The sequence below is a fragment of the Xylanibacter brevis ATCC 19188 genome, from assembly GCF_000621725.1.
Classification (GTDB): Bacteria; Bacteroidota; Bacteroidia; order Bacteroidales; family Bacteroidaceae; genus Prevotella; species Prevotella brevis.
Genome location: NZ_KK211333.1, coordinates 1 through 57,671 on the forward strand (window position 1 = coordinate 1; position 57,671 = coordinate 57,671).

Sequence of the window (57,671 nt, forward strand, 5' to 3'; positions counted from 1 at the left end):
CGGCCTGCTGGCTCTCCAAGGGAACCTGAGGCTGAGGAGTTTCTACCTTTGCCATCTCTACTGCATTAACATTAACCCGCGGCAAATTTACACATTTTGTTTCAATTTCGTGCGGAGTTAGGTATAAACTTACCCAATTACTGACAGTTTGGACGTTAGGAAGACCATATTTCATGGCTATCACCTTACGTTCCTCACCACTTTGCAGATATTCCACTGCTACGGCACGCTTGAAAGCGCGTGCAAAACGTTGACCTTTTCTCATAACTCTTTTTAACTTTAAAAGGTTTGGCAGGAGTCAACGTATTTCAGGCTAAGACAGTTTGTGGCATTGCGCTTAGAATGAAAAATAAACGAAGTAAGAAATTTGGTAGTGTAGGTTTTTATAGCTATCTTTGCACACATTAAAATAATAGAACGACCTATGGCAAAGATTACCGTCCAAAATACTGAAATAACGGTATTGTCTTACAACGACAAAGACTACATATCACTCACCGATATGGCAAACGGCAAGCAAAGTGAAAGCCGTGCAGCAGACATCATCAAGAACTGGTTACGGAACCGTTATACCATCGAGTTCCTTGGAACTTGGGAAATGATACATAACCCGAATTTTAAAGTGGTCGAATTTGACCACTTTAGGATGCAAGCAGGCTTGCCCACTTTTGTCATTAGTGCCAGTGAGTGGATTGAAAAGACGAATGCCATAGGTATCATTGTAAAGAAGGGACGATATGGCGGAACGTATGCTTTCAAGGATATTGCCTTTGAGTTTGGAACTGCAATTAGTGTGACTTTTAAACTCTATCTTATAGAGGAATTCCAACGGTTAAAGGAGGAGGAACAGAAACTATTAGGATGGACAGCTAAGAGAGAACTATCCAAAATCAACTATCGCATCCATACAGATGCCATCAAAAGCCATCTGGTACCTGATGAAGTCACACCAGCACAGGCAAGCATCATCTATGCTGAGGAAGCCGATGTCTTGAATGTTGCGATGTTTGGTATGACAGCCAAGCAATGGCGAGAAGCGAATCCCGACCTAAAAGGCAATATACGCGACTATGCCACCATAAACGAACTGATATGCCTGTCAAATATGGAGAATATCAACGCTGTGCTTATCAATGATGGGATGCCCCAAGGTGAAAGGCTCGTTAAACTCAATCAGATTGCCATCCAGCAAATGCAGGTGTTGGAGGGGAATAGCAATAGGAATCTGTTAAAGTGAAAGGCTTTTATGACAGACAGGCTCTATGCAAAATACATGTGGCTCATCTCCACAATCCACGATGCAGGCAAGATTTCGTTTGAGGATATTGCCTGCAAATGGGACGATGCGTATATCAATGATCTGCATCAGCCATTGAAACTGCGAACTTTCCATAACCATCGAAATGCGATACTGATGCAGTTTGGTATTGTGATAGAATGCCAGCGGGGCTCTAACCTATATTACATTGACAATCCTGATGCGCTGGAGAATGATTCTATCAACCAATGGTTGCTCGATTCTTTTGCTGTTAGCAATTTGTTGATAGACAACCGCTCTATCAGTGATAGAATCATGTTGGAGGATGTACCATCTGGAAGGTACTATCTCGAAATCATTACGTCTGCGATGCGTGAGAATCGCCAAATAGTGATTGATTATGAGGATTTCTTTGGCAATACCATACAAGGGCTAAAGGTTAATCCTTACTTTATCAGGTTGTTCAAACGTCGCTGGTATGTGATGGCGCTTGTAATGCCAGGAAAAGAGATTCACCGATTTGGTCTTGATCGCATCAAGCGCATAGAGGTTTTGGATTCCAAGTTCAGCTATCCAAAGGATTTCTCTCCCCAAGATTATTATACAGATTATTATGGTGTGTTCCATGATGCCAAGCCTATAACTATACGATTGAAGGCCTATCGCGAGAAACCGAATTATCTGCGTTCACTTCCTCTGCATCATAGCCAACGTGAAATAGAGTCAAATGCTGATTATACTATCTTTGAGTATAAGATAGCCCCAACCTACGATTTTATTCAGGAAATTCTGAGTCATGGTAACCAGTTGAAGGTGCTCTCGCCAGACATCTTCCGTCAGCAAATCAAGACCATTATTCAAGAAATGCACGATTTCTATAAATAATTTTTTCTGATATGCAATCATGTTGCATATTAGTGCCATAACTTTGCAAAAAAATGAAAGAGTTATGGCAAATATTGATGAACTTAAAAGATTGGGCGAAAGGTTCCCCAATAAGAATGTTGGTTGTGGCAATCCTGATGCGAAAATACTGGTTGTCACGCAAAAAGCAGGAAACGAAGATGTAGATTTTGAGTATCTGGAAGAACTATTCGGAAATTTTCCTGATGCCGAAGATGAGAATGTCGATGTACTCAAACATTGTTATTATTTGGTGTATGACGAAGATTTACTGAAGGATGCTTTCTTTGACAATTTCCAGATAATACTATATTCATTCATAGATGGCAGCCATCTGGATAATCATGATCCCACTAAGTTGTTTGGAATGAAATGGATGAGTGAGTGTACTGTTGAAGATGGAGCAGCACAACGTTTGTTTGTGGCACACTCTAAAGCAGATGGCAATAAACCCGAAAGGCTCATGTTCTGCACATATCCATTTGAAAAAGTTTCCTATATTATCCAGAAATGCACAAAACTATTGCTAAATTGGTTTCTGTTATACCCCAAAGAAGAAATATCCGAATGAAGTCAGCAATACTCAAAAAGAATTGCTATATTTGCAAGCAAATGTGCTAAAATTAATGTTTATGGATAGAACAAAATTATTTGAAGAGTTCTTGGCGGAATGTAAGAATCGTAAAGAATGGAGTGGACAAGGTAACCCCAATGCTGACATTCTGTTTATTGGTAAAGAACCACATAATGGTAAGTTAATTAAGGAGAAAGAAAAAATACAAGAGAAGTTGCAGAAACAAGAAGACCTTTGTAGAAGCGGAGTTTGGGGAACTGCCCCTCGTAAAGGAAATCCCACTTGGAGCAATTATCAAAACTTGATTGAAGAAGTCTATTCGGATAGAAAATTCGATCCAAGACTATTTGATTTTGAAAAGTACGCATTTACAACAGAACTTAATACAATTTTTCGACCAAAGGCTGTTCTTGATGAAGAAACAAAAAGTAACATAAACAAACGACTCCGTTTCTTCAAGGATTCGGAGTTTATAAATAGTTTCCCTGTTATAATATTAGCATGTAACAATTTTATTTCAAACGACAAAGAAAGAGGCTTCATATTAAATGACACCTTTGGTGTAAAATTTGATGATGAACTTGATTCAAATGGGAAACCAAAGGGAAAGCATGAAGAAAAAACACGCGGACATTGGTTTTATACACATCATGGCGATAATGGAAAAAAATTGGTGATACACACTCGGCAATTAAGTTTCCTTTTTGATTATTCTCTTATAGAGCATATGGCTAATGAAATTAGAGACCATCTAAAAAAACTTGGTAAAATATGATACAGCGTAAATTTAAAATCAAGGACGGAGTCCTTTATGAAACAACAGAGGTAAGAATAGTAGATCGTACTAAGCTTTTTAAGTACAATCCAAATCTAAGGATGCTGACAGAAGATATCAGGCGTTCGAGAAAGGACGAACACTTTGAAAACTATCTGCTGAAGGCCGAAGAACTATTTGCTGAAGATGTAGATAAGGCAAAAGTTGTAAAAGATCCTGTGTTAGGTAATCATTCTATATTCTATTATATGTATGGACATATGACTGACTGGGTCCGCTATGCGGAAAAGGAAGTCATTTGCGCAAAGGCGATGTTAGTTCAGGCAATTCATATTGAAGAAACAATACAAATTATTAGGCAAAGCCGCGATATAGAAGATGCTACAAATAAACTGATGGATGTATTAAACTTGGATGAGGTAGGAGCAAAGTATGTAGCCAATAAAAGAATAAGCATCTTAACAGGTATCAGACCTGAACAACATAAAGAGTCTATTTTATATTTTGAAAAGCGACTTTCCAATGTAAAGGAACTGGCAAAATATGACAAATAGGTCATGAGAAACTCTCAACATTGGAACTCTCCTCTGAAGTCTGTAATGAAAGACCTCCAGAGTGATAATAGACCAACACAGAATGCCGCCGTGAAAGAATTGAGGCGACGTTTTGCTGGACTTGATAAAGAGGAACAGATGCAAGTCCTTGTGCATCACCTTCGTCGTGAAAAGTCATTTCGTGAATGGGCATACTCACGATTACTTGATTTGTGGGATGAGTCTTTTGAACCTATCGTCAAAAGTTTATGGGAGCAGTACCATGAGGAAAAATGTGCTTGGGCTGTCATCAGGCATTTTCCCCTTGCGTATGTATTGGAACATAAAGAGGACTTAGCCATTGGAAAAAATCGCCCATTTGTGATCAGGCGTTTGTGTGAAGACAAATCTTACGCAGTTGATAGAGACAAACTTACCCCTTACGAATATATTTGGGTTCTCTCAACAACAGGAAGAGATATTACAACAGAAAGGGCATGGAGTATCCTCGTTGAAGCAACAAAAGATGTCTGTCAGGCAAAGGATGCTGACGATTACGGACAAGGAGATACCTTCTCCATAAAGATAAATAAAATTCTTTATCATCTGGACAAGATGGATAAATCAGTCATTACGACCTCTTATCGGAATTGGTATCAATCATCCATTGAAAACATCACGAATTCCCAGATATGGGATTGGTATAGGATCGCAAAACAGTTGAGACTTGATGGAATTAGGCACCCTTACGATATTCTCGTAGACAAATTATCTATGCATTTGCCAGAGTTAGAGAAGTTTACTATTAGAAAGAATTATTCTATTCAGTAAGCCTCGAAAGGAATAGGCTTAAAGCCTAATTCCCTTACTTCGTGTTTCACTTTGTCCTAATCCGAACTGCTCTTTGAACCATTTATTTATGGGCTTATCTGCGTTAATCTACGAAAAATACTTTTCTATTTCAACTTTATTTCATATCTTTGCACCATACAAAAAGACCCTCGTTTCTATGCTAAAGAAAACAAGAAAAATACTAGGAATCACCTGCCTCGCAGGACTCACACTGCTGTTTCTCGACTTCACCGGCACACTGCACCTCTATCTAGGATGGATGGCCAAAATGCAGGCACTGGAGGCCACACTGGCACTCAACGTCGTGGTGGTAGCGCTGCTGGCAGTAGCCACACTGATATTTGGTCGCATCTACTGCTCAGTGATCTGTCCGCTGGGCGTGATGCAAGACGTGTTCGGATGGTTGGGCAAGAAATCGAAGAAGAACCGCTATACCTACTCTAAAGCCATCAGTTGGTTGCGCTACACGATGCTAGTCATCTTTGCGGGCGCCCTATTTGCAGGCGCTGGCACGCTGGTGCAGCTATTGGCCCCCTACTCGGCCTTCGGTCGCATAGCCACCACGCTGTTGCAGCCCCTATGGATGATGGGCAACAACGCTCTGGCTGTCGTGGCCGAGCACTACGAGAGCTACACCTTCTACAGCGTGGACGTATGGATGCGATCGCTGCCTGTGTTCATCATCGCCCTGCTGACGCTGGCTGTATTGGCAGTGCTGGCATGGAGAAACGGCCGTACCTACTGTAACACCGTCTGCCCCGTGGGCACCGCGCTGTCGCTACTGTCGCGCTTCTCGCTGCTGAAAGTGCGCTTCGACAAGAGCAAATGCCGCAACTGCTCACTGTGCACCAAGAACTGCAAGGCTGCCTGCATCGACTTTAAAGCCCACGAGATAGACTACTCACGCTGCGTGGTATGTGGCGACTGCATAGATAGCTGCAAATTTGGCGCACTGAAATACACAACCGGTTTTAACAAGACGGAGAAAAAGAAGGAGGATAAAGAAGCTAATGGTCTCTCGCGTCGCTCGTTCCTGCTCACCTCTGCGCTGATGGCTACTGCCGCTATGGCTGAGGAGACAGAAGCGCTGGTAGATGGCGGACTAGCCGACATCGTAGAAAAGAAGGCTCCCACACGCACCACCCCACTGGTGCCCCCTGGCGCTCTGTCGTTGAAAAATATGGCGCAGCGCTGCACTGGCTGCCAGTTGTGTGTATCGGAATGTCCCAACGGCATACTGCGCCCCTCTACTGATATGATGCACCTCATGCAACCCGTGATGTCGTTCGAGCGCGGTTTCTGTCGCCCAGAGTGCACGCGCTGCTCGGACGTATGTCCCGCAGGCGCCATCAAGCCTCTGGACGCCATCGAGAAGTCGAGCATACAGATAGGCCACGCCGTGGTGGCTGCCGACTTCTGCATCTCGGCATTGGGCGAAGCTGAATGTGGCAACTGCGAGCGCCACTGTCCTGCCGGCGCTATTGAGATGGTGCCAGTGGACCCCAACAACGAGGAGTCGAACTATGTACCTGCCGTCAACGAGGAGATATGCATCGGCTGCGGAGCCTGCGAGCACCTGTGTCCCGTACGCCCACTATCGGCCATCCACGTGGAGGGACACGAAGTACACAAGATGATCTAACTAATCATAACAAGGAAAAGAGATGGACAGAAGAGATTTTCTAAAATATATGGGGATGGGGGCTGCTGCCACGCTGGCCGCCTGCACAGGAAAGAAAAGAATTGAGCAGACCGACAACGTCGGTGAACCACCAACGGGACAAATGACCTATCGCACCAACCCCACCACAGGCGACAAGGTGTCGATACTGGGCTATGGCATGATGCGACTACCCCAGAAGCCCGACTCGGAGGAATTTGACCAGGACATGATCAACCAGCAGGTGGACTATGCACTGGCACACGGTCTGAACTACTTCGACACATCACCCGTGTACTGTCAGGGACAGTCCGAACGCTGCACAGGCATCGCCCTGAAGCGCCATCCACGCAAGAGCTTCTTCGTGGCCACCAAATTGTCGAACTTCGACCCTAAGCTGTGGTCGCACAAGGCTTCTGTCGAGATGTACCACAACTCTATGAAAGAGTTGCAAGTGGACTACATCGACTACTACTTGCTGCACAGCGTGGGCGGTGGCGGCATGCAGAACTTCAGCCAGCGCTATCTGGACAACGGCATGCTGGACTTCCTGATGGAGGAACGACGCGCCGGACGCATACGCAACCTTGGTTTTTCGTACCACGGTGATGTCGAGGTGTTCGACTACCTGCTTGCCAACCACGACAAATACCACTGGGACTTCGTGCAGATACAGCTGAACTACCTGGATTGGACCTATGCCAACGAGATGAACGACCGCAACACCGATGCCTCGTATCTCTACGGCGAACTGCAGAAACGCGGCATCCCTGCCGTCATCATGGAACCACTGTTGGGTGGACGACTTGTGAAACTGCCCAGCTACGTGGTGAGCCAACTGAAAGAGCGCGAGCCACAGAAGTCGCTGGCATCATGGGCCTTCCGCTATGCAGGAACCCCCAAGGGTGTGTTGACGGTGTTGAGCGGTATGACCTATATGGAACACCTGAAGGACAACCTGCTGACCTACTGTCCGCTGCAGCCACTGAACGAGGAGGAGCAGCACTTCCTTGACACTGAGATTGCTCAACAGATGATGGAAATGGACACCATCCCCTGCAACGACTGCAAATACTGCATGCCCTGCCCTTACGGCATTGATATCCCTGCCAACTTCCTGCACTACAACAAGTGGATCATTGACAAGAAGATGCCCAACGACGCAGGCGACCCCGAATATCGCAAGAATCGTCGTAACTACTTAATCAGTCTTGACCGTGCCGTGCCACACGACCGACAGCCCGACCACTGTATCATGTGCAACCACTGCATAGACGTGAAGCACTGTCCGCAGAACATACGCATACCCGTGGAACTACACAAAATCAGTCAACGATTGGAAGAACTGCGACGCGACAATTCGTAAGCTCGTCGTTTATCAAGAAAATGGAAAAAATGAGGTTAGCCCCTCATTTTTTTCATTAAAAAGCATTTCCATTTCAGATATTATTTGTAACTTTGCAAACGAATCAAGTTGAACGTTTTGGGAAACTTTTCGAAAATGATAAATAAAAAAGTTGTCCAAAACGGAAAACTTCGAGACACAAGATAACATATCAAACAACCTATAATACGAACTTTAATAAAAAAGGAAAAGGAATGGAAATCAAGAACTTTACCATCACAAAGAGAGACGGTTCGAAAGACCAATTCTCACTAGACAAGATTATGAATGCCATCGTCAAAGCATTCGAAAGCGTAGATCAACCTGCTGACCTGAGCACCATCTCAAAGATCATCAGTCATCTGGATATGCACGATGACATCAAGGTAGAAGACATCCAGAACCAGGTTGAAGAAGCCCTGATGCGCGAAGGCTTCTACAAAGTGGCAAAATCGTTTATCCTCTATCGCCAAGAGCACACCGAGGACCGCGAGACACTGGAGAAGATGCTGTTCCTTTCCGAATACATGGAGTCTGTCAATGCCGCTACCGGTTCAAAATACGACGCCAACGCCAACGTGGAGCACAAAAACATTGCCACACTGATTGGCGAGCTGCCTAAATCAAACTTCATTCGTCTGAACCGCCGTCTGCTCACCGACCGCATCAAGAAGATGTATGGCAAGGAGCTGGCCGACGAATACATAGACAAGCTGACACACCACTTTATATATAAGAACGACGAGACATCGCTGGCCAACTACTGCGCCTCGATCACGATGTACCCCTGGCTCATCGGCGGCACGATGTCTATTGGCGGCAACTCCACTGCCCCCACCAACATGAAGTCGTTTGCTGGTGGTTTTGTAAACATGGTGTTCATGGTCAGCTCGATGCTGAGCGGCGCCTGCGCCACACCCGAGTTCCTGATGTACATGAACTACTTCCTGGGCAAGGAGTACGGACTGGACTACTATAAGCGCGCCGACGAACAGGGCGACCTGAGTCTGAAGAAGCGCACCATCGACAAGATCATCACCGACTACTTCGAGCAGATCGTATATACGCTCAACCAGCCCACTGGCGCACGTAACTATCAGGCCGTGTTCTGGAACATCGCCTACTACGACAAGTACTACTTCCAGAGCATCTTTGGCGAGTTCTACTTCCCCGATGGCTCAAAGCCAGATTGGGACGGATTGTCTTGGCTGCAGAAACGCTTCATGAAGTGGTTTAACAAGGAGCGCACCAAGACCCTGCTCACCTTCCCCGTAGAGACAATGGCACTGCTGGTGGACGAGAACGGCGAGTGCAAAGACAAGGAATGGGGCGAGTTTACAGCCGAGATGTACAGCGAGGGACACTCGTTCTTCACCTACATGAGCGACAATGCCGACTCGCTGAGTTCGTGCTGCCGTCTGCGCAACGAGATCACCGACAATGGCTTCTCCTACACACTGGGAGCTGGCGGCGTCAGCACTGGTTCGAAATCGGTGCTCACCATCAATCTGAACCGCTGCATCCAGTATGCCGTGAACCACAACATCGACTATCTGGAGTATCTGGGCGGCGTCATCGACCTGTGTCACAAGGTGCAGACGGCCTACAACGAGAATCTGAAAGAGCTGCAGGAGCACGGCATGCTGCCACTCTTCGATGCTGGATATATCAACATCGCGCGCCAGTATCTCACCATCGGTATCAACGGATTGGTAGAGGCTGCCGAGTTTATGGGTCTGAAGATCACCCCCAACGACGAGTATAAGAAGTTCGTGCAGGGCATTCTGGGCCTCATCGAGCAATACAACAAGAAGTATCGCACCAAGGACCTGATGTTCAACTGCGAGATGATTCCTGCAGAGAACGTAGGCGTGAAGCACGCCAAGTGGGATCGCGAGGATGGCTACTTCGTACCTCGCGACTGCTACAACAGCTACTTCTACGTGGTAGAAGACGACTCGCTCTCTATCATCGACAAGTTTAAACTGCACGGAGCTCCCTACATCGAGCACCTCACTGGCGGTTCGGCACTGCACATGAACCTCGACGAACACTTGTCTAAGGATCAGTATCTGCAACTGCTGAAAGTAGCCGCACAGGAAGGTTGCAACTACTTCACGTTCAACATTCCCAACACTGTGTGCAACGACTGTGGACACATCGACAAGCGCTATCTGCACGAATGTCCTAAGTGCCACTCGAAGAACGTTGACTACATGACTCGCATCATCGGATATCTGAAGCGCGTCAGCAACTTCTCGCAAGCCAGACAGGAGGAGGCCTCACGCCGCTTCTATGCACACGCAGAGAAATAACCCTAAACCCCAATATGCTGAAATATGTAAATACAGGCATCGTCTTTCAGGAAATACCCGACGAGGTGACACTGGCCATCAACATATCCAACTGCCCTTGTCACTGTCCTGGCTGCCACAGCCAGTATCTGTGGGAAGACATTGGCCTGCCTCTCAATACCGAAGCCATCGACGACTTCGTGTCGAAATACGGCAACGATATCACCTGCATCGCCTTCATGGGAGGCGATGCAGATCCTGTATCAGTGAATATGCTGGCACAGTATATCCATGAGACGCACCCCACCTATAAGGTGGCGTGGTATAGCGGACGCATACGCATACCGGCTGCCATCCATAAAGACGATTTCGACTTTATCAAGATAGGCCCCTTCATCCGTCATCTGGGCCCACTCAACAAACCTACCACCAACCAGCGCCTCTATCGCAAGGATGCCGACGGCAACTTTGAGGACATCACCGAACGATTCTGGAAGAAATGAAACAGTATAAAGACATCTTCATCGATTTCGACGACACGCTCTACGACACACACGGCAATGCCGTACTGGCACTGGCAGAGATCTTCTCACGCTTCCAGCTGGGGCGCTATTTCGACGATGCGCAAATCTTCTACGACGAATACTGGCGCACCAATATCGACCTGTGGAGCCGCTATGCCAAGGGCGAGATCATACGCGACTATCTCATCGTGGAGCGCTTCCGCCGTCCGCTCACCGTCAGCCCTGAGCTGAAGGCACAGTGCGAAGCAGATGGCGACGCCTTTCGCCAGTTCTGCCTGCAAGTCAGCGATGTATTTCTGGACTTCTGCGCCACCAAGCCTGGCGTGGTAGAGGGAGCTCATGAGCTGATGCGCTATCTCAAAGGAAAGGGCTACCGAATGCACATGTGCAGCAACGGCTTTCACGAGGTGCAGTACAAGAAGCTGAAGGCTTGCGGACTGCAAGACTACTTCAACACCATCGTGCTGAGCGAGGATGCCGGTGCCAACAAGCCCGCGCCACAGTTCTTCGACTATGCCATGAAGCAGACTGGCGCCTCGCCTCAAGACACCATCATGATAGGCGACAACTACAGCACGGACATACTGGGAGCAAAGCAGGCCGGACTGGACACCATCTTCCTGAACCGATGGCCCGACTATCCTGCCGAAGGGCCTGTGACACACGAGGTGAAAACGCTGGCCGAGATTATGAACATATTGTAACACGACATACATATATACTACAAAAAAACTTATCATTAATACCATCTATGAAAGAAGAACAAATATTGATACGCATCACCGGTCAGGACCGACCAGGACTGACAGCTGCGGTGATGGGCATTTTAGCAAAATACGACGCACAGATTCTGGACATCGGTCAAGCCGACATTCACGCCACGCTGTCACTGGGCATCCTGATACGACTGAACGAAGAGAGTTCGGGCCCCGTGATGAAAGAGCTGTTGTTCAAGGCCACCGAACTGGGAGTGAACATTGGCTTCTCGCCCGTCACTGACGAGGAATACGAAGACTGGGTGGGACATCAGGGCAAAAACCGCTACATCCTGATGGTGATGGGCCGACAACTAGAGGCCAAACAGATTGAAGCTGCCACACGCGTCATCACCGACCAAGGACTGAACATCGACTCTATCATCCGTCTGACAGGCCGCAAGAGCATCAAGAACCCTGGCAAACACGTGCGCGCCTGCATTGAGTTCTCGCTGCGTGGCGAACCTCGCAACCGTCAGGAGATGCAGTCGAAGTTCATGAAGCTATCAGCCGATATGGAAATAGACTTCTCGTTCCAGAAAGACGATATGTTCCGCCGCATGCGCCGTCTCATCTGCTTCGATATGGACTCTACGCTCATCCAGACTGAATGCATCGACGAACTGGCAGAGCGTGCTGGCGTCGGCGACCAAGTAAAGGCTATCACGGAGAGCGCTATGCGTGGCGAGATTGATTTCAAAGAGAGCTTCAAGCGCCGTGTGTCTCTACTGAAAGGACTGGACATCAGCGTGATGCAGGACATCGCTGAACACCTGCCCATCACTGAAGGTGCCGACCGACTGATGACCATCCTGAAGCGCTGTGGCTACAAGATTGCCATCCTGAGTGGTGGATTCACCTACTTTGGCGAATATCTGCAGCGCAAATATGGCATCGACTACGTCTATGCCAACGAACTGGAAGTGGACGACAACGGCAAACTGACTGGCAACTACGTGGGCGAAATCGTAGATGGACAGCGCAAAGCAGAACTGCTGAAACTCATCGCACAGGTGGAAAAGGTCAACCTGGCACAAACCATTGCCGTAGGCGACGGTGCCAACGACCTGCCTATGATATCGGAAGCAGGCCTAGGCATTGCCTTCCACGCTAAACCACGTGTAGTGGCCAATGCCAAACAGAGCATCAACACCATCGGACTTGATGGCGTGCTCTACTTCCTGGGTTTCAAAGACTCTTATCTGGGCGACCAAGGTAAAATGTAGAAAATAATTGTTATCTGCAAATAAAAAGAAAGAAAATCGGCAAAATATTTGGCAGTTTGAAAGAAAACTATTACTTTTGCCAACGAAATTAAAAACAAGACAATAAGAAAATGACAAGAATAGCAAACTATTGGTGGTGGCATAGCTCAAGATTCAACAGATCGTGAGAAGATAGCCGCGTACCTATTAGATTGCTAAAGGAAATATAGAGGGGCCTGTCGTTCTTACGACGGGCCCCTTAAAATTTACCACAGATTTCAACACAAAGCAATAATATATATGAGTAATTATCAAGTCAACGAAAAAGGATTTTACGGCGAATTTGGCGGTGCCTATGTGCCCGAGATTCTCTACAAGTGCGTGCACGATCTGCAGGAAGCCTATCTGCCCATCATCGAGAGCGAGGAGTTCAAAAAGGAATACCACGCCCTGCTGAAGGACTACGTGGGACGCCCTTCACCACTCTACTACGCTCAGCGCATGAGCGAGCGATATGGTTGTCAGTTGTATCTGAAGCGTGAAGACCTGAACCACACCGGCGCACACAAGATCAATAACACCATTGGTCAGATCCTGCTGGCAAAGAAGATGGGCAAGACGCGCATCATCGCTGAAACAGGTGCCGGACAGCATGGTGTGGCCACTGCTACGGTCTGCGCACTGATGAACATGAGGTGCGAGGTGTTTATGGGTGCCACCGATGTGGAACGCCAGCACACCAACGTAGAACGCATGAAGATGCTGGGAGCCGAGGTTCATCCTGTTCGCACAGGCAACATGACCCTCTCTGATGCATGCAGCGAGGCCATTCGCGACTGGTGCTGTCATCCGCAGGACACGTTCTACATCGTGGGTTCTACTATGGGTCCCCATCCTTATCCCGACTTGGTAGCGCGCATGCAGAGCGTTATCTCTGAAGAGATCAAATGGCAGTTGGAAGAGAAGATAGGCCGCAACTATCCCGACTACCTCATCGCCTGCATAGGCGGCGGCAGTAATGCTGCCGGCACCATCTACCACTACATGGACGATGAGCGCGTAAACATTGTGCTGGCAGAAGCTGGCGGACACGGATGGCAAACCAACCACACCGCTGCCACCATCCACAAAGGCACCACTGGCATTCTGCACGGCGCCAAGATGCTGGTGATGCAAGACGAGAACGGACAGATAGAGGAAGCCTTCACCATCTCGGCAGGACTCGACTACCCTGGCGTTGGTCCTATGCACTGCAATATGGCCAAACAGGGACGCACCAAAGTGCTCTCTATCAACGACGACGAAGCTATCTATGGCGGATACGAACTGACCCGCATGGAGGGTATCATCCCTGCCATTGAGAGTGCACACGCCATTGCGGCACTGTCGAAACTTTCGTTCAAGCCCACCGACGTGGTGGTACTCACCGTCAGCGGTCGTGGCGACAAAGACGTAGAGACTTATCTGAAGAACAAACAAATGGCAAAGGAATATGGCAACTTTTAACTATTCAACAACCACCAAGACCATTCTGGCCGACCTTTACACACCCGTTGGAGTTTACATGCGACTGCGCGACCTCTATCCCCAGAGTGCACTGATGGAGAGTTCCGACTATCACGATGCAGCCAACTCTCGTTCGTTTATCGGCATCAACCCAATTGCCAGCGTTGCCATTGGTCATGCCGTAGCCACTATCTCATTTCCTGACGGCAGCACCTTACAGCGCGATATAGACAAGAGCTATCAGTCGGCAGAAGCTATCCATGAACTGATAGACAATATCAAGGTGAATGGTGAAGATGCCAACCTCTGTGGGCTCTTTGGATATACCAGTTTCAATGCCGTGAGATACTTTGAGGATATTCAGGTGAAAGACGAGACACAGGCCAAGAACGATGCCCCCGACTTGCTATACATACTCTATAAGACGGTCATCGTGTTCGACCATCATAACAACACCCTGAAGGTGGTGACCCTGGGAGAGGAAGCCGACATAGACAACGTCTTGAAGGCTATGAACAAAGCCAATGTGAAGGCCTACGATTTCCACCCCGTGGGTGACGTATGCTCTACCCTTACTGACGAGGAGCACAAGGCAAACATCCGCCGCGGCATTCAGCACTGTTTGCGTGGCGACGTCTTCCAGATAGTACTCTCACGCCGTTTTATACAGAAATACGAGGGCGACGATTTCAAGCTTTATCGTGCCTTGCGTAGCATCAACCCCTCACCCTACTTGTTCTATTTTGACTTCGGCGGCTTCCGCATCTTTGGCTCAAGCCCAGAGACACACTGTCGTATAGAAGGTACGAAGGCTTATATCGACCCCATTGCCGGCACCACCAAGCGCACTGGCGATGCAGAGGCCGACCGCAAAGGAGCTGAGTATCTGCGCAACGACCCCAAGGAAAATGCCGAGCACGTGATGTTGGTAGATTTGGCTCGCAATGACTTATCCAGAAACTGCCACAATGTGAAGGTGGACTTCTATAAAGACCTGCAGTACTATTCGCACGTCATTCACCTGGTGTCACGCGTCAGCGGAGAGTTGGACAAGAATGCTGACCCCATTAAGGCCTTCATCGACACCTTCCCTGCCGGCACACTCTCTGGTGCTCCTAAGGTGCGCGCCATGCAACTCATCTCAGAATATGAGCCACACAATCGTGGAGCCTACGGTGGTTGCATCGGCATCATAGGCTTAGACGGTTCGCTGAACCAAGCCATCACCATTCGCACCTTCGTAAGCCGCAACGGCGAACTGTGGTTCCAGGCAGGTGGCGGCATCGTGGCCAAAAGCGATGAGGAATACGAACTACAAGAAGTGAACAACAAACTAGGTGCTTTACGAAGAGCCATTATTAAAGCTGCAGAATTATGAAAATCGTTATCATAGATAATTACGACTCGTTTACCTATAACCTGAGTCACCTGATTAAAGAACTGGGTGCAGAAGTTACTGTGCTGCGCAACGACCAGTTTGAACTCGCAGACCTGGAGCAATACAGCAAGATTGTGCTCTCGCCAGGACCTGGCATTCCTTCAGAGGCAGGCCTATTGCTCGACGTCATTCGCACCTATGCCGACAAGAAGCCCATACTGGGTGTTTGCTTGGGTCACCAAGCCATAGGCGAAGTCTTTGGCGCCAAGTTGGAGAATCTCTCGGATGTCTTTCATGGTGTGGCGACACCCTGCCATATCATAGCTGAAGACCCCATCTTCAGTGGCATCGAGCGCGACATCACCATCGGCCGCTACCATTCATGGGTAGTATCAAAGACCGACCTTCCCAGTTGTCTTGAAGTGACTGCCGTCAGCGATGAAGGACAGATCATGGCCCTGCGCCACAAGACACTCAACATCCGCGGCATTCAGTTTCACCCGGAGAGCGTGCTGACACCCGACGGAAAGAAAATGATACAGAACTTCTTATTCTTATAACATACAAACACAAAAAAGATGGAACAGACAATGAAAAGCTACCTCTTCAGGTTGCTGAACCACGAGGAACTGACTCGTGAGGAAATGAAATCGATTCTGATTGGTATCACACAGAGCGAATACCCCAACGAACAAATCACAGCGCTGCTGACCTGTCTGCAGATGCGTGGCGTCACCGTAGATGAACTGCTGGGATTTCGCGATGGCATTCTGGAGACAGGTGTTCCTGCCATTCTTGAAGCCGATCGCTATATCGACGTCGTAGGAACGGGTGGCGATCGCAAGAATACGTTCAATATCTCTACTACTGCTTGTTTCGTCATTGCAGGTGCTGGCTATAAGGTAGCTAAGCATGGCAACTATGCAGCTACTTCTGTATCGGGTGCCAGCAATGTGATTCAGCATCACGGCATAAAGTTCACGGATGATATCGACAAGCTGAACCGTTCGCTGAACGAGGCTGGCATTGTTTATCTTCATGCACAGCTCTTTGCCAAAGCCATGAAGTTTGTTGGTCCTATCCGCAAGGCCCTGCAGTTCCCCACCATCTTCAACTTGCTGGGCCCCATCGTCAACCCCTCACAACCCAAGTGCCAGCTGCTGGGTGTGGCCAATCTGGACCAGATGCGCCTCTACAACAGCGTTTACCAAAAGTTGGGCATAGACTATGGCATCGTCAACTCTATTGATGGCTACGATGAAATATCACTCACTGGCGACTTCAAGGTGACGACCAAAGAATACGAACGTATCTTTAAACCACAGGATTTGGGCTTCGACATTGCAAAACCCGAAGAATTAGTAGGTGGTGCCACCGAGGAAGAAGCTGCAGCTATCTTCGACTCTGTTCTTGAAAATCGTGCACTGCCAGCTCAGAAGAATATCGTACTGGCTAACGCTGCCTTTGGTATCCAGGTATTGGAACAAGGCAAGAAGAGCATTGAGGAGTGCATTGAGATAGCCCGCGAAAGTATCGATAGTGGCAACGCACTGAAGACCTTCAAGAAGTTTGTTGAGTTGAATAGCTAAACTATTCTCAAGACAACAGTTGATATCGCGACAACACAATAACGAAGAAATAACATGATGCAAGATATTCTAAAAGAAATCGTTGCCCATAAACATCTGGAGCTGGAACGCCTTTGCGCAAAGAAACCCTCTTTGCGCGAGGCGCTGCTGCAGAGCGAGACGGGCATCATTGCCGAGTTCAAACGCAAATCGCCTTCGAAAGGATGGATAAAGCAAGACGGACGGGCCGATATCATCCCCCTGAGCTATCAGCAGAATGGTGCTGCAGCCCTCTCTATCCTCACCGATGAGCACTACTTCGGTGGAGCAGACGAGTTTATTCGTCAGGCGCGGCAGAGTGGCGTCACCTTGCCTATCCTTTACAAGAACTTCGTCATCGACGAGGCTCAGCTCTATGCTGCAGCCCTCTGTGGCGCTTCGGCAGTACTCTTGATTGCTGCATGTCTTTCAAAACAGGAGTGCAAACGCCTGATGGACAAGGCCCATGCGCTGGGTTTGGAGGTATTGCTCGAGATGCATTCGGAAGCAGAACTGGAATATGCCGAGTTGGAACCAGACGTATGTGGCATCAACAATCGCAACCTCGGCTCGTTTGTTACAGACGTAGAGAACTCTTTCAGACTGGCAGAACTTCTGCCAAGAGAAGCGGTGAAAGTAAGCGAAAGCGGCATTTCAGACCCCAACACCGTGAAACTTCTTCGTTCTGCTGGTTTTCGTGGTTTCCTCATTGGCGAGAACTTCATGAAAACAGCCGATCCTGGCGTAGCACTCAACGCATTTATTTCTAAGTTATAATAAAAAGGTCTGTGATTTCTAAGTTATGATAAAAGTCTGTGGAATGCGAGAGGCGGACAATATCCGCGAGGCTGAAGCGCTGGACATCGACCTGATGGGTTTTATCTTTTGGCCCAAATCCAAGAGATATGTCAGCCGGATACCTGATTATCTGCCAACAAAGGTGAAGCGTGTAGGTGTATTTGTTGACGAAGACATTGAAGTAGTGAGAGAAAAGGCCCGCGAATACCAGCTCGACTACATCCAGCTTCATGGCTCCGAATCTGCAGAATATGCCAGCCAACTGGCAGAATGGCCACTCATCAAAGCCTTCAACATTGCCACTGCCGATGATTTTACCCAAACAGAAGCTTACGTGGGTGTGGTCAGCTATTTCCTTTTCGACACAAAGGGAAAGTCGGTAGGCGGAAATGGCGAGAAGTTCGACTGGGATGTGCTTGCAGCCTACAACGGCCAGACGCCTTTTCTGCTGAGTGGCGGAATAGGTCCTGACGACGCAGAGAAGCTAAGACACTTCTATCATCCTCAATGCATCGGCATAGACCTCAACTCCCGCTTTGAAATAACCCCTGGACTAAAAGATATCAAACAACTCAAACAATTCATTCAAGCTCTATGAACAAGATTAACTATCTCTTCGAAAATAGTAAGGACAAGAAACTTCTTTCGCTCTACTTCTGTGCAGGTTGTCCTACACTCGAAGGCACTGCCGATGTCATTCTGGCCATGCAGCAGCGCGGCATCTCGATGATTGAGGTAGGCATTCCCTTCAGCGATCCTCTGGCCGATGGCCCCGTTATTCAGAGTGCTGCCACCAAGGCGCTGAAAAACGGTATGAACCTGAAGTTGCTTTTTAGCCAACTGAAGAGCATCAAGGATCAAGTAGAGATACCATTGGTATTGATGGGCTACCTCAACCCCATTCTGCACTACGGCATCGAAGCGTTCTGCCAGTCGTGTGTGGACGCTGGTGTCAGCGGAGCTATCATACCCGATCTTCCCTTCGACGACTACATGAACACCGTGAAGCCAATAGCCGACAAATACGACCTGCGCATCATCATGCTGATCACACCAGAAACCAGCGAGGAGCGCATCCGCTTCATAGACGACCATACCGATGGTTTCATCTATATGGTTTCATCGGCAGCTATCACTGGCACACAGAAGAGTTTCGACGAACAGAAGCAGGCATACTTCCGTCGCATCAATGCTATGAACCTGCGCAATCCACGCATGATAGGTTTTGGCATCAGCAATAAACAGACGCTCGAAGCTGCCCAAGACAATGCTGCAGGTGCCATCATTGGTTCTAAGTTTGTCTCCCTGCTCAACGAAAGCGAGGGAGACGCCAATGCAGCCCTTGACCAGCTGTTCAGTGCCTTAGAGAAATAACTCTCCCCAAAACAACCATCACGCCATGAGTTCTGCTTAGCTCATGGCGTTTTTTTATCCGTAAAGCAGATAAATCTATAAAAAGAACGGGAGACTGATTGACTGTGTTGATTTTTTGTTTAACTTTGCACACATAGTAACATCATTCATACAATCCTGATAATGAAAAGACTACTGCTAATCGGCTTCCTACTTTTCTTTCTTTCCTTGTTGACAACCGACGCTCAGGAATGGTTCTCAATGGCACTTATCGAGGTGCTCGATGCGCTGCCAGAGGACTATTCACGCCGTCAGGAAGTCATCGAACTGCTGCAAAGCGACCTTGATGCCATCTTGAAATGGCAAGACAAAAGCAGCCATCTGTGGTATCAGGTGATGGATGCTCCTGGTCGCGAGGGTAACTACCTGGAAAGCACTTGCTCAGCCATGTTTGCCTACACCCTGCTAAAGGCCTATCGCAAGGGCTACGTGGGCACCAAGTATCGCGATGCTGGCATCCGTGCCTACCACGGCATTATCAACAACTTCATTCGCATCAATGCCGACAAGACCATCTCACTGACCCACTGCTGCAGCGTGGCTGGGCTCGGCCCGGCAGCAACTCCTGAGGTGGAAGCTGCCATCAGGAAGATCAACCCTAAGAGAAGTGTGAAAGAAAATCGCCGTCGCGATGGCAGCTACGACTAATATCTGTCGGAGCCCCAGCGCGACGACGATGCGAAGGGTATTGGCCCGTTTATATGGGCCTCACTGGAAATGGAGATGCTGGGTTACAACACCTCAGATTATTCATCCATCTGGAACAAGGGATCCTCTGGCATCACCATGACGGGTGCCGACTGATAGGCCTGCATCACCTTCTTGGGTACAAACTCATTGGGCACCACCAGACGGAACATATACTCGCGGAACCAGCGATCGGTCATAATCAGGCAGCCCTTTTGTCCCCAAGTAGCACCCCAGGAGTTTTCCACCTTCCACTTCTTGGCATTGCCTTTCTTGTCCAGATCTACGGCAGTCAGCGTCATAGCGTGGGTAGAACCGCTATCGAACGTAGAGATGCGCTCGGCCTTGTTCATAGCAAACGAAGTGCCAAAGAGTGATCCGTAGTCATAGTTCTCGGTATCAGCATAGCCACGTTTGCGATCCAGCATTTTGCCTACGTCATACGAACTATACAACTTACGTCCTGCCTTCAGGGCGCTGATAGCCATCTGCTCGATATCGTCCATGGGCAGATTCACATACTTCCAGTTATGTCCATCGTAGGTATGACGGTCGAAATCCACCTCATAGGTCTTGTAATACTCACGACGAGGGTCGTTCATCACCATGATAAAACTGCCATTCAGTGGCTGTCCTACCACCTCCTGATAGAATGACAATGGCGTATATTCCTTCTCATCTCCCACGGTCTCACCCTTTTCATTGCGGAAAGCATAGGTGAACACCTGTGGTGGCTCGCCTATGGTGTACTGCAACATGCGGTAGATCTGTGCCAGCATGCGTGTCTTGGCCTTATCCAGCGAAACGCCTTTCTTGCCTTTCTGAGCCATATCACGCAACTGCAATCCATACTCGCGCAGTTTTGAAGATACCAGCTGACGCGCCTTTGAGGTATTATCACTAGAGAACGACTCGGGCATGGCCTCCTTGGGCACCAAACCATATTTCTCTGCCAAATCGGCTACGCCACAGAATGTGCCGCCATCGCCTATTGGACTATGGAAGAAAAACTGAACTCGCTGATCATCAATGGGTTTCTCGGCTGTATCAATAATGCCTTGCAACATCAGGTTGGCTTTCTCCAACTGATCCCAGAAGAACAAGTAAGCCTGCGAAAACTCTACCGTCAGAGAGTCGGTACGCAGATTGAAATCATTGCGCAGCACGTTCATGCCGCTAAACATCCAGCAGCGGCCCGACTGCTGTTGATCAGTGATTGACTGCGATTTTGTCTCCACACTGAAATGCGTATCCAGCGCTTTCGCGTTCTGATGGTTCTGCGCCAGGTTGTCGATAGCATTGGCAGCTACCGCGTTCACCAGTGCTCGCTCCACGCCGCTCAGTTCGTTTTCTTTCTGTATTTCCTTCAGCATCTTGTCCGAGATGCCACCATCTTTTGTTTGTGCATAACCAGAAAGTGTCATACACAAAGTCATCATTAATAGTTCCTTTTTCATATCTTCTGCATGATTTTAGCTGCAAAATTAGCTAAAAACTTCCATATTCGTGACATAATGCATATTTTTGCAAGATTATTTAAGAAACTCGTCCACTGTAGATCTTTTCATAAAGCAGCCACCACAATCCCATTATGAATGACAAAAGCATTAGTCTTGCATAGCAAAAGTAGCCCTTTCAATGTGCAATAGTTATTGTTTAACGAGCTAAAAGTGGCACTTTTGCCCTCTAATTCGGTAAGTTTTGGTCTGCATCTAGACTCTAGATTAGTAATTTCTAGAGTCTGGACGCACCAATTCCAGAGTCTAGAATCACCTCATCTAGAGTCTGGAAACGATCAATCTAAAGTCTAGAAACAAATCAAAAGCGAAACTATTGGTAGATAGAAGCCTTTCTTTGAAGCTATAAAACGCCTTGAATAAGCCATCAATTCAGCCTAAATAAAAACAGAAAAGTGCCACTCTAAACTGGTTAAAGTGGCACTTTTCTATGCTTATTCAGTAACTATTTCTTAGCTGACTTCTTGCTGGTAATATGCAGCGTCTTGGTTGTCTTGGGTGCTGCTGAGCTCGATTGATAATACTTTTTGGCTTCAGGCAACCACTTCTGAATGTCTTTGATACGTTTCTCATCAGACGGATGATCGCTAAACAAGCCACCAGACCCCGATGACTGAGCTGCCATACGCTGCCAGAAAGAAACTGCCGTCTGTGGGTCGTAGCCTGCCATAGCAGCAAAGACCAGTCCCATGTGGTCGGCCTCGCTCTCCTGTTTGCGCGAGAAACCAGAGGTCCACAGAGAGGATCCCAGCGATGCACCTAATCCCAGCAACTGCGTCATACCATCGCTAGCACCTGCTGCCTGAGCTCCCACGCCCAACAAGGTGACACCATACTGCTTTTTATACTCATTGCTCAAGCGTTCGGCTGAGTGCTTAGCTACAGCATGTGCTATCTCGTGGCCTAAAACAACGGCGAGTGATGCTTCATCACGCGTCACAGGCAAAAGACCCTCATATACCACAATCTTTCCACCAGGCATACAGAAGGCATTCACCGAACGCTCTTGCACCAGGTTGAACTCCCACTTATATTGCGACACCTCATTGCCTAAACCATGCGTATTTAGATATTTCACCACGGCATTGGCCAAATTCTGCCCCACTCGCTTCACCATTGCCACATTGGCAGCATTGGTTGAAGTCTTGGCATTCTGCATATACTGCTGATACTGCTGGTAAGAAAGTGACAACACCTGCTGGTCGTCAACAAGCAGATTCTGCTTACGCCCCGTAATGGGCACCGTTGAAGTGGTACCACATCCCACTAAAATAGATGACACTAACGTCAAAAGAAGGATACGAATATTTTTCATGAGTTCAAGCATTATTTGGCAGCAAAGTTAAACATTTATGGTGAAGTTTCCAAACAAAACGTCAAAAAAAACTAGAGGTGCACTCCATCACGAGTACACCTCCAGTAACCTTCAGTTAATATTATTCACTTAAAACTATTATTTCAAACCGCGGTTCTGCAATGTTACGTTGAGCAGCATCAAATAAGTTCTGTACTGCTTGCGATCAAGAACGTAGTGCATGTAGCGGATGTCCTTACGTACGGCGTTGTCAACCAGAGCCTCACGCTCGTCGCTATTTGCAGCTGCAGCCAACTTCATCTCGTTGCAGAAGTTGTTGTGGATGTCCTCAACAGCCTCCATCTGATCGCCATTCAGACCCAGTGTAACGGCCAGCTTACGCATGTTGATATTCATATTGTAAGCATCAGCGTTCAGAGTTGCATTGTTGTTCTCGTTCTCAGCATAAGTCATAGTCATGCTCATCATTGCAACAATCATCAAAACAATCTTCTTCATAATCTCTTTCCTTTCTTTCTTTACTCAGAACCTTCAGGGTGTGTTGGTTATCCTTTTCTGTTTAATACTACTTTTTTGTTCCCTTTCAGGTCCCTACTTTCATTTAATGTTATCCTTTATTGTTATCCTTTGTCATCAGGATTTATTTCCTTTTGACGATGCAAAGGTACGACGTTTTTACGAACCTGCAATGGATTTTTTGTAATTGTGTGCGATAACAGCCCCTTTTGTTGACCCAAATCAACGACTTGACCTATTTCGGGTCTGTCAGCCATTTCCTACATAAACCGCTCCATTCTGCTGGCAGCCCACTCTCTGCACATCCTCTACTACACCGGCTTTTAACTTCCATTTTGACTTCATAAAATTATTTATTGCTCGCACATGCGGGTAATTATGAATAAATTCGTACCTTTGCAAAGCAAATATATAACAATCAACAAGAAATGGATAAGAAACAAAACAAGTACATCTCTGTGAGCTATCAGCTCTACTCTATCGACAAAGAGGGCGCAAAGAATCTGGAAGAAGAAACTCAGCAAGACCGTCCGTTCAACTTCATTAGCGGTTTCGGATTCTCGCTCGATGGCTTCGAGAATCGTCTGATCGACATGGAGGCAGGCACTACATTCGATTTTACGCTGGCCCCAGCCGATGCTTTCGGAGAGTATCAGCCCGAGGGTGTACATAAGGTAGGACGCGAAATCTTCGAGGTCAACGGCAAGTTTGACGAGGCAAACATCTTCCCTGGCGCCGTCATCACCATGATGGACAGCGAGGAGAAGCGCTTCATGGTGCGCGTTGACAAGATCGAAGACGATGGCGTCACACTCGACACGAACCATCCCTTGGCTGGCAAGACACTGCAGTTTACAGGTAAAGTGCTGGAAAACCGCGAAGCTACCAACGAAGAAATCCAAAAGTTGCTCAGCCATCTGAGTGGCGAATGCGGTGGCTGCGGCGGCAACTGCGGTGGCGGTTGTGGCGGTGACTGTGGCGGAAGCTGCGGTGGCGGCTGCGGCGACGACTGCAAATGTAATTAATAACTAAGCTAAATACCATAGACAAGTGAACACATTCGGACAACTATTCACATTGACCACCTTTGGCGAAAGCCACGGCGCAGCCATCGGAGGTGTTATCGACGGTATGCCGGCAGGCATCCAGATTGACATGGATTTCATTCAGCAAGAGCTGAACCGTCGTCGCCCTGGTCAAAGTGCTATCACCACTTCACGTCAGGAACCCGATCAGGTAGAACTGCTCAGTGGTGTTTTCGAGGGCGTATCAACAGGTACACCTATTGGTTTCATCGTGCGCAACAAGAATCAGCATTCTCAAGACTACGAGAATCTGCGCACCATCTTTCGCCCATCGCATGCCGATTTCACTTATTATAATAAATATGGTACGCGCGACCATCGTGGCGGTGGCCGCTCTTCTGCCCGCATTACCATCAGTCGTGTGGTAGGCGGAGCACTGGCTAAGTTGGCCTTACAACAGCTGGGCATCACCGTTCAGGCCTACACATCGCAGGTAGGCGACATTTCACTGGAGCGCGATTATCGTCTCTACGACCTCTCGCAGACTGAGAGCAACGCCGTGAGATGCCCCGATCAGCAGAAAGCCGCCCAAATGGAAGCACTGATACAGCAGGTGAAAGCCGATGGCGACACCATTGGCGGCGTAATCACCTGTGTGATTAAAGGATGCCCAGTTGGGCTCGGTGGGCCCGAGTTCGACAAGCTACATGCTCTACTAGGCAGCGCCATGCTAAGTATCAATGCTGTGAAAGGCTTTGAATACGGCGAAGGATTTGCCGGTGTCACACAGCGCGGATCTGAGCAAAACGACGTGTTTACCCAGGCAGACGGCAATATCCAAACGACCACCAATCACAGTGGTGGCATCCAAGGTGGTATCTCCAACGGGCAAGACATCTACTTCAGGATAGCCTTCAAGCCCGTGGCCACGCTTTTACGTGAACAGTCAACTGTTGACATAGAAGGAAATTCTACAACTTTTACGGCTCGAGGAAGGCACGATCCATGCGTTTTACCACGAGCAGTACCCGTTGTCGAGGCAATGGCCGCAATGACCATTTTAGACCAATATTTGGTCAATTTAACCACAAAATTATAGCGTTTTTGTATTTTTAGTGAAATTTATTCCAAAAACATTTTGATGTTTCGGAAATAAGTCGTAACTTTGCAGACGCTAATAAGGGTTTGTGAAAATCCTATATAAGCTTTAGTTAAGTCTAGTTTAGTTTTTGTGTTGGTTGAGGGTTGCTGATTGGCAGCCCTCAAATTTTTTATCTTTTTATTGCCGTCTTTCCTTCTATTTTTTGTATTTTTGCAGGCGAATATCGTTATACACCATTCGTTATGAAGAAGCTATTAATCATCGGTATGTCACTACTGTGTACTTCAAGCATCAAGGCCGAATCTGCAGAAAAGACCGTTCGTCTCAGGATTATCGAGACCAGCGACGTACATGGGCGTTTTTTCCCCTATGACTTTATTGAGCGCAAGCCATTAGAGGGCTCTTTGGCTAGGGTAAGTACCTATGTCAATCGTCTCAGGAAAGACTATGGAGACAACCTGCTGCTATTGGACAATGGCGACATTTTGCAAGGGCAACCTCTCAACTACTGGAGCAACTTTGTGAACGCTGGTGATGAGAATATAGCTGCATCGGTGGTGAACTACATGAGTTACGATGCCCAAACCATTGGCAACCACGACATTGAAACGGGTCATCAAGTGTACGACAAATGGATAAAGGAGGTGAAATGCCCCATGCTTGGTGCCAATATCATTAGCAAGAAGACAGGGAAAGCATATGTAGCGCCATACACCATGTTTGAACGCGAGGGTGTAAGAATTGCCGTGATCGGCATGCTGACACCCACCATTCCCTGCTGGTTGGACGAGACTATATGGAAAGGCCTATCGTTTCAGGAAATGGTAGCAGATGCCAGTCGGTGGGTAAAGCACGTGAAAGACAGCGAGCATGCCGACATCGTCATAGGACTCTTCCATAGCGGAAAGGATGGTGGCATCACGTTAGGCAATGGTATCGAGGAGAATGCTTCTGCTCGTGTGGCTCGAGAAGTGCCAGGATTTGATATCATTTTCTATGGTCACGACCACACCCGCAACAAAGAATGGATTACCAATGAGGCAGGAGAGCAGGTCTTGATTCTCGATCCAGCCAACAATGCCACACACGTATCGGATGCTACGATAGAGTTGACAGTCAAGGATGGGAAAATCACTAACAAGGCTATCAAAGGCGAATTAGTCAATATCAGCAAGGAAGCTATTGACGAGGCCATGATGGCTCACTTTCAGAAAGAGATAGACAGCGTCAAACAATATGCCAGCAGGCGTATCTGTCACCTCAACCATACGATCAGTACACGCGACGGCTATTTTGGCAACTCGGCATTCACCGACCTGATTCACAACATGATGCTGAAAATATCAAAAGCAGATATATCTTTCAACGCCCCTCTCTCGTTTGATAGTAGCATCAAGGCTGGTAACATAACGGTTGCAGATATGTTCAACCTATATAAATATGAGAACAAACTCTATGTGCTTAAAATGACCGGCAGGGAAATCAAGAATTATCTGGAAGAGAGCTACTCCCGCTGGATCAACACCATGCAAAGTGCCGATGACCATCTGTTACTTCTCAAAAAGGACAATACAGGCAGTCAACAGCGCCCAGCATTCCAGAACTTCACATTTAATTTCGATTCCGCCTCTGGCATAGACTACGAAGTAGATGTCACCAAACCAGCCGGACAGAAGGTGCGCATACTACGTCTTAGCAATGGTAAACCATTCAATGAGAACAAGACATATAAGGTGGCCATGAACAGTTATAGAGGCAGTGGCGGCGGCGAACTGCTAACCAAAGGAGCTGGCATCGCTAATGAGGAGATTGAGAAACGCATCATCTTCAAATCATCTTTAGACTTGCGCCACTACATGATGGAGGAGATGCAACGCATGGGACACATCAGTCCTTCGCCCAACAGCAATTGGAAATTTGTGCCAGAGACATGGACTAAACCCGCTGCACAACGAGACAGAAAACTAATATTTGGAGAATAAAACAATGAAACGCTACTATTTTGTATTCTGTAAGGATGACATCATGTTGGAGAAAAAAGCAGATGGCACCTACACCATTCCTTTCCTTGAAGAGCCTCCCATCGCTCTGAAGCCCTGGACAACAATGCTCAATGTCGGTACCATCAACGATGCCGAGGTTAAAGCATACACCATAGAGACACCTGTCACAGACAACGACAAATATGAGATGTGCCCTCTCCGCCAAAGCTATTATAAACTGACGGAAGAACTGTATCTCAGAGCTGGAAAATGTGCCGAACTGATCTACTGGGATCAAAACACAAAATTCTGTGGAGTTTGCGGAGGACATATGCACTTCCACACAGACATCTCAAAACGTTGTGAGATGTGCGGCAAAGAAATATGGCCTCAACTGGCCCCTGCCGTTATCGTACTGATCCATCGCGATGCCGACACCGTATTGTTAGCGCGAGGTAGAAGCTTTAAAAGAGATTTCTATGGCCTCGTAGCCGGTTTCGTGGAAACTGGAGAAACACTGGAAGAGGCTGTCAAAAGGGAAGTTATGGAAGAAACAGGCCTGTCTATTAAGAATCTGAGATACTTTGGTTCGCAACCCTGGCCTTATCCTTGCGGCATCATGGTGGGTTTCCAAGCCGACTATGCCGGAGGTGAGCTACATCTACAACGCGAAGAGTTAAGCAATGCAGCATGGTTCCATCGTGACAATCTGCCGAATCTGCCTGAAAAGCTATCGATTGCCCGTAGAATGATTGACAACTGGCTTAATACTCCAGCAGATTCATAGACAGCTGGCCATCGAAACCAACTAACGTCTCCACCATATAGCAACTGGCTTCTTCTGGGATACAAAGTGTGGCATTGAAATGAACGCCTTTAGCGTCTATGTAATCATATGTCATGCCGCCCAGAATAGCCTGGGACAGGAACTCCTTAGGAACCTTATCTTCATACATCTGCTTTTTCATGTCGCGTGAAAACAAACGTTTCGCACCATGATATAAACTGATGTGTATGATATTGTCATAATATACATTCTCAACACCAACGCCCTCGCTATTATATGAAGTCTTTGTCACTTGATACTTTGTGGGGTTAACAACGACGTACCAATGGTAACGTTCACCATTGTAAAGCACCACAGAATCACGTTTCACAATTGCCGAACTTGAAATCATCTCAGGCTGCAGCCCACAGAATGCCAACGAATCTGCCTGCGATGTGCTCTTTCGCAATCTCACATCATCCCCCGTTTGATTCTGAAAACAAAAGAAATGTTCCGACTGTTGCACTACCGCATAACGATATCCACCAAGTTCCAGCGAGTCGTTGATTATACGAAAATAGGACGGTTGACTTGAATTATCAGGATAATAAATAGTATCACCCTCTACCTTAAATACAATCTCATCAGTATTATCCTCCACCCAGATACCCTGCAACATAGCCTTCGCATTTAGATTCTCGGTATTCAACGTATCGGGTTTGGATTTGACACAACTAAGGCATGCGACAAGAATCACAGCACAAGAAATCATCGTTACGAATATTCCCTTCATCTCCAATCGCACCTTAATTAAATAATACTAATCAAAATAATAAGAATCCTTGAACAATGGAGCCTTCAGATCCTTCTCGCTAGTCAATACGTTCATTGATTCTGTAGGCCATTTGATATTCAAATCAGGATCATCCCAACGAATGCTTGCCTCCTCTTGAGGAGCATACACATTGTCCACCTTATAAGTAAAGATAGCCTTTTCACTCAAAACCAGAAAGCCATGGGCAAATCCACGAGGAATAAAGAATTGGCGCTTATTCTCATCACTCAGCTCTACAGCCACATACTGTCCGAATGTGGGAGAACTCTTTCGCAAATCTACGGCAACATCTAGCACACGTCCAAGAATAACTCTCACTAACTTCGCCTGAGAATAATCTCCTTTCTGAAAATGAAGACCTCTTAACACACCGCGAGAAGACATCGATTCGTTATCTTGAACAAAACTAACCTTTCCTACATGCTGCTCGAATTCCTCCTGTTTCCAAGCCTCAAAAAAATATCCACGTGCATCATTAAACACCCGTGGCTCAATAACATACACTCCTTCTATTGAAGTTTCTTTATAATTCATTAATGTATTATATAGTAATTTCCGAGTGCAAAATTAAAAAATTATTCCGAATTGTCGAATGATTTTTTGTTTTTTATTTGCTTATCTCAAAAAAAAGGAGTAATTTTGCACTCATGATTGAGTTGGAAAAACATATAGAAGTTTTACTATTAAACAATGATTGTGTCATTGTGCCTGGCCTTGGTGGATTCATGGGGCACTATATGGATGCACGTTTCGACGAGCAGGAATCCCTTTTTCTCCCCCCACTCCGCTCTTTGGGCTTCAATCCACAACTCACGATCAACGACTCATTACTTGTTCAATCATACGTTGAAGCATACGACATCAGCTATCCAGAAGCGCTCCGTCGCATTGAAGCTGAAGTCCAAGAACTACGTTTACACTTGGAAACTGAAGGCAAGTACGAACTAAACGATATCGGTATCCTTTCACTCAACGACGAGGGTCATCTTACATTCGCACCCTGCGAAGCTGGCATATTAACGCCAGCTCTTTATGGCCTAGGTTCTTTCGAGATGCCGCGTATAGATACTGTCGCTGGCCAGAATTCCGAGACAAACAGCATTGGTATCCACGAAAACGCCATTACCATCAAGATGTCATGGATTCGCAATATGGTTGCTGCCGTTGCTGCAATTATTGCATTCTTCATGATTGGCACCCCCGTATCAGACAGTGAGATACCAACCAACATCCAGCAAAGCGCATTTATATCTATCCCCAGCGCTCATCATGCGACACCTGCAGCAGAAGTAGCTGCTGAGTCAATTGCAAAAGCTATCGTAGAAACCAGTATGGCCAATAGCGCAGCAACCATCAGTAGCGAGGTTAATGCTGAGACAAGCCAATCAAAAGAAGCCGCTGCCCAATACTGTTTAGTATTAGCAAGCCAGGTTTCTAAGAAGAATGCTGAGGTCTTCATTAGTCAGCTTCAGGCTAAAGGCTTTGAAGATGTACGAATACTGACCACCACCATGACACGAGTGGTTTATGGCAACTTCGCCAGCGAATCTGAAGCATACAATCATTTACAGTCATTGCAGGGCCAAAGCAAGTATTTCCAGGATGCTTGGGTCATGAAAGTTCAGCCATAAATTATTCAAGATGAAGCGAGTGCGTTGCCCCAAATGTGATCAATACATCACATTCGATGAAACAAAATACACTGCTGGCCAGTCACTAGTATTTCAATGTCCTGAGTGCGGCAAGCAGTTTGGTATTCGTTTGGGCACTGCAAAATTGCGCGAAACTCTAAAAAAAGAAAACGAGCAGTTGAACAATGACAATGGTGAAAGAAACAAAGATGAAGCCCCATGTGGCAGCATCATTGTCATTGAGAACGTTTTTCACTATAAACAAATCCTGCCGCTCCAGATGGGCGATAACACCATTGGTCGTTATCAAAAGGGAAATCCCATCAACACGCCTATTGAGACTGTCGACCCCAGCGTTGACTTGACTCACTGCATTATAAATGTCAGTCTGGACAAACGTGGCCAATTAAAATACACGCTTCGAGACACAAATAGTAATACAGGTACTTTTGTGGACAATGTCGAACTACGACAAGGCGAGCGACGCACCATCGAAGATGGCACTCTGTTTACGATTGGTGCCACCAGTATTATACTTCGAACCCAAAACGAAGAATAATAATTACCTTTTGACCTCTTTTTACTACAGAAAAGTCTTTTTTTAGATAAAAAAAGCATTTTTTTCATACATTTTATGGTTGCTTAAAATATTTTTCCTACCTTTGCACGGAAAAGAAATTTTAGAGTCAACAACAAGTTTATTCATATATGAAAAAAAAGATTCTTATACTAGACGACAAAGAGACTATTGCCAAAGTTCTCTCAATCTACCTAATGAGCGACTATGACGTACAATGGCTACCCGATGGACTTCAAGGCGTAAAGTGGCTCCAGGCTGGCAATACTCCCGATTTGATTATTTCTGACATTCGTATGCCAGGAATGCGCGGCGACGACTTCTTGGAGTGGATTAAGCAGAATGAATTGTTCCGCCACATCCCTGTCATCATGCTATCCAGTGAAGACTCGACGAGTGAGCGTATCCGCCTATTGGAGATTGGTGCAGAAGATTACATCGTAAAGCCTTTCAACCCCATGGAGTTGAAAATCAGAGTCAAAAAGATATTGCCCAACTAATTGAATACTATGATAGGTGTTATTTACTTAGGCCAAGACCCTGAATCAGAAGAACGCCTGAAATATCTGCCTGGTAAGAAGGTCATATTTACAAGGAGTTATATCGAAACTGCTGATTTGTGCAACAAGCGTGCACACAATGAGCATTATATCCTCATCTACGAAAAGAATCTTCGTGCTGAGGATGTAACTGCTATTACATACCTACGCCAGACATGTCCAAGCTTATACATAATTCTTCTGACCCACACGCTATCACAAGAAGAAAGAATCATATATCAAAAATGCGGTATTAACGACACGTTGGCCCCCGATGCGCCCGTTACAGAACTGAGTAAGAAACTTCAGTTCATATACGATCGTGAAGACATGCTTTTTGACACGAATGTTTCCAAACAGAAAATTTTGCGCTTTCAAATTCCCCTTTGGAAACGCACCTTCGACGTTATTTTTTCTCTGTTAGGTATCATTATTCTTTCACCAATAATGATCATAACGACGATAGCCATCAAGCTTGAAAGTCCAGGTCCAGCATTGTTCAAGTCAAAACGAGTTGGCACCAACTATAAGGTCTTTGATTTCCTCAAGTTCCGCTCTATGTACTCTGATGCTGAAAAGCGTCTGAAAGAGCTCAGTAAGACAGCAAACCAATATTCAGAAAACGAGAAGTCTCAAAAACCCATAATAACATCTCCACTTGGAGAAGAGGCAGAACAGAACATGTTCGACATGGGTATTGAGTCTGAAATGATGATTAGTGACGAAGAGGTGATGCTTGTCGGTGATGACTTTGTGGTTTCTGAAAACGACTTCAGTAAGCAACGTCAAGAGGAAAACAGTAATGCATTCGTCAAGATTGAAAATGATCCACGCGTCACAAAGGTTGGCAAATTCATTCGCAAATATAGCATAGACGAATTACCACAGCTTTTCAACATCCTGAAAGGCGACATGTCTATAGTAGGTAATAGACCTTTGCCACTTTACGAAGCAGAGAAATTAACTATCGATAGCTCTATCGACCGCTTTGTTGCTCCTGCTGGTCTTACCGGTCTCTGGCAGGTTGAGGAACGTGGAAAAGGCGGCAACATGTCAGCAGAAGAACGTAAGCAGTTAGATATTCAATATGGCCAGACCTATAATTTTTGGCTAGACATGAAGATTATCTTTCGCACGATCTTTGCCTTTGTACAGAAAGAAAACGTATAATTGCAATCTGAAATAGCAAGTGACTATGACAAGAAATATATTGTTGACTGCCATTTTAGCTTTTGCTAGCAGTATTTCCTTTGGTCAAACATCTGAGGAAACGGGTGTTAATGCAGGTTTTTTCGATTCAAATTCGCAGACAGGTTTTAGCTTTTCAACGTTTAAGTTACCTCCACTTGCAGTTTTGTTTGAAAACGCCAAAATGAATCCATCCATTCTGCAATTGGCCAAAGAACAAGAAATTGCAGAAGCCGAAGTCACTAAGCAGCGTAAACATATATTCTCTTATGTACAGGGACACGCCAGCTATAGCTACGGTAAAGCCGACATGTGGGGTAATAACTCCTCAGAAGTTAGTCCAATGATCTATCAGTTTCAAGGTTCGGAACAATCTTATTGGAATGTAGGAGTCAATGTCAGTGTGCCCTTAGAGGACCTTCTTGACTTAGGTCACTCAGTCAAGAGAAAGAAATTATTAGTTGATAACGCTCAACTAAAAAAGGATGTTGCCTTTGATGAACTTAAGCTACAAATTGTCACACTATATATCCGCATCACCAACAATCTTGTAGCACTCAAGAATGCAGGTACGGCTGCTGCTATTGCCCAAGGTGCAGAAGCACTGAATGAGCTTGAGTTCCATCATGGAAATATGGATATTTCAGCATATACAAGTGCAGGAACTGAAAGTCAAGGTGCCGTAAATACTTATCAAACCCTCCTGACACAGATTACAACAGATATCGTCACGCTCGAAATTCTGACGCATACACCTATTATCACGAATACGACAACCGACATCACACTTGATGAAGCTGTCGAGAAGAGCGAAAAGCAGATTGAAAAAGAAAACAAGGTTGTGCAGAAACGTATAAAGGCTGAAGTGGAAGAAGAGATAAAAGCAGAAAAGCAAAGAGAGAAAGAAGCATCAAGAGCTGCGAAAGAGGCAGAAAAGACTGCTAAAGCCGCAAAGAACAACAAATAAAAGTTATTTATAATCTTTACTCTGCATATGGATATTTTTAGATATATTGTCAGATTTCTATATAAGATTCACCGGTTTCTCATCATATTGCCAATGATAGCATTGGTAATCGCATGGTTCTCTACCCGTAACATGGAGAGGATATACAATGCGAACACCACTATATATACAGGTATGATTACCGGTTATAACATCGAAGGTGGATCTGGAATTGCAGGTGGTAATCCTCAAACCAACATGACCAACCTCATGCTGATAATTCAAACTGATAACACCATCCATGAAGTGGCTTTACGCTTGTTTGCTCGCTGCATGATGTACGGAAACTCCAACAAAGACAATAACTATATCTCTGCAGAGCATTATCGTCAGTTGATGGCCACAGTCCCTGCAGATGTTAAAGCCTTGATTAACCATAACAGCGAGAACGACACATACAAGAATCTTAAGGCATACGAAAAGCCTGCACAAGACAACTACCTTTTTGGTCTTTTGAATTATCATCCTTACTTTAGTATCGGTAGCATTACTGGTAGACTAAAAGTTCTCCAACTTAATGGTAGTGATATTATTGACATTGCATATTCAGCCAATGACCCTGGCATCTGCTATAACACACTTGACATACTGAATGAAGTATTTGCCCGTCAATATCAGCAATTGCGCTATGGTGAGACTCTAAATGTGATAAAATTCTTCGAGCGAGAAGTAGCACGACTGTATCGTGTACTTACTGGAGCCGAGAACGATCTTATCAAATATAACGTCAAGCACCGTATCATCAACTATGGAGAGCAAACCAAGTCATTAACTCAGTTGGAAATGGAGCAGCAAAACAAGAAAAATGAGCTGCGCATGAATATGGCAACAACTGAGGCGCTTATAGCTTATTTCAAGAAGCAATTAGGAGACAGAGCGAAAATCATCGAGTCCAATCAGGAGTTTTCACAGCTAGTACACGACATTACACGCTTAGAATCACGTATTGCCAATCTGAAGCTAATGAGTAGTGAAAGTAGCAATAGCAACGAAGCTCAATTGGAATTAGCAAAGGCAGAACGTCAATTGGAAGAGACTACTAAAAAAGTAAAGGTACTATCACGAACCCTTGAAGCTTCTAATTACAATACAGAAACGGGCGTCAAAGCTACGGAGTTGATTGACCGTTGGCTGGAACAAGTAATCATATTAGAAAAGACCCGTGCAGAATTTGGCGCACAAGACATCATGCAGCAGAGCATTGATGAGCAGTTCATTTACTACTCACCTATTGGTGCCACCCTCGATCGTAAAGACCGTCACATCGGCTTTATCGAGAGCAACTACATGTCAATGCTAAATTCTTTGAATGCTGCTCGACTGCGTCAGCGCAACCTCCAGATGTCAACTGCGACCTTGCGTGTACTCAATCCACCAGTATTCCCTTTGAATGCACAGCCCACCAACCGCATGATGGTGCTTCTTGGAGCATTCATGCTGACCTTTGTATTGACAGCACTCTACTTCTTTATCATTGAGATGCTCGACCGCACTCTGCGTGATCGCATGCGTTCAGAGCGTATCACAGAGATTCCTGTCATGGGTTGTTTCCCCAAGGAGAGCACCCTACGCTATCGTCGATTCAACAAGACGATCAGCGATATGGCAGTACGTCAATTGAGCAAAGCCTTGCTTCCTTATTTCCGTGATGGTCAGCAAAACGTACTTAATCTTCTTTCAACCGATGCCTCAAATGGTAAGAGTTACATTGCTCAAGAGTTGGAGAACTATTGGCTAAGCATTGGCTTGCAAGTCCGTCGCTTAACCTACGATGAAGACTTCCTGGCTGACGATAGCCGCTACATCATGGCCAAGGATGTTAAGGATCTTTGTCCCGACATCATGCCTAACGAGATTGCAATCATTGAGTATCCTAATTTGAATGACAACATCATCTCTACATCGTTGCTCAACATGGGCACAATCAACCTAATGGTTACTCGTGCCAACCGTACTTGGAAAGATATCGACCAAAAAGCGCTAAATGAGTTAGAAGCACGTTTAGAGAACAAGAACTCGCTTTACATGTACCTCACCGAGGCTAACCGCTATTCGGTGGAGGAATTTGTAGGCCAGTTGCCGCCTTATACACGTTTCAACAACTTCGTATATCGCATGTCGCAGCTCGGTCTTACCGCAACAGAGAATAATCAGGCAAGATAATAGTCTTTTATGACGAATTCGTTTAGAACGATATCAAGTAACATGGGTGGAGGAAGAGTCGTTTTACTCTTTCTCCTCTTCTTACTGGCCATGTACGAACTCGTCACTGCGGGCTTCAATGCTTTTGCCATTATCTGTTTATTACCAATTGGTGTAATATTTGTTATTACATCGTTTAGACAACGCATGTTCACCTTTTGGCTTCTTTGCATTGTCAATTACTTTATCCAGCTCAAGAATCTAGCCCTACCAATACCTATGTCATTACCAAATGAGATGTTAGAAATTCTATTGCTTGGGCTAGCAATAATGGATGTAAAAGATTTGAAGATGGAACGCACACTGAATATCATGCTTGCAAGTTTACTTGTATGGTGTGCATACTGTACATTAGAAATACTAAACGACACATGTAATATCGGCATAGATATCGGAAGTTGGTACACTTCAGCCCGCATGATGGCATTCCAACTTCTGTATGCCTTTTTAGTTTTTTCAATCTATATTACATCCTCCAAACTTCTCATAAAATATTTATTTTTATGGGGAGGATTGGCTCTATTTGCTGTATTTTGGGTATGGAAACAACAGAATATTGGTTTTACCGATGCAGAAAACCAATGGATTCAAACTCGAGGTCGACTTACACACATTATACAAGGTGGTAGCCTCATACGCTATTTTTCAATCTATAGTGATGCTGCAAATTATGGTGTTGGCATTGCCTCTACCGGTGTTGCTTTTCTGATTTTTGGCATCACTAATAAAATAAAAAAATACAAATATTTCTTTCTTTTTACAGGTATTGCATGTATATGGGGAATGTTTCCTTCTGGAACACGAACAGCAACATTCTGTTTAGCTGCAGGGTTTTTAACATATATCTTTCTTTCAAAATCAGTTAAAATTGCGGTTCCTTTTTCCATTTTTTTCGGCATAGCTTTCTTTATATTAGCCTTCACAAACATAGGTTCAGGTAATCAGCAAATACGACGTATGCGTTCTGCATTTGACCCTAATGATGCATCTGCAAACGTAAGAACAATTAACCAAGCGGCAATGAAAAGATATATGCAAGAAGCTCCTTGGGGGATTGGCATGCATGCGGGAGGTGGTAACGTACCTGCCAATAATAAATATGCATTCATGTCAACAGTCCCACCTGATTCTGAATATGTCTTTATATGGATACACACAGGTAGAATTGGCATAACAGTATTTCTCATCACAACCGTGATCATGCTCTTTGGAGCCTGCTGGGTTGTACTTTTCCGCATCAATAGTCCATCTTTGCGAGGCATTGGAGCAGGTTTATGTTGCGCTTTTGTCTCTCAACAGTTAGGAGGCTATGGCAACCAAGTCTTAATGCAATTCCCGAACTGCCTGGTGTTTTACGGAGGATTAAGTATCGTCTATGTACTACCATTCCTAGAAAAAGAATGGGTGGAGCATGAGGAAGAACTCGTTGCAATACAAGAGGAGAAGAAGCGTCTCAAGTTGGAAGCTAAAAAGAATAAACGTGTAAAATCTAGTTTCTTTTGAAGAAGAGAATATCTATTATTACTGTCAATTACAACGGCCTAACGGATACTTGCGCCCTAATTGATTCAATCCCCTTCGACGAACAAATGGAGGTGATTGTAGTAGATAATGCTTCACAAAAAGACGAAGGTGCTATCATCAAGGAGCGCTATCCCCAAGTTAAAGTCATCAAAAGTGCAAAGAATCTAGGCTTTGCAGGTGGAAACAATTTAGGGATTAAAGCCTCAACGGGCGACTATCTATTCTTTATCAACAACGATACAGAACTTCATCGCGAAGATTGGAATCCAGAAGCCCTTATCAAGCGCATAGATTCATCCGAACGAATTGGAGTAGTATGCCCAAAGATTCGTTTTGCATGGGATAGCCATCCCATACAGTTTGCTGGCTACACGCCACTTTCGTCCATCACCCTTCGTAACCATTCCATTGGTTTTGGTGAGGAAGATCGTGGACAACACGACCTCGCCCACCCCACCCCATATGCTCATGGGGCAGCCATGATGGTGAAGCGCGACGTTATTGAAAAGGCAGGCATGATGCCTGAATGCTTCTTTCTATATTATGAAGAACTCGATTGGTCCTTAATGATTTCACGCGCTGGCTATGAGATATGGTATGAGCCTGCATGCACCATTTATCATAAAGAGAGTCAGGCCACTGGTCAAAACAGTCCTCTTAAGACCTTCTACTTAATGCGCAATCGCTTGCTTCTGGCAAAACGAAATATACCCATTATGACACGTCTTCTCACCTATTCCTATTTAATAGGCATAGTTGGAACAAAAGACATTATCACGAATATCATCAAAGGATGTCCTCAACAAGCAGAAGCTACATTGAGAGGCATTATTGACTTCTTAAAACTATAACGACTATGGATTTCTGGTGGATATTATATATTATTGATTGGGCACTCTTCATCCCTATGGCTATTACAGCAACATATCTATTGTTTTTTTCTGTAGCAGCCCTGTTTAAGCATAAGTCTCCGGCTCCCAAAGCCAAACAAGAGAGTCGCTTTATCGTCATTATTCCCTCATATAAGGACGATACATTAATCTTTGATACCGTCAACGCCATTTTAGGACAGACCTATCCTCAGCGTATGTTTGATGTTGTTGTTGTCTCAGACCATCAAAGCGAGATGACCAACATGCGTCTGGCTCAACTTCCTATCACACTCTTGACGCCCAACTTTGCAGAGAGTTCCAAAGCAAAATCCATTCAATATGCCATTATCAATTTGCCCCAGTTCAAAATCTATGACGCTGTGATAGTGCTCGATGCTGGCAATATTGTAATGCCCGAATTTCTTGAGATGATGAACAATGCCTACGAGTCGGCAGGAACAAAAGTCGTTCAAGCCCGTCGTGTGGCTCGTAATCTTAACACCCCGATTGCACGTCTGGATGCTATCTTCACAGAGATAAACAATTCCGTTTTCCGTCGTGGCCATATTTCCGTAGGCCTCTCGGCATCCTTAGACGGATCTGGCTACATGTTCAACTTCACCTGGTTCAAGCAACACATCATGAAGGTTCACTCCTGGATTGGCGAAAGCAAAGAACTGGAAGCCATGCTGATGCATGAAGGCATCTTTATTGACTATGCCGACGATATATTTGTATTCGATTATAAAGCAAGCGAACTGAAGGTCTTCAACAGAGAACGTGGTCAATGGATTTATCATCAGCTTCATTGCCAGATCTCCAACATCAAGTACCTTCCCTCTGCCATTATGAATCGCCGGTACGATTGGATTGATAAGCTTCTACAATGGACCATGATGCCACGCACCGTCATGATGGCCTTTATCACTATTATGAGTTGCACGCTGCCATTCATCTATTTCACTCTGTCAATCAAATGGTGGTTCTTTGCTGCATTGGCGCTTCTTGCTTGTTCCATTGCCACCCCCAACTATCTGGTTACCAAAGACTGGGATAAAGATTTTCTCAATGCCCCACTAGTTACGATTGGCTCATTATACCAATTTGTACGCGCTTTCCGCAAAGACATGAAGATTAGCGTCAATAACTTCAGCCACAAAATAAATAGTATGGCTTAAGCGATGAGTATTTATCCCATCATATACACATTCGATATGCTACTATGGCTCATCATAGCAGTCAATGTGGCATATATTCTCTGCTTTGCCGTAACAACTGCTTTACCGGCTAAAAATCATCACTTTACCACCAGCAAACAGCAACATTCCTTCCTGATTCTCATACCTGCTTATCATGAAGATGCAGTCATTGCTCATACTGTAGAAACGATTATTCATCAAGACTATCCCCAGGAGCTATTTCATGTGGCAGTTATCTCAGATCACATGTCAGCTGAAACCAACCAACTGCTGGCCAAACTTCCAATTACCCTTCTTCAACCTTCTTTTCAGAAAAGTAGCAAGGCTAAGGCGCTGCAATTTGCCATGAACAAGGTGGAAGGCCTCTTTGACTTCGTCGTTGTACTGGATGCAGATAATATCGTAGCCTCTGACTATATCTCACAACTAAATGCCATTGCTCAGCCATCAATGGTCATCCAGTGCCATCGCACAGCAAAGAATGCCGATAGCGATGTGGCTGTTCTTGATGGTATCAGTGAAGAAATCAACAATACCATTTTCCGCAAAAGCCACAACCGCATGGGCCTATCTTCAGCGCTCATCGGATCTGGTATGTGTTTTGATTATCAATGGTTTAAAGACAACGTCAACGAGCTGAAAAGTGCCGTAGAAGACCGCGAGCTAGAAGCTCTTTTAATGAAACAACACATCTATATCCATTATGCCGAAGACATCTATGTTCTAGATGAAAAGGTAAGCAATAGCGACAACTTCCAGCGTCAACGCCAGCGCTGGATGAGTGGTCAGGTGCAATCATTCTTCCAGATGGTTCCCTATCTTCCGAAGGCTATTATGGATGGAAATATCAACTACATTGACAAGACCTTCCAACAGGCACTTATTCCACGTTCTATTCTCCTTGTTATCATCCCTATTCTATGCATCATAACACCCCTTACATCATACATCTTACATCATACATCATACATCTACTCTCTCAAGTGGTGGATTCTTCTGTTCTGTCTCTGCATAGCGCTCTTCATGGCTATACCCAAACAAATGCGCAAACAATCATTGTTCCGTAAACTGCTATCTTTTCCTTCACTAGTATGGAAGATGGTATTAAACCTCCAGAAGATTGACCGCAAGAATACCGATTTCATCCATACAAAGCATGGAGAATAAGAGACCTGTATATTAGTCTTTATTATAATAATAATTATTATAGTAATGATAATTTATGTTGTTAAAATTATCTTCACTTTTATATAGCTATTATAAATCCATTACATATTTTACATATCCATTACATATTATTATCTGTATTGAAATAAAATAATTACAAATAATGGGAATATAATAGTTTTTTTTATGTAAAACTTGTAATTCAAGAAAATCTTTCGTATTTTTGCACATAAAAGATAATAAAACGTATGCTTGAAAGAAAATTTCCTATTGGCATTCAGACATTCTCGGAAATAATTCGTGGGATATATATACATAGACAAAACAGGACTTGTATGGAACTTAGCCAACTATTCAAAGTTCGATTTCTTGATAAAGATTATGAATCTGGAAAGGAACTCGTACCGTCAAGGAGTGGGCTGTAGCATAAGAGCCAACAAATCTATCTTACCTTCATAATATCATTAAATATGACTAAAGACTGGGATATTATAATAACGAACAAAAGTAACCTATTGAGTATTGACTTTGGTGAAATATGGCGTTATCGCGACCTCTTGACAATGTATGTCAAACGCGACATTGTGACATTCTACAAGCAAACCATCCTTGGACCACTGTGGTTTATCATCCAGCCCCTCTTCACCACCATCATGTTTATGTTTGTTTTTGGTGGCATTGCAGGCATTTCCACAGATGGCATTCCACAGGCTGTGTTCTATCTGGCCGGCCTCGTATGCTGGAACTATTTCCAAGACTGTCTCAGTAAATGCTCTGATACATTCAATGCCAACCAAGCCATATTTGGCAAAGTCTATTTCCCAAGACTGGTGGTACCCCTCTCCATTGTCATTTCCAATCTCATTAAAATGGGAATCCAGTTTGCACTATTCTTGGTTGTTTACATCTATTACTTTGCATCTGGTATCGACTTCCAAGTCAATGCTTCACTACTACTTGTCCCCGTTCTGATTATTATGTTAGGAGCTTTGGGGTTAGGTTTTGGTATGATTATATCATCCATGACGACCAAGTATCGTGACTTACGCTTTCTCATTACTTTTGGTGTCCAGTTATGGATGTACGCGACTCCTGTCATCTATCCGCTTTCAGTGATGAAAGAGACATATCCTAAATATGTATGGGTATTAGTAGCCAATCCATTAACAGCCATCCTTGAGACCTTCAAATATGCCTTTACAGGTGTTGGAGAGTTCAATTGGCTATATCTAAGCTATAGCTTTATATTTACTGCTGTCATTCTCCTGCTCGGTATTGTTATTTTCAACCGTGTACAGCGCAACTTTATGGATGTCATCTAATAAAATTAGCTTATGAGCAATACAGTCATCGAATTCAATCATGTAGGCAAACAATACATACTTGGCTCTATTGGTACAGGAACTTTGAGCCAGGACCTTAACAGATGGTGGGCCAACATCCGCGGAAAGGAAGATCCCTATCTGAAGATTGGAGAGACCAACGATCGTACCCAAAAGGGGGACAGTCGCTTCGTTTGGGCACTACGCGACATCAACTTCAAGGTTGAACAGGGCGATGTCGTCGGCATCGTTGGTAAAAATGGAGCTGGAAAATCAACTCTACTCAAGATTCTCTCTCGTGTCACCTCTCCCACCACAGGCAATATCAAGATAAAAGGGCGTATAGCCTCACTGCTTGAAGTTGGAACAGGCTTTCACCCAGAGATGACAGGTCGTGAGAACATCTTCATGAATGGTTCTATCATGGGCATGACCAAAGCTGAAATTAAAAGTAAATTTGACGAGATTGTTGATTTTGCAGGAGTAGCGAAATACGTAGATACCCCTGTCAAGCGCTATTCTTCCGGCATGATGGTTCGCCTCGGCTTTGCTATTGCAGCTCATTTGGAACCAGAGATATTGGTTGTAGATGAAGTCTTAGCTGTGGGCGATGCAGAGTTTCAAAAGAAAGCCATTGGCAAGATGCAGGATGTCAGCAAGGGCGAAGGGCGCACGGTTCTGTTTGTCAGTCATAACATGGCTGCCGTTCGCAGTCTCTGCACACGTGGTGTGATGCTTAAGAATGGCATGGTCGATTTTATTGGTAACATCCCAGACACCCTTGATCATTATCTAAAGATTGACAATAGTGCGCAGAAAGAAAAGATTATCGACAATGTGACGTTCACCAAGAGCACACTGAAAATCAACAACATCGAAATCAATGGCACTGACCTCTCGGAATCTACCATTCAGAGCCGTCAGCGCGAACTGACCATAAAGATTGAAGGACACTCTCAAGAGGATATGAACTACGACGTCATGCTCATTCTACGCAACAAGGATGGCATGCCCTATGCCACTTATGCTAAAGGCCATTACATTGGTGACATCCAGCACCAGTCTGCTGGCGACTTTACTATCGAGCGCACCATCCTATTGCCTGAGATTCTCACACGAGGTGCCATCTATGTTGACCTTTTCCTTCACCATCCCATGGTGGAGTATCAGCTAAAGGCGCCCAACTGTTGTGTTCTTGAGACCATGGGCTACCAACAAGGATTTGGTTCAGCTATGAACCAGATAGACAATGGATTTATGGGCCTCAACGACAAATAATGAAGACCATTATATTACTCACTGGATGCATCAACCCCAACGGGATGGCTTTCACCTCTCTTAATAATATTGAAGAGCGGCAAAAGCAGTATATCGATGCCATTCAATTCTACTTGAGTAATACGTCCTGCCCTATTGTCTTCTGCGAGAATTCCGACACCGATATTCAGCCCTACATTGAGCACACAAAAGACAGATTAGAGATACTCACGTTCTCTGGCAATCAGAACAAGCAACGAGGAAAGGGATATGGAGAAGCAGAAATCATTGAATATGCCCTTTTGCATTCTACTTTTATCCAGGCCGACTGTGTTATCATCAAAATTACAGGTCGTCTCATTGTCAACAACATAAACCAAATTATCAGGTCACTCTCGTGCAAACATGACTTTGTGACATGTCTGTTCCATTCTGACTTAACATTTGCCGATAGCCGCATCTTCTGCGCTACAGTTTCCTTCTTTCGTGAGTTTCTTAACAATAAAGAGCGTATCAATGATTTCGAGAACGTTTTCTTTGAGCACATTCTTGCCGCTACAGTCTTAGCATCAGTAATACATTTTGTGCCTTACAGCGAAGAGCCACTCATAACAGGGATTTCTGGTTCTACCGGCAAGCAGTATGGCCCAATGGCAACAGACAGTAGAAAGAAATATCTATTTAAACGTTATTCTTGGACCCAAGCTAAGAGAGTCTATGACATTTCTAGACATAAAAAACAAAGTATAATAGAAAAAACATTATTATCACTCAATGTTTTCAAATATACTTTATTATCGAAAATCATTTAGTAACAATTCGCCTTAAGATATTGTTTAGTAGCAAAGGAACGCAAATACCTATTGCACTATATAACAGCCACCAATAAGAGTTTCCCGACAATGATATACCGTGTATCACTGGATGCTGTGCAACGTAAGCTGAATCAATATTAGATATCATAACTATCATAAAACTAACCATCCTAAAACAAATAAAGTGAAGCGCCAGAATAGTTAATGTATGGTTTCCTACATAATATAGAGCACTCCTAACTGCATGTTTTTTATTATTTAGTACGCTTGAAACGTATAAGGTTAGCAGTGAACCAGAAATGGCAGCAATTGAATAAGGAATCACTTTATTAAAACCACATTCCATTTTAACTACTTCTTTGAAATAAATCATTGAAAACAATAGAACCAATCCAGATATGATTGCTACACACTTCGTCTTCAAAAAATGAACATAGGGGATTATACATCTTCCCATCATAAAGAAAGTGGCTCCCATAGTTCCCATTGATAATTCACGTCCAATCTCTATATCTGATGCAAATCTTCTCATTATAATTGTTATAAGAAGAAACAACAAACACATAGACTCGTTTTTATATCTTAATCGATTATCCAATAATAAAGATACGAATGTAATTAGCACTGTTGAAACAAAAAGTGAACGAATAAACCAAAAGCCACCCAATAACTCCTCGTAGCCACGCATTGATATCACTATTAGCACTAGTCGCTTCAGCATTTCGCTGATACTATAAAATGAAGAACCTCCTTCATAACCATAGACTGGGTTATAAATACCAATCATCAGAAAAATATTGTGAAGCACAAGAAATATTAAGGACCATTTAACGAAGGGAATATACAAGCCCACAATTTTCTTTTTCAAATACAAAAAAGCTTCTTTTTCATTTAATATATCCTTAAATAATAATCCTGAACATAAAAAGAATAATGGCATATGAAACAGATAGATAAACTTATATAGCAAAACTGGACAACCGGAATGTCCTATCACCATTAGAATGATTCCTATTGCTTTTGCAATTGTTATATAGTTTTCATGAACCTTCTTTCCCATGCTTTTTATGCAAAAGTACAAAAAAAACACAGAACACTCCTATTTTAACAAAAAAAATATCAATCTTTGAAGAAAATAACACTCTGTAAGATACTCAATTCTTACTATCAACTACACTAGGGGCCCGTTTAAACGAGATACTAGTGATTTTAATATCGAAAATCATTTAGTAAAAATCGCCTTAGGATCTTTTGGAATACTTAGCGTAAAGTGGAGGTTCTACTTTTGAAAAGCGTTGGTTCTACATAGTAAAAGTAGCTATATTACAGTATAAAAGTGGCACTATTGTGACGCAATTCAGTTAGTTTTGCACCTTATCTAGCCCCTAGAAACGCGCGTCCCAGGGGCTAGATGGCACTGGTCTAGGGGCTAGATAGCACCGTTCTAGGGGCTAGAAGTCAGCATTCTAGGGGCTGCCCCCAGAACAAAAGCTAAACTATTAGATTATAAGGGTTCTACTCTTGACTTATCAAACGGGAAGAATAGGCCAACAATTCTGTTCATATCAAAGGAAAAAACAAACAAAATCCCATGATGACTTACAAAAAAAACTTAGAACACTCCTATTTTCACAAAAAAATATCTATCTTTGCAGAAAACAACACCCTATGAGATACTCAATTATTACAATCAACTACAATAATGAAGGAGGACTAGAACGGACTATTAGAAGTGTGATAAGTCAAACCTTCAAAGACTTTGAGTATATCATCATTGATGGAGGATCTACAGATAGAAGCGTAGATATCATAAGAGAGCACGAGAAACACGTCACATATTGGGTTTCAGAGAAAGATAAAGGAGTTTATAACGCCATGAATAAAGGCATTGCTCAGGCTAAAGGTGATTATCTTGTGTTCATGAATTCTGGAGATTGCTTCCATACTACCGACGTTTTGAATGCTTTTAAAGGAAGCCAAGAGGACATTATCTGTGGCAAGGTGTTTAAAGGTGACTCGACTATTCCTAGCGGACATCATAAGCCAACTATTTCTTTGGTTGATTTAATGAGAGGCAGTCTCCCCCATCAAGCTATGTTCATCAAAAGGGAGATAATGGAGAAACATCCCTACGACGAACACTACAAGATTCTCTCCGACTGGAAGTTCTGTATCGAAACACTCGTCTTCGACAATTGCAGCTTTAGTAACAGCGAAGTCATTGTTGCCGATTACGACATTAGTGGCATTAGCACCAACTCCAACGGACTGCTTGCTATAGAGAGAGAGAAGATTCTGCAAGAGTTGTTTCCTCCACGTATACTTATAGACTATCAACGTCTGACACCAGTTGACGACGAACTGTTGGAACAATCCATATTACTGACTCAGACTGTTGGTGTCCGCAGACTTGTGAAATGGTTTTCAAATCTCTTGTTGCGACTCACTCAAAAAAAATAAAAAAACATGGATGTTAGCGTTATCATACCAGTTTATAATACAGAAAAGTATTTAGCTGCCTGCGTTGAAAGCGTTCTTCAGCAGACGGATGTCTCTATAGAGATTATCCTAGTTGACGATGGATCTACGGACGCATCACCCCGTATTTGTGATGACTACGCCCAAAGATATGAAAACATCCGTACTGTTCATATTAATAACTCGGGACCTGCTACAGCCAAGAACGAAGGCCTCTGTCTGGCGCAAGGTAACTATATTGCCTTGACAGACAGCGATGACAAGATGGAGCCACTGATGCTCTCGAAGATGGTGACAGCTGGCTATAAGCACAATGCCGACATTGTTTGTTGCAACTACAAGCAGATAGATGAACAGGGAGTAGTATCACATCTTAACTACACAAATCAGCTATATGTGCTAAACCACGAAGAAGGCCTCATCCACTTCTTCTCGAAAGACAAAATATATTCTCAGTGTTGGACGAAATTATATAAAAAACAGATGCTCAGAGATTACCATATTGAGAATGATCCAGGACTCCGCACAGACGAGGACTTTATTTTTAACATCAGATCTTTTACAAAAGCGGAAACCACTGTTATTGTTGACGAACCTCTTTATGAATACACTCACCGAAAAAATTCGCTTGCACACGCATTTTTCAGAGACAATATCAGCCAATACATTGACAATAGAAATAGTAGAGTACAAGTTACCTTAAAAGAAGTGCAAAATGAAACGAAAATTGTAAAAGAATGGAGCATTGTCCACATTATGATGTATTATAATGAACTCCTGGGAAAAGTAGCCTTATTCCCTGATTACTTTTTCGACAAGCGAATAACAAATATAATAAAATTCATCAGACGTAATAAGCAAATACTTAATAAGTATTATAGTTATTGCGGATTCAGTAAAATAGGTAAGTTCCTGATACTCTATCTACCCAATTATATATATATGAGATACAGGAAAACGAAAGCCTAACTAATTCCATTATAATGCAGCAACATTCATATAAGTAGTAAACAATTTATCAGCGATTACTGCTGTAGAATAAGCGTCCAATTGAAGAGGTCTATTTTGAGCACCAGCTCCATTTTTCCCCATTTGTAATGCACTTCTTACAATAGAGCCAACATTCTCTACATCATCGACAGAGAACACCGGATAGTTCCACTGGCGCAACAAAGGGCCTACATTCCCACAGTCTGGCCCAACAACCACTTTACCAAAAAGCATTGGCATTAAAGCATTTCCTGAATTTAGAATTTTAAGTCTCGGAATAAAAACGATATCAGCGGCGCCATAATAATATGGAAGGAACTCATCACTAACAGCACGCCAAGTACTACCAGTACAATAAATATGATAGCGGCATCGGTAGTACCACTTCACGAGACGCTTATGAAACAATCGGAAAGAATGCCACCAAACATTCATAAAACTTGGGGCGAGAATAACTATTTTCTTATCTGCTAGTTGTTTACTTAGAGAAAGAATTAAGTTTCTCTCTTGTTGCGCACGGAATGCACCAAAACACAGTATATACGTATGATTTTCTGCCAATCCTAATTTTTTAAGAGATTCTTCTCTCGACGGAAACTTAGTATAAACAGTATCATATAGGTGATGAGGCAATAGATAATGAACTGCATTAGGATACTTTATCTCAAATAGTTTTTTACTATAGTTGCCAAGATGAAAAATTGCATCACAGTGAGAATATACAATCCTCATCGACTCCACCTTGTCAGCAAACTGGTCATAGTGTGGTTCTAAATCATGACATGTGGCCACAATCCTAACACCAGAAGATTTCATTCTCTCTATATGTAAAAGAAGATCGTCTTCTGTATGAGAATCTCTACCCATAAATGTTTGAGGCCAATGGAAATGTACAATATCATACGAAAAAATCTCTTCACTCCAAAATCTTTCTCTTCCCCAGCCCATACTACAATCCGGATGAGATTTTTGAATCCCTTCTATCAGAGTGTATATATACGGATTCCCTGCATTCCAAGGATCCTCATGAACCATAAATACCTTCATCGCCACTATTTCATTTCCGAATAACTACAAACACATATACAATGTTACGTCATACCTTTTAGAAACATTTTTCTTCTGCAAATATACATCTTTTCATGTAATTAGTTACTATTTTTTTTATAAAAACGCTTTCTTTGCTTAAAAATGGTGCGACAACACCTTTAAGCGTTGGAATAACATACACATTTTTATTTTATCAATAATCTTATTCTAAAAAGTTTTGTAACTTTGCAAACTGAACAAGATGTCATCTTTATACATGAAACAACAGACTGCGTATATCCTGCTTTTTGCAAGTCTTCTTTTTACCGCCTGCCAAGAGAACTTCGAGCATAAGACGGTGGTTTGCATTCCCGTCTATGGACAGAGTCTGGCATTAGGCGAAGAGGCAGAACGTATGACGGATTTCGATTCTTTGGCTGCCTATGCCAATGGACACATTGTGACAGAGAACTTAGATCACAGTTTCGGTTATTTCGAAAATGACCTTAAGAAGCGGTGGTTCAAGAAAGTGGTTGGTTACCAAAAGCGCGCTTACGAGTTGTCTGTCTATAAAATGGCAGAAGTACTTGTCGACCACTTTGGCGAAGACACCCTGGTCTGTATTTTCCCTGGCGGACAGGGCGCTACAGCCATTGCCAATCTAAGCAAAGGCACTCTACCATATCAGCGATTCATCGAGAATGTCCAAACGGCATATGAGACGGCGCAAGATCGAGGCTGGAACTTCATGATTCCTGCCATCTGTTGGATGCAAGGCGAATCGGATATTGTTGACTATCCCAGCACCAACTATCACAACATGCTGACGCAGATATGGAAGGATATGAATGACGATATTCTCCCGATTACTCACCAGAAGGACAGCATCCCTTTCATCTGTTACCAAGCTAATTCACTTGGCAGAGCCGTTGACTTCAAGCCCGAAGCATACGAATGCAGGGAGACTGAGGTGCCACAAACCTTTGTCAACCTCTTGCAAAACAATCCTCGTTTCTGGGCAAGCGGACCAACCTATCCCTACAGTTGTGTCAACGAGAAAATACATATCGATGCCAAGGGTCAGCAAAGCATGGGCATGCTTGCTGCGCAAACGGCACTAGGCATCATGAAAGGTAGCGAGCGCTTCCGTGGCCTCATCCCAGTAAAGACCTCTTTTGAGGATAACAATGTCACGATAGAGCTCAACGTTCCCACGCCTCCCTTGACACTCGACACCACACAGGTTCGCAAGGTTAACCTTTATGGTTTCAGCGTTATCAATCAGAAGAATCAGGATATTGCCCAAAACATCATTCTTGAAGGTAACACCATCAAGATTCTTTGTTCGGAATCGCCCCTCAATTGTCGCGTCCGCTATGCCGTGAATGGCGACTATATGAAGAGTGGCAATCAGCATGGCCCTCGTGGAAACTTGCGCGATGCTAAGGGAAACTGGTGCTATCAGTTTGATACGCCATTGGAATAAGGATGCTTTTCTCATTGAAAAGCGTTACTATAACAAGTGAAAAGCTATACTTTTCTCTTCCAAAAGCGTTACTTTTTCATCTGCCGACCTAGGTCGGCAAAAAGAAAAGAGCAACTATAGTATCAGCAAACCATAGGTTTGGAGGCTTCAAACGGAAAGTTTGGAGGCTTCAAACACATCGTTTGGAGGCCCCAAACAGTTCGTTTGGCGTTACTTTACCAAATTATCTTCGGAATCTTCGTAGTGATCAGTCTTGTGTAAGATGCGGGTAATGCCCTTCAACTGATAGAGAGCATGCTCTACAAAGCTCTTAAAGACTGACTGTTTGCCAAGTGTACCGTATCCCGTCATGGGACGCACTTTGCGATTATAAAGGAAAGCAATCCTACCGAATGGCTTCAGTGACAAAGCCAACGAGCCATCCTCGCCACGACGAATGTCTGTGCGTATCTGCACTTGGCGCGCATAGTCGGCACGGAAAGCAAAGGTCATACCGCGGATACAGAGCTCTGGGCGCTTGAAATGCTGTATCCACAAGAAGGTATCGCGCATGAACTCAAACCAGAACAAGCTCCATGCAGAATGCTTCTCGTCAGGATAGAAGCTCCAGAAAGTGCCCACACAAGAGACATCGGGCTTGGTAAGCACTTCCATCATCTTGTCAACATAGCAAGAGGGATAGAGCGTGTCGGCATCAATAAAGAAATGGTACTTTCCTCGAGAATTGTCCAGTCCGCACTTACGCGCAAAGCCTGGGCTCTGCTTTTCCTCATTAAAATACGGGATACCCAATGTCTTATAGATTTCCTCCGTACCATCTTTAGAGTTATTATTCACACCAATAATCTCCAGAGGATACTTCGACTGAAGTTCGCTTAACGACCATAAACATGCAGGCATGCGTCGCTCCTCGTTATGAGCAATGACAACAACACTCACCAAAGGCTCTTCGCTCTGTAAAGAACGTATTCGCTGACGGATACCCTCAACAACATCCTGCGGAACCTCAGAGAACGGTTTACCATAAATGCTTAAATATTGTTTGTACCAAGCCATTATCTCATATTTTTTGCAAATGTAGCAAAATTATTTTGAAATATCATTCTAAATACTTAATTTTGCATAGTTTACACCTAAAAATTTCATCTGTGCCTATATGAAACAGAGAATTCTCAATTTCGACATACTCAACGTTGTGGCATGCTTCAGCGTGGTATGTTTACATTGTAATGGCTTTGTACATTCATTCATCAAAGACGACTGGTGGTGGCTGAGGGTACTCATAGAGGTAGCCTGTTTTTTTGCTGTCCCAGTATTCTTCATGCTCTCGGGAGCCACTCTTCTTGACTATAGAAAGAAATACAGTACAAAGACATTCTTCAAGAAGCGCTTTACGCGCACATTCATCCCATTCCTGGTATGGAGTGCCCTCTTCTATTCCCTTTCCTTTATAACAAAAGGCACAGAAGGAGAGACTTGGAGAGAAGTTGTCACAAACATCAGCATAGGTAAGATACCCTATACGAACTATTGGTTCTTCATTCCCCTATTCCTGATTTATCTGTTCATGCCTTTTCTTTCGCTCATGAGCGGATCTATGAAGGAAAAACAAATACTATACCTATGCTTACTGCTGGGATTCTTTCAAACACTACTGCCAACAGTCCTTTATCTCTCCAACATCCATCTTGACATGTCGCTGCCATTTGGAAGCTATGTGATATATGTCTTCCTCGGCTATTACCTTGCTCATTCAACCATTGAGACAGACAAGCGCTGGATGATGGCATTAGGACTCTTAGCCCTGCTATCGATGGTGGGACGCTATATCCTTGTCTATCAAGCGAGTGAGGAAACGCCAGAGGTTTTCTCATACCTGGGACCATACGCTGTCTTTCCCGCCATTTTTATATTTCTCCTATTCAAGAAGCTATTCAAAGGCGACAAGTGCGCCCACCCCTTTTGGGAGTCCCTGTCATCAAAGAGTCTGGGCGTGTATCTCATTCACACAGCCCTTATCTCCGTCATCGGGAAAGCTATCCATCGGGAGGAGGTACTGTTTATTCCCGTAGCTATTGCCTCTGTCTATCTGCTGTCTGTAGTGATAGTACATATCATGCAAAAGAACCGTTTACTTAGACATCTCGTTCCCTGACATCTATATGATTATGAACAAGCTTTGCATTACCTATAACGACATATCCACCTATCGTTCAGAGCTCATGGGATGGGCTATTGTGTGGATTATGATGCTTCACTTCACCTTCACCCAAATCACACCATTGGGATTTGTGGCTCAATATGGATTTGCAGGAGTTGACATCTTCATGCTGGTATCCGGCTTCGGACTGTTTTTCTCACTCGACAAGAATCCACGCCTCGGAGAATACTACAGAAGACGCTTACTGCGCATCTTCCCCACCTACTATATTATTGGTATATTCGCCAGCGTGATAGTTTTCCACGACAGCATCCTCGCCCTCCTGTTCCGTCATTCCACCATTGGCTTTTGGACAGGAGGTCCATACTGGGAATGGTACATCCCCTCTATCGTTGCGTTCTATCTGATTGCACCTCTGCTAAAAACATTGATTGACAAGGGAACAGCTATAGCTATAGCCCTGTTGGCGATTATTGTATTAGGACTGTCATATTGGATTGTTGCTAATGAAATGGTAGGAGCCAAAGATCCACATTTCTTCATGCTTTACCGTTTTCCTGCATTTCTCTTTGGTATGATATGTGCATACTGGATGAAGAACAAGGCATCCATGAAACCCTATTATATTCTGCTGCTTATTGGCATTCCGTGTTTCATACTTCTTTTTCCCCACCATCACGAAATCTACAACTACAAATACCTCTCATTATTATTTCTGCTGCCAGTATTTACATATAGTTTCATTCTCATATCGAAATACGTTCCGATGATGAATACCGTCATCTCACAAATAGGCAAAGCAAGTCTGGAGATATACCTATTCCAGAATATCTTCTTCAACCTGATTATTGATGGCAGATTAACAATCTCGCCACAATGGCATGATAGCCTCACACTTCTATTGATTATCCTTTCCTCGTTGCTTGGCATTCTAAGTCACGTGCTTATTGAAAAAGGCAGAAAAAGACTATTCGCCTAAATCGCGTAGAATAGCTGTAGCGATACCTGCATCAAGCATTTCATAGCCAGTACGATTCAAATGAATACCGTCTTGCATAAACAGGGCTCTATTCATTTCCGCACTATCACCATACCATTCTTTCAAGGGGATATACAACACCTTATCTCTCAGATTCATCTCGTCAAGCATAGAAGAAAGAGCTTTGCGATAGTTGCTGAAATCATATCTGTCACAATGGGTCATAACAGATTTAACATAGTCTGCCAATAGGTCTTTCTTGTTCTTCTGACTATAAAGCCCCTTGATATCCACATCTGGGATTTCAAAGACTACAGGTCGGATGCCATGCTCCAAGAGGAAATTCAGTATCTTAAGATAATGGGCGCAATACTGCTTGGTACCTAGATTGGCTGCAGCATCATTAATACCTGCCGAGAGGATACAATAATGAGCACCAGACTGAAGCAAAGGCTTTGTTCCATAGCCTTCCGACAGAAACATCAACTGATAGATACCCTTGCTCTTTTCTCCACCATGTCCTTGCGACCTTACGACAACGGGCTTTGAGAGATGCTCCTGCAATCTTTTTTGAAGAAAAGAATCCATTTGCATGTCAGAATGAAGTGCAGCCCAACTATCACCAATCATCACAACACGCAAAGTGTCTTTGCCTGCTTCACGGATGGGATAAGACGCATGAGTAGGTTCTACTTCCCATAAATGTTGCCATCTGTAGTAATAATAGACACAAACTGCGACAAATACAAAGAGGAAAATACCGATGACAACTACAACCTTCTTCATGAAAGTATATCTTTTAACTATTTTCTGCCACCACCTTGCTTATGAAGGAAGCGAAAACAGTTTGCTAATACCGACGTACCACGCTCTGCCTCATGGATGTGGTGTCTTACGAAAGAGCATTTCAGCAAGCTGTAGAATGGTTGAAACATCAACAAGAAGAACAGCGATAATACGAGTCGGCCATCTCGCATTGTCTTAAAGAACAAACGACGTTTTGTAGCTTTCAAATCCAGTCTAGCCTGTTCGTCCACATAGCCTTTACCCTGAATATCCATTGCATTCAGTATATAGTGAAAAATAAAAATCTTATGTTCCACATAAACGTCTGTTTCTGGTGTATCCTGCAAATCATTTAATACACGCACAAAACTGCTAACAGACTTAGTAGCATTGATATGCGTTGTGTTCATTGTTGATGACGGATTATACTCGTACATATAAGTAACGTCAGGCAGTACCAGCATCGAGGAAATCTGATGAAATAAACGATTTGACCATTGGATATCCTCAAACAAGATACCTTCAGCAAAAAACAGAGCATGATCAATCAAAAAGTCACGCCGCAACAGCTTATTCCAGGCGCAAAGACTCAAGCGACCCTTGTAGAAAGATTCAAGTATCTGTTTACTATCTGTCAGATAATGCACACCATCCACAGGCGGATAGGATTTTCCATCCTCACAATGATAGAAAGAGGCATCTACCACATCAACTTTTGGATACGAGGCCATAGCTTTCAACATCAACTCTAAACTATGGGGCACCAAATGATCGTCGGAATCTAGAAACAACAAATAATCACCTTTTGCTGACATCACACCAGTGTTTCTTGCAGCCGACAGCCCCTTGTTTACGTCATGACTCAAGAACCTAAAAACGACAGAGCCTGTATAGGCTTGCACAAAGTCTTTAGCACGCTGTAAACTATCATCTGGGGAACAATCATCAATTAAAAGGCATTCTATCTGTGCATCTTTTGTAGCTTGAGCCGTAACAGACTCAAGACAACGCACTATATAATCCGCAACATTATAGACTGGTATGATGATTGAAACACTATACATATATAGCTGATTAAAAGATATGCAAATATAACACATTCACATGGAAGGTACAAGCATTTTCCGTTTTTTTTCTCATTATGCCCATTTTTTTATAAGATTATTTGGTTATTGAATTGAAATTGCTTAATTTAGCAAACTAAAATCAAAACATACATCTGAAACGAATGACCTACCCCTATCTTGTCACCATCGGAATGCCTGTCTATGGCGTTGAGAAATACATCAGAAAGTGTTTGCTTTCCGTGCTTAACCAAACATTTGAGGGAGAAACTGAAATACTGGTTGTTGACGACCTGGGACCAGACAAGTCGATGGATATCGTTCGTGAAATTCAAGCTTCACATCCGAAAGGTGGCAGAATACGCATTATCACACAACCCCAGAACATGGGCTGTTGGGCTGCAAGAAACAGGATTCTGGATGAGGCTCAGGGTAAGTACCTCCTGCTGGTTGACTCCGATGACTATCTGGCAGAGGATGCTGTGGAGAAGATGTATGAAGCAGCCGAGAAATATGAAGCTGAGGCTGTTTATGGTTCTGTGGAGTCGGTAGATGAGGAAGGTCGTTCTTCGAACTTCAGTCAGGGTGACATGAAGTTGCCTTTTAAGACGTTGATGGGGAAAGACCAACTAGCCAGTTATGCGAATCAGAACCTGCATGCCACGCTCTACAACTTTATTTGGAACGTGATGCTGAGAATGGATTTTCTGAAGAAACATCAGCTCAGATTCCATGAGACACGTTTTGCCGACGACATCCTGTTCGAGACCGACATGCAGCCCCTGATAGAAAGAGCCGTACTATTGCCTGACGATACTTATTTCTATGTCCTCAGACCTGGCTCGCTGTCGAACTTCCAACTAAGAAAAGAAATCAAGTTGGCAGAGATAGAACAGTACATCAGGATTTATTCGTATATCAAGAATCAGGTGAAGGGTCTTAAAGAAAAACCCTATTACGAGACTCGCTGTGCTAAGGTGATGATCTATATGTTCTACATCATCTGTGGTGCACTCAAGAACAGAGACAAGATTACGCCTTATCTCACAAACGATACCATACGCAATGCCATGAGACATCCCATCGGTCTTTGCGAGATTCTAAGGTTCAAAAAACACCGCGTGGCAAATCTTGGATTTTGGTTGATGGGGGCATTACCACCAGCATGGTCTGTGGCCGCATTGAAAGTCGTTGCCAAAAAGAAAAAGCTGATATAGGATGAAGATACTCTTCCTCATATTCCACGGATTTGACCCCAACAACGGTATCAGCAAGAAGATTACCTATCAGTTGGATGCCTTCAGGGCCAATGGCCATGAGGCTCACCTGTGCTATATGGACGAGACGGACCATAAGTGCCGCATTGTGGATAGTCAGGTGATTGTGGACTATGGAAACGGTATCAAGGGAAAGATTCTGAAACGCATAGAGTTTGGCTCTATCGTGGACTATGCCGTCAACGAGGGTATTGAGTTCGTGTATATCCGCTCGAACCATAACGCCAACCCCTTTACCATCCACATGGTGAAGCGCATGAAGAAGGCTGGCATGAGGGTGGTCATGGAGATTCCTACCTACCCCTATGATCAGGAATACTTCAACAAGTCGATGCGCCGTCAACTGATTCAAGACAAGCTGTTCAGACACCGCTTTGCGAAAAAGTTGGATGCCATCGTAACCTTTGCGGAAGAGGACTTCATCTTCGGACAACAGACCATCAAGATATCAAATGGCATAGACTTCAACTCGGTGAGGCTGAAGAAGACTGCCTTGCATCCTGACAATGAACTGCACATGATTGGTGTGGCGGAGATACACCGTTGGCACGGGTTCGACAGAGTTATCAAGGGATTAGCAAACTATTACTCTGCCCCCAGTAAAGTAAAAGTTTACTTCCACTTAGTGGGCTATTTCTTCTCACCTATCGAGGAGGAAGAGATTACGCAGCTGATAAAGAGCCATCATCTGGAGCCTTACGTCATCCTGTATGGCAAGAAGCATGGAGCGGAGCTCGACGAGGTGTTCGACAAGTGTGACTTTGGTATTGGCAGTCTGGGGCGCCACCGTGTGGGCATTGATGATATCAAGACGCTGAAGAACCGTGAATATGCGGCACGCGGCATTCCGTTTGTCTATTCTGAGACAGATTCTGATTTCGACAAGCAGCCTTACGTACTGAAAATGCCTGCTGACGAAAGCGCTATAAATATTGAAACGCTGATTGAGTTCTACAAC

General features: G+C 44.4%; 55 protein-coding genes and 1 pseudogene (1 of these 56 running past the window's edge). 44 read left to right on the forward strand and 12 right to left on the reverse strand.

Annotated elements, in window-relative coordinates; genetic code table 11:
• Positions 1-265 (reverse strand): helix-turn-helix domain-containing protein (locus T433_RS15500; protein ID WP_044109821.1); only part of this gene is annotated, 265 nt, incomplete at its 3' end.
• A gap of 159 nt (positions 266-424) precedes the next feature.
• Here T433_RS15500 and T433_RS0112610 point away from each other — a divergent pair.
• From T433_RS0112610 to T433_RS0112705, 20 genes are all read left to right on the forward strand, one after another.
• Positions 425-1,237 (forward strand): KilA-N domain-containing protein, encoded by an 813-nt coding sequence (locus T433_RS0112610; RefSeq protein ID WP_027456048.1) that lies wholly within the window; start codon positions 425-427, stop codon positions 1,235-1,237.
• A gap of 9 nt (positions 1,238-1,246) precedes the next feature.
• Complete coding sequence (locus tag T433_RS0112615; protein ID WP_027456049.1) at positions 1,247-2,143, forward strand: WYL domain-containing protein; 897 nt, start codon at positions 1,247-1,249, stop codon at positions 2,141-2,143.
• A gap of 64 nt (positions 2,144-2,207) precedes the next feature.
• Complete coding sequence (locus T433_RS0112620) at positions 2,208-2,732, forward strand: hypothetical protein (protein ID WP_027456050.1); 525 nt, start codon at positions 2,208-2,210, stop codon at positions 2,730-2,732.
• A gap of 61 nt (positions 2,733-2,793) precedes the next feature.
• Positions 2,794-3,510 (forward strand): hypothetical protein, encoded by a 717-nt coding sequence (locus T433_RS0112625; RefSeq protein ID WP_155808517.1) that lies wholly within the window; start codon positions 2,794-2,796, stop codon positions 3,508-3,510.
• Positions 3,507-4,064, forward strand: coding sequence for a hypothetical protein (locus T433_RS0112630; protein ID WP_027456052.1), 558 nt, complete (start codon positions 3,507-3,509; stop codon positions 4,062-4,064). Before T433_RS0112625 ends, T433_RS0112630 begins: the two co-directional genes overlap by 4 nt.
• Before the next feature lie 45 nt (positions 4,065-4,109).
• On the forward strand, positions 4,110-4,874 hold the full coding sequence (locus T433_RS0112635; protein ID WP_027456053.1) for a hypothetical protein: 765 nt from the start codon (positions 4,110-4,112) through the stop codon (positions 4,872-4,874).
• Positions 4,875-5,052: 178 nt separating this feature from the next.
• The gene (locus T433_RS0112640; protein WP_027456054.1) at positions 5,053-6,537 is read left to right on the forward strand and encodes a 4Fe-4S binding protein; all 1,485 of its coding nucleotides are present in this window, start codon (positions 5,053-5,055) and stop codon (positions 6,535-6,537) included.
• Positions 6,538-6,559: 22 nt separating this feature from the next.
• Positions 6,560-7,921 (forward strand): aldo/keto reductase, encoded by a 1,362-nt coding sequence (locus T433_RS0112645; protein WP_027456055.1) that lies wholly within the window; start codon positions 6,560-6,562, stop codon positions 7,919-7,921.
• A gap of 233 nt (positions 7,922-8,154) precedes the next feature.
• Entirely contained in the window at positions 8,155-10,254 is a 2,100-nt protein-coding gene (nrdD, locus tag T433_RS0112650; protein WP_027449435.1) for an anaerobic ribonucleoside-triphosphate reductase, read from the forward strand.
• Between the two features lie 14 nt (positions 10,255-10,268).
• Positions 10,269-10,736 carry an anaerobic ribonucleoside-triphosphate reductase activating protein gene (nrdG, locus tag T433_RS0112655; RefSeq protein WP_027449436.1) on the forward strand — a complete coding sequence of 156 codons (468 nt, stop codon included), beginning with the start codon at positions 10,269-10,271 and terminating at the stop codon, positions 10,734-10,736.
• Positions 10,733-11,461 (forward strand): YjjG family noncanonical pyrimidine nucleotidase, encoded by a 729-nt coding sequence (locus T433_RS0112660; RefSeq protein ID WP_027456056.1) that lies wholly within the window; start codon positions 10,733-10,735, stop codon positions 11,459-11,461. The genes nrdG and T433_RS0112660 overlap by 4 nt, the downstream gene beginning before the upstream one ends.
• A gap of 47 nt (positions 11,462-11,508) precedes the next feature.
• Positions 11,509-12,738 carry a phosphoserine phosphatase SerB gene (gene serB / locus T433_RS0112665; protein ID WP_027456057.1) on the forward strand — a complete coding sequence of 410 codons (1,230 nt, stop codon included), beginning with the start codon at positions 11,509-11,511 and terminating at the stop codon, positions 12,736-12,738.
• A 279-nt stretch (positions 12,739-13,017) separates the two neighbouring features.
• Entirely contained in the window at positions 13,018-14,223 is a 1,206-nt protein-coding gene (gene trpB, locus T433_RS0112670) for a tryptophan synthase subunit beta (protein ID WP_027456058.1), read from the forward strand.
• Positions 14,210-15,601 carry an anthranilate synthase component I family protein gene (locus T433_RS0112675; RefSeq protein WP_027456059.1) on the forward strand — a complete coding sequence of 464 codons (1,392 nt, stop codon included), beginning with the start codon at positions 14,210-14,212 and terminating at the stop codon, positions 15,599-15,601. Before trpB ends, T433_RS0112675 begins: the two co-directional genes overlap by 14 nt.
• Positions 15,598-16,161: an anthranilate synthase component II gene (locus T433_RS0112680; protein ID WP_027449441.1), complete on the forward strand. Its 564-nt coding sequence runs from the start codon at positions 15,598-15,600 to the stop codon at positions 16,159-16,161. Before T433_RS0112675 ends, T433_RS0112680 begins: the two co-directional genes overlap by 4 nt.
• 30 nt (positions 16,162-16,191) lie before the next feature.
• On the forward strand, positions 16,192-17,190 hold the full coding sequence (gene trpD, locus T433_RS0112685; protein WP_027449442.1) for an anthranilate phosphoribosyltransferase: 999 nt from the start codon (positions 16,192-16,194) through the stop codon (positions 17,188-17,190).
• 57 nt (positions 17,191-17,247) lie between these two features.
• Positions 17,248-17,985 carry an indole-3-glycerol phosphate synthase TrpC gene (gene trpC, locus T433_RS0112690; protein WP_027456060.1) on the forward strand — a complete coding sequence of 246 codons (738 nt, stop codon included), beginning with the start codon at positions 17,248-17,250 and terminating at the stop codon, positions 17,983-17,985.
• A gap of 25 nt (positions 17,986-18,010) precedes the next feature.
• Complete coding sequence (locus T433_RS0112695; protein WP_081778497.1) at positions 18,011-18,604, forward strand: phosphoribosylanthranilate isomerase; 594 nt, start codon at positions 18,011-18,013, stop codon at positions 18,602-18,604.
• The gene (trpA, locus tag T433_RS0112700) at positions 18,601-19,380 is read left to right on the forward strand and encodes a tryptophan synthase subunit alpha (RefSeq protein ID WP_027449445.1); all 780 of its coding nucleotides are present in this window, start codon (positions 18,601-18,603) and stop codon (positions 19,378-19,380) included. Before T433_RS0112695 ends, trpA begins: the two co-directional genes overlap by 4 nt.
• Positions 19,381-19,542: 162 nt before the next feature.
• On the forward strand, positions 19,543-20,067 hold the full coding sequence (locus tag T433_RS0112705; RefSeq protein ID WP_345938765.1) for a glycoside hydrolase family 88 protein: 525 nt from the start codon (positions 19,543-19,545) through the stop codon (positions 20,065-20,067).
• A 98-nt stretch (positions 20,068-20,165) separates the two neighbouring features.
• Here the strand turns inward: T433_RS0112705 and T433_RS0112710 are convergent, their stop codons facing one another.
• From T433_RS0112710 to T433_RS16660, 4 genes are all read right to left on the reverse strand, one after another.
• A complete protein-coding gene (locus tag T433_RS0112710; protein ID WP_027456062.1) occupies positions 20,166-21,563 on the reverse strand; it encodes a C1 family peptidase in 1,398 nt (465 codons plus the stop codon).
• 505 nt (positions 21,564-22,068) lie between these two features.
• The gene (locus T433_RS0112715) at positions 22,069-22,938 is read right to left on the reverse strand and encodes a M48 family metallopeptidase (RefSeq protein ID WP_027456063.1); all 870 of its coding nucleotides are present in this window, start codon (positions 22,936-22,938) and stop codon (positions 22,069-22,071) included.
• 138 nt (positions 22,939-23,076) lie between these two features.
• Entirely contained in the window at positions 23,077-23,436 is a 360-nt protein-coding gene (locus T433_RS0112720; protein WP_027449448.1) for a hypothetical protein, read from the reverse strand.
• A gap of 122 nt (positions 23,437-23,558) precedes the next feature.
• Positions 23,559-23,711: a hypothetical protein gene (locus T433_RS16660; protein ID WP_162164205.1), complete on the reverse strand. Its 153-nt coding sequence runs from the start codon at positions 23,709-23,711 to the stop codon at positions 23,559-23,561.
• 171 nt (positions 23,712-23,882) lie between these two features.
• Between T433_RS16660 and T433_RS0112730 the strand changes: the two genes are divergently transcribed.
• The 4 genes from T433_RS0112730 to nudC all read left to right on the forward strand — a co-directional run bounded on the left by T433_RS0112730 (position 23,883) and on the right by nudC (position 28,350).
• A complete protein-coding gene (locus T433_RS0112730; protein WP_027449449.1) occupies positions 23,883-24,479 on the forward strand; it encodes an FKBP-type peptidyl-prolyl cis-trans isomerase in 597 nt (198 codons plus the stop codon).
• A gap of 25 nt (positions 24,480-24,504) precedes the next feature.
• A complete protein-coding gene (aroC, locus tag T433_RS0112735; RefSeq protein WP_027456064.1) occupies positions 24,505-25,578 on the forward strand; it encodes a chorismate synthase in 1,074 nt (357 codons plus the stop codon).
• Between the two features lie 245 nt (positions 25,579-25,823).
• Positions 25,824-27,563 carry a bifunctional metallophosphatase/5'-nucleotidase gene (locus tag T433_RS0112740; protein WP_027456065.1) on the forward strand — a complete coding sequence of 580 codons (1,740 nt, stop codon included), beginning with the start codon at positions 25,824-25,826 and terminating at the stop codon, positions 27,561-27,563.
• A gap of 4 nt (positions 27,564-27,567) precedes the next feature.
• Complete coding sequence (gene nudC, locus T433_RS0112745) at positions 27,568-28,350, forward strand: NAD(+) diphosphatase (RefSeq protein ID WP_027456066.1); 783 nt, start codon at positions 27,568-27,570, stop codon at positions 28,348-28,350.
• Here the strand turns inward: nudC and T433_RS0112750 are convergent.
• Positions 28,328-29,122, reverse strand: coding sequence for a DUF4738 domain-containing protein (locus T433_RS0112750; RefSeq protein WP_027449453.1), 795 nt, complete (start codon positions 29,120-29,122; stop codon positions 28,328-28,330). The two genes, nudC and T433_RS0112750, sit on opposite strands and share 23 nt — an antisense overlap.
• A gap of 27 nt (positions 29,123-29,149) precedes the next feature.
• Positions 29,150-29,698, reverse strand: a complete 549-nt coding sequence (gene rfbC, locus T433_RS0112755; RefSeq protein WP_027449454.1) for a dTDP-4-dehydrorhamnose 3,5-epimerase — start codon at positions 29,696-29,698, stop codon at positions 29,150-29,152.
• 113 nt (positions 29,699-29,811) lie between these two features.
• Here rfbC and T433_RS0112760 point away from each other — a divergent pair, with 113 nt between their 5' ends.
• The 13 genes from T433_RS0112760 to T433_RS15510 all read left to right on the forward strand — a co-directional run bounded on the left by T433_RS0112760 (position 29,812) and on the right by T433_RS15510 (position 44,460).
• Positions 29,812-30,795, forward strand: a complete 984-nt coding sequence (locus T433_RS0112760; RefSeq protein ID WP_027456067.1) for an HU domain-containing protein — start codon at positions 29,812-29,814, stop codon at positions 30,793-30,795.
• Between the two features lie 10 nt (positions 30,796-30,805).
• A complete protein-coding gene (locus tag T433_RS0112765; RefSeq protein WP_027456068.1) occupies positions 30,806-31,354 on the forward strand; it encodes an FHA domain-containing protein in 549 nt (182 codons plus the stop codon).
• Between the two features lie 149 nt (positions 31,355-31,503).
• Positions 31,504-31,872 (forward strand): response regulator transcription factor, encoded by a 369-nt coding sequence (locus tag T433_RS0112770; protein WP_027449457.1) that lies wholly within the window; start codon positions 31,504-31,506, stop codon positions 31,870-31,872.
• A 9-nt stretch (positions 31,873-31,881) separates the two neighbouring features.
• Complete coding sequence (locus T433_RS0112775; protein WP_027456069.1) at positions 31,882-33,081, forward strand: sugar transferase; 1,200 nt, start codon at positions 31,882-31,884, stop codon at positions 33,079-33,081.
• Between the two features lie 25 nt (positions 33,082-33,106).
• Entirely contained in the window at positions 33,107-34,066 is a 960-nt protein-coding gene (locus tag T433_RS0112780) for a TolC family protein (protein WP_027456070.1), read from the forward strand.
• A 93-nt stretch (positions 34,067-34,159) separates the two neighbouring features.
• Entirely contained in the window at positions 34,160-36,268 is a 2,109-nt protein-coding gene (locus T433_RS0112785) for a GumC family protein (protein ID WP_248616531.1), read from the forward strand.
• A gap of 42 nt (positions 36,269-36,310) precedes the next feature.
• Positions 36,311-37,810 (forward strand): O-antigen ligase family protein, encoded by a 1,500-nt coding sequence (locus T433_RS0112790; RefSeq protein ID WP_027456072.1) that lies wholly within the window; start codon positions 36,311-36,313, stop codon positions 37,808-37,810.
• Positions 37,807-38,682 (forward strand): glycosyltransferase family 2 protein, encoded by an 876-nt coding sequence (locus T433_RS0112795; protein WP_027456073.1) that lies wholly within the window; start codon positions 37,807-37,809, stop codon positions 38,680-38,682. Before T433_RS0112790 ends, T433_RS0112795 begins: the two co-directional genes overlap by 4 nt.
• A gap of 5 nt (positions 38,683-38,687) precedes the next feature.
• Positions 38,688-39,881, forward strand: a complete 1,194-nt coding sequence (locus tag T433_RS15505) for a glycosyltransferase family 2 protein (RefSeq protein WP_052357131.1) — start codon at positions 38,688-38,690, stop codon at positions 39,879-39,881.
• 3 nt (positions 39,882-39,884) lie between these two features.
• Positions 39,885-41,069 carry a glycosyltransferase family 2 protein gene (locus T433_RS0112805; RefSeq protein ID WP_044110005.1) on the forward strand — a complete coding sequence of 395 codons (1,185 nt, stop codon included), beginning with the start codon at positions 39,885-39,887 and terminating at the stop codon, positions 41,067-41,069.
• A 470-nt stretch (positions 41,070-41,539) separates the two neighbouring features.
• Positions 41,540-42,391, forward strand: a complete 852-nt coding sequence (locus tag T433_RS0112815; RefSeq protein WP_044110006.1) for an ABC transporter permease — start codon at positions 41,540-41,542, stop codon at positions 42,389-42,391.
• A 12-nt stretch (positions 42,392-42,403) separates the two neighbouring features.
• Positions 42,404-43,669 (forward strand): ABC transporter ATP-binding protein, encoded by a 1,266-nt coding sequence (locus tag T433_RS0112820; protein WP_027456076.1) that lies wholly within the window; start codon positions 42,404-42,406, stop codon positions 43,667-43,669.
• Positions 43,669-44,460, forward strand: a complete 792-nt coding sequence (locus tag T433_RS15510; RefSeq protein WP_052357132.1) for a hypothetical protein — start codon at positions 43,669-43,671, stop codon at positions 44,458-44,460. Before T433_RS0112820 ends, T433_RS15510 begins: the two co-directional genes overlap by 1 nt.
• On the opposite strand, the gene T433_RS16040 is transcribed toward T433_RS15510, so the two are convergent.
• Positions 44,453-45,523, reverse strand: coding sequence for an acyltransferase family protein (locus T433_RS16040; RefSeq protein WP_052357133.1), 1,071 nt, complete (start codon positions 45,521-45,523; stop codon positions 44,453-44,455). The two genes, T433_RS15510 and T433_RS16040, sit on opposite strands and share 8 nt — an antisense overlap.
• Positions 45,524-46,131: 608 nt before the next feature.
• Between T433_RS16040 and T433_RS0112835 the strand changes: the two genes are divergently transcribed.
• The gene (locus T433_RS0112835; RefSeq protein WP_027456077.1) at positions 46,132-46,923 is read left to right on the forward strand and encodes a glycosyltransferase family 2 protein; all 792 of its coding nucleotides are present in this window, start codon (positions 46,132-46,134) and stop codon (positions 46,921-46,923) included.
• Between the two features lie 6 nt (positions 46,924-46,929).
• Positions 46,930-47,910 carry a glycosyltransferase family 2 protein gene (locus T433_RS16045; protein WP_052357138.1) on the forward strand — a complete coding sequence of 327 codons (981 nt, stop codon included), beginning with the start codon at positions 46,930-46,932 and terminating at the stop codon, positions 47,908-47,910.
• A gap of 9 nt (positions 47,911-47,919) precedes the next feature.
• Here the strand turns inward: T433_RS16045 and T433_RS0112845 are convergent, their stop codons facing one another.
• The gene (locus T433_RS0112845) at positions 47,920-48,978 is read right to left on the reverse strand and encodes a glycosyltransferase family protein (RefSeq protein WP_027456078.1); all 1,059 of its coding nucleotides are present in this window, start codon (positions 48,976-48,978) and stop codon (positions 47,920-47,922) included.
• A 244-nt stretch (positions 48,979-49,222) separates the two neighbouring features.
• Here T433_RS0112845 and T433_RS0112850 point away from each other — a divergent pair, with 244 nt between their 5' ends.
• Positions 49,223-50,446: a sialate O-acetylesterase gene (locus T433_RS0112850; RefSeq protein ID WP_081778498.1), complete on the forward strand. Its 1,224-nt coding sequence runs from the start codon at positions 49,223-49,225 to the stop codon at positions 50,444-50,446.
• 210 nt (positions 50,447-50,656) lie between these two features.
• On the opposite strand, the gene T433_RS0112855 is transcribed toward T433_RS0112850, so the two are convergent.
• Complete coding sequence (locus tag T433_RS0112855; RefSeq protein ID WP_027456080.1) at positions 50,657-51,502, reverse strand: glycosyltransferase family 2 protein; 846 nt, start codon at positions 51,500-51,502, stop codon at positions 50,657-50,659.
• A 100-nt stretch (positions 51,503-51,602) separates the two neighbouring features.
• Here T433_RS0112855 and T433_RS0112860 point away from each other — a divergent pair, with 100 nt between their 5' ends.
• Positions 51,603-52,601 (forward strand): acyltransferase, encoded by a 999-nt coding sequence (locus tag T433_RS0112860; RefSeq protein ID WP_027456081.1) that lies wholly within the window; start codon positions 51,603-51,605, stop codon positions 52,599-52,601.
• Between the two features lie 13 nt (positions 52,602-52,614).
• Complete coding sequence (locus tag T433_RS0112865; protein WP_162164206.1) at positions 52,615-53,586, forward strand: acyltransferase family protein; 972 nt, start codon at positions 52,615-52,617, stop codon at positions 53,584-53,586.
• On the opposite strand, the gene T433_RS0112870 is transcribed toward T433_RS0112865, so the two are convergent.
• Together T433_RS0112870 and T433_RS16050 are read right to left on the reverse strand one after the other, a co-directional pair.
• Entirely contained in the window at positions 53,575-54,372 is a 798-nt protein-coding gene (locus tag T433_RS0112870) for an SGNH/GDSL hydrolase family protein (RefSeq protein WP_081778499.1), read from the reverse strand. The genes T433_RS0112865 and T433_RS0112870 overlap by 12 nt on opposite strands.
• 17 nt (positions 54,373-54,389) lie before the next feature.
• Positions 54,390-55,436: a glycosyltransferase family 2 protein gene (locus T433_RS16050; protein ID WP_052357139.1), complete on the reverse strand. Its 1,047-nt coding sequence runs from the start codon at positions 55,434-55,436 to the stop codon at positions 54,390-54,392.
• Between the two features lie 164 nt (positions 55,437-55,600).
• Here T433_RS16050 and T433_RS16055 point away from each other — a divergent pair, with 164 nt between their 5' ends.
• Positions 55,601-56,653 carry a glycosyltransferase gene (locus T433_RS16055; RefSeq protein WP_052357140.1) on the forward strand — a complete coding sequence of 351 codons (1,053 nt, stop codon included), beginning with the start codon at positions 55,601-55,603 and terminating at the stop codon, positions 56,651-56,653.
• 1 nt (position 56,654) lies between these two features.
• A pseudogene (locus tag T433_RS16885) lies at positions 56,655-57,671 on the forward strand (glycosyltransferase family protein); its annotated part runs 93 nt beyond the window's last position; the annotation flags it as partial.

Bases quoted from the DNA above. Each gene is read 5' to 3' on its own strand.
- trpB (WP_027456058.1), top strand. From the start codon at position 13,018: ATGAGTAATTATCAAGTCAACGAAAAAGGATTTTACGGCGAATTTGGC.
- T433_RS0112760 (WP_027456067.1), top strand. From the start codon at position 29,812: ATGATTGAGTTGGAAAAACATATAGAAGTTTTACTATTAAACAATGAT.
- T433_RS0112610 (WP_027456048.1), top strand. From the start codon at position 425: ATGGCAAAGATTACCGTCCAAAATACTGAAATAACGGTATTGTCTTAC.
- T433_RS0112815 (WP_044110006.1), top strand. From the start codon at position 41,540: ATGACTAAAGACTGGGATATTATAATAACGAACAAAAGTAACCTATTG.
- T433_RS0112640 (WP_027456054.1), top strand. From the start codon at position 5,053: ATGCTAAAGAAAACAAGAAAAATACTAGGAATCACCTGCCTCGCAGGA.
- T433_RS16040 (WP_052357133.1), bottom strand. From the start codon at position 45,523: ATGGGAAAGAAGGTTCATGAAAACTATATAACAATTGCAAAAGCAATA.
- T433_RS0112730 (WP_027449449.1), top strand. From the start codon at position 23,883: ATGGATAAGAAACAAAACAAGTACATCTCTGTGAGCTATCAGCTCTAC.
- T433_RS0112675 (WP_027456059.1), top strand. From the start codon at position 14,210: ATGGCAACTTTTAACTATTCAACAACCACCAAGACCATTCTGGCCGAC.
- T433_RS0112695 (WP_081778497.1), top strand. From the start codon at position 18,011: ATGATAAAAGTCTGTGGAATGCGAGAGGCGGACAATATCCGCGAGGCT.
- T433_RS16045 (WP_052357138.1), top strand. From the start codon at position 46,930: ATGGATGTTAGCGTTATCATACCAGTTTATAATACAGAAAAGTATTTA.
- T433_RS0112710 (WP_027456062.1), bottom strand. From the start codon at position 21,563: ATGAAAAAGGAACTATTAATGATGACTTTGTGTATGACACTTTCTGGT.
- trpD (WP_027449442.1), top strand. From the start codon at position 16,192: ATGAAAAGCTACCTCTTCAGGTTGCTGAACCACGAGGAACTGACTCGT.
- T433_RS0112785 (WP_248616531.1), top strand. From the start codon at position 34,160: ATGATAGCATTGGTAATCGCATGGTTCTCTACCCGTAACATGGAGAGG.
- T433_RS0112765 (WP_027456068.1), top strand. From the start codon at position 30,806: ATGAAGCGAGTGCGTTGCCCCAAATGTGATCAATACATCACATTCGAT.
- T433_RS0112820 (WP_027456076.1), top strand. From the start codon at position 42,404: ATGAGCAATACAGTCATCGAATTCAATCATGTAGGCAAACAATACATA.
- T433_RS16055 (WP_052357140.1), top strand. From the start codon at position 55,601: ATGACCTACCCCTATCTTGTCACCATCGGAATGCCTGTCTATGGCGTT.
- T433_RS0112630 (WP_027456052.1), top strand. From the start codon at position 3,507: ATGATACAGCGTAAATTTAAAATCAAGGACGGAGTCCTTTATGAAACA.
- T433_RS0112645 (WP_027456055.1), top strand. From the start codon at position 6,560: ATGGACAGAAGAGATTTTCTAAAATATATGGGGATGGGGGCTGCTGCC.
- nudC (WP_027456066.1), top strand. From the start codon at position 27,568: ATGAAACGCTACTATTTTGTATTCTGTAAGGATGACATCATGTTGGAG.
- T433_RS0112865 (WP_162164206.1), top strand. From the start codon at position 52,615: ATGAACAAGCTTTGCATTACCTATAACGACATATCCACCTATCGTTCA.
- T433_RS15505 (WP_052357131.1), top strand. From the start codon at position 38,688: ATGGATTTCTGGTGGATATTATATATTATTGATTGGGCACTCTTCATC.
- T433_RS0112845 (WP_027456078.1), bottom strand. From the start codon at position 48,978: ATGAAGGTATTTATGGTTCATGAGGATCCTTGGAATGCAGGGAATCCG.
- T433_RS0112625 (WP_155808517.1), top strand. From the start codon at position 2,794: ATGGATAGAACAAAATTATTTGAAGAGTTCTTGGCGGAATGTAAGAAT.
- T433_RS0112615 (WP_027456049.1), top strand. From the start codon at position 1,247: ATGACAGACAGGCTCTATGCAAAATACATGTGGCTCATCTCCACAATC.
- T433_RS16050 (WP_052357139.1), bottom strand. From the start codon at position 55,436: ATGTATAGTGTTTCAATCATCATACCAGTCTATAATGTTGCGGATTAT.
- T433_RS16660 (WP_162164205.1), bottom strand. From the start codon at position 23,711: ATGGCTGACAGACCCGAAATAGGTCAAGTCGTTGATTTGGGTCAACAA.
- T433_RS0112870 (WP_081778499.1), bottom strand. From the start codon at position 54,372: ATGAAGAAGGTTGTAGTTGTCATCGGTATTTTCCTCTTTGTATTTGTC.
- T433_RS0112705 (WP_345938765.1), top strand. From the start codon at position 19,543: ATGAAAAGACTACTGCTAATCGGCTTCCTACTTTTCTTTCTTTCCTTG.
- T433_RS0112720 (WP_027449448.1), bottom strand. From the start codon at position 23,436: ATGAAGAAGATTGTTTTGATGATTGTTGCAATGATGAGCATGACTATG.
- T433_RS0112805 (WP_044110005.1), top strand. From the start codon at position 39,885: ATGAGTATTTATCCCATCATATACACATTCGATATGCTACTATGGCTC.
- nrdG (WP_027449436.1), top strand. From the start codon at position 10,269: ATGCTGAAATATGTAAATACAGGCATCGTCTTTCAGGAAATACCCGAC.
- rfbC (WP_027449454.1), bottom strand. From the start codon at position 29,698: ATGAATTATAAAGAAACTTCAATAGAAGGAGTGTATGTTATTGAGCCA.
- T433_RS0112850 (WP_081778498.1), top strand. From the start codon at position 49,223: ATGTCATCTTTATACATGAAACAACAGACTGCGTATATCCTGCTTTTT.
- trpA (WP_027449445.1), top strand. From the start codon at position 18,601: ATGAACAAGATTAACTATCTCTTCGAAAATAGTAAGGACAAGAAACTT.
- T433_RS0112835 (WP_027456077.1), top strand. From the start codon at position 46,132: ATGAGATACTCAATTATTACAATCAACTACAATAATGAAGGAGGACTA.
- T433_RS0112790 (WP_027456072.1), top strand. From the start codon at position 36,311: ATGGGTGGAGGAAGAGTCGTTTTACTCTTTCTCCTCTTCTTACTGGCC.
- T433_RS0112620 (WP_027456050.1), top strand. From the start codon at position 2,208: ATGGCAAATATTGATGAACTTAAAAGATTGGGCGAAAGGTTCCCCAAT.
- T433_RS0112775 (WP_027456069.1), top strand. From the start codon at position 31,882: ATGATAGGTGTTATTTACTTAGGCCAAGACCCTGAATCAGAAGAACGC.
- T433_RS0112770 (WP_027449457.1), top strand. From the start codon at position 31,504: ATGAAAAAAAAGATTCTTATACTAGACGACAAAGAGACTATTGCCAAA.
- T433_RS15510 (WP_052357132.1), top strand. From the start codon at position 43,669: ATGAAGACCATTATATTACTCACTGGATGCATCAACCCCAACGGGATG.
- serB (WP_027456057.1), top strand. From the start codon at position 11,509: ATGAAAGAAGAACAAATATTGATACGCATCACCGGTCAGGACCGACCA.
- T433_RS0112635 (WP_027456053.1), top strand. From the start codon at position 4,110: ATGAAAGACCTCCAGAGTGATAATAGACCAACACAGAATGCCGCCGTG.
- trpC (WP_027456060.1), top strand. From the start codon at position 17,248: ATGCAAGATATTCTAAAAGAAATCGTTGCCCATAAACATCTGGAGCTG.
- T433_RS0112780 (WP_027456070.1), top strand. From the start codon at position 33,107: ATGACAAGAAATATATTGTTGACTGCCATTTTAGCTTTTGCTAGCAGT.
- T433_RS0112715 (WP_027456063.1), bottom strand. From the start codon at position 22,938: ATGAAAAATATTCGTATCCTTCTTTTGACGTTAGTGTCATCTATTTTA.
- T433_RS0112680 (WP_027449441.1), top strand. From the start codon at position 15,598: ATGAAAATCGTTATCATAGATAATTACGACTCGTTTACCTATAACCTG.
- T433_RS0112750 (WP_027449453.1), bottom strand. From the start codon at position 29,122: ATGAAGGGAATATTCGTAACGATGATTTCTTGTGCTGTGATTCTTGTC.
- nrdD (WP_027449435.1), top strand. From the start codon at position 8,155: ATGGAAATCAAGAACTTTACCATCACAAAGAGAGACGGTTCGAAAGAC.
- T433_RS0112660 (WP_027456056.1), top strand. From the start codon at position 10,733: ATGAAACAGTATAAAGACATCTTCATCGATTTCGACGACACGCTCTAC.
- T433_RS0112740 (WP_027456065.1), top strand. From the start codon at position 25,824: ATGAAGAAGCTATTAATCATCGGTATGTCACTACTGTGTACTTCAAGC.
- T433_RS0112855 (WP_027456080.1), bottom strand. From the start codon at position 51,502: ATGGCTTGGTACAAACAATATTTAAGCATTTATGGTAAACCGTTCTCT.
- T433_RS0112860 (WP_027456081.1), top strand. From the start codon at position 51,603: ATGAAACAGAGAATTCTCAATTTCGACATACTCAACGTTGTGGCATGC.